The organism is Bacillus sp. SH5-2 (genome assembly GCF_008368905.1).
Lineage (GTDB): Bacteria > Bacillota > Bacilli > Bacillales > Bacillaceae_G > Bacillus_A > Bacillus_A luti.
This window is the reverse complement of the sequence record NZ_QOSD01000022.1, coordinates 58,470-116,140: the sequence shown is the minus strand read 5'-3', so window position 1 is coordinate 116,140 and position 57,671 is coordinate 58,470. Positions and strand designations below refer to the sequence as shown.

The 57,671-nt window shown below is 34.9% G+C and carries 65 protein-coding genes, 4 pseudogenes and 1 riboswitch (2 of these 70 cut by a window edge); of the genes and pseudogenes, 23 read left to right on the top strand and 46 right to left on the bottom strand.

The features are described 5' to 3' along the window. Positions 1-596 carry the 3' portion of an alpha/beta fold hydrolase gene (locus tag DN410_RS20175; protein ID WP_149177796.1) on the top strand. It extends 214 nt beyond the left edge of the window, so 596 of the gene's 810 nt are visible here — the last part of the coding sequence; the start codon falls outside the window, past its left edge; its stop codon occupies positions 594-596. 49 nt (positions 597-645) lie between these two features. Here DN410_RS20175 and DN410_RS20170 read toward each other — a convergent pair whose 3' ends face one another. The 5 genes from DN410_RS20170 to DN410_RS20150 form a co-directional block, all read right to left on the bottom strand. Continuing rightward, a complete protein-coding gene (locus tag DN410_RS20170; protein ID WP_149177795.1) occupies positions 646-1,671 on the bottom strand; it encodes an ABC transporter permease subunit in 1,026 nt (341 codons plus the stop codon). Next, entirely contained in the window at positions 1,661-2,521 is an 861-nt protein-coding gene (locus tag DN410_RS20165) for an ABC transporter permease subunit (protein WP_149177794.1), read from the bottom strand. Before DN410_RS20165 ends, DN410_RS20170 begins: the two co-directional genes overlap by 11 nt. Positions 2,522-2,939: 418 nt before the next feature. After that, a complete protein-coding gene (locus DN410_RS20160; protein ID WP_149177799.1) occupies positions 2,940-5,081 on the bottom strand; it encodes an LTA synthase family protein in 2,142 nt (713 codons plus the stop codon). 227 nt (positions 5,082-5,308) lie between these two features. After that, entirely contained in the window at positions 5,309-5,539 is a 231-nt protein-coding gene (locus tag DN410_RS20155; RefSeq protein WP_149177793.1) for a hypothetical protein, read from the bottom strand. 11 nt (positions 5,540-5,550) lie between these two features. Beyond that, positions 5,551-5,847: a DUF3986 family protein gene (locus DN410_RS20150; protein ID WP_149177792.1), complete on the bottom strand. Its 297-nt coding sequence runs from the start codon at positions 5,845-5,847 to the stop codon at positions 5,551-5,553. A 120-nt stretch (positions 5,848-5,967) separates the two neighbouring features. On the opposite strand from DN410_RS20150, the gene DN410_RS20145 reads away from it, so the two are divergent. Genes DN410_RS20145 through DN410_RS20135 form a run of 3 tightly spaced genes read left to right on the top strand, consistent with a single transcriptional unit; the run spans position 5,968 to position 8,550 of the window. Further along, entirely contained in the window at positions 5,968-6,975 is a 1,008-nt protein-coding gene (locus DN410_RS20145) for an ABC transporter substrate-binding protein (RefSeq protein ID WP_149177791.1), read from the top strand. Between the two features lie 11 nt (positions 6,976-6,986). Further along, positions 6,987-7,751, top strand: coding sequence for an ABC transporter ATP-binding protein (locus DN410_RS20140; RefSeq protein WP_149177790.1), 765 nt, complete (start codon positions 6,987-6,989; stop codon positions 7,749-7,751). Further along, positions 7,744-8,550: an ABC transporter permease gene (locus tag DN410_RS20135; RefSeq protein WP_149177789.1), complete on the top strand. Its 807-nt coding sequence runs from the start codon at positions 7,744-7,746 to the stop codon at positions 8,548-8,550. Before DN410_RS20140 ends, DN410_RS20135 begins: the two co-directional genes overlap by 8 nt. Before the next feature lie 29 nt (positions 8,551-8,579). Here DN410_RS20135 and DN410_RS20130 read toward each other — a convergent pair whose 3' ends face one another. Continuing rightward, complete coding sequence (locus tag DN410_RS20130; RefSeq protein WP_149177788.1) at positions 8,580-8,807, bottom strand: hypothetical protein; 228 nt, start codon at positions 8,805-8,807, stop codon at positions 8,580-8,582. 232 nt (positions 8,808-9,039) lie between these two features. Continuing rightward, positions 9,040-10,161: a recombinase family protein gene (locus DN410_RS20125; RefSeq protein WP_149177787.1), complete on the bottom strand. Its 1,122-nt coding sequence runs from the start codon at positions 10,159-10,161 to the stop codon at positions 9,040-9,042. Positions 10,162-10,255: 94 nt separating this feature from the next. Here DN410_RS20125 and DN410_RS20120 point away from each other — a divergent pair, with 94 nt between their 5' ends. Next, positions 10,256-10,930, top strand: coding sequence for an HAD family hydrolase (locus tag DN410_RS20120; protein ID WP_149177786.1), 675 nt, complete (start codon positions 10,256-10,258; stop codon positions 10,928-10,930). 38 nt (positions 10,931-10,968) lie between these two features. On the opposite strand, the gene DN410_RS20115 is transcribed toward DN410_RS20120, so the two are convergent. The 3 genes from DN410_RS20115 to DN410_RS20105 form a co-directional block, all read right to left on the bottom strand. Then, the gene (locus tag DN410_RS20115) at positions 10,969-11,508 is read right to left on the bottom strand and encodes a DUF3267 domain-containing protein (protein ID WP_149177785.1); all 540 of its coding nucleotides are present in this window, start codon (positions 11,506-11,508) and stop codon (positions 10,969-10,971) included. 113 nt (positions 11,509-11,621) lie between these two features. After that, the gene (gene mutTA / locus DN410_RS20110) at positions 11,622-12,101 is read right to left on the bottom strand and encodes an antimutator 8-oxo-(dGTP/GTP)ase (protein ID WP_149177784.1); all 480 of its coding nucleotides are present in this window, start codon (positions 12,099-12,101) and stop codon (positions 11,622-11,624) included. 84 nt (positions 12,102-12,185) lie between these two features. Further along, positions 12,186-12,503: a hydrolase gene (locus tag DN410_RS20105; RefSeq protein ID WP_071710958.1), complete on the bottom strand. Its 318-nt coding sequence runs from the start codon at positions 12,501-12,503 to the stop codon at positions 12,186-12,188. 83 nt (positions 12,504-12,586) lie between these two features. Here DN410_RS20105 and ytzI point away from each other — a divergent pair, with 83 nt between their 5' ends. The 4 genes and pseudogenes from ytzI (at position 12,587) to DN410_RS28560 (ending at position 13,809) form a co-directional block, all read left to right on the top strand. Further along, positions 12,587-12,736, top strand: a complete 150-nt coding sequence (gene ytzI, locus DN410_RS20100) for a YtzI protein (RefSeq protein ID WP_149177783.1) — start codon at positions 12,587-12,589, stop codon at positions 12,734-12,736. A gap of 1 nt (position 12,737) precedes the next feature. Beyond that, positions 12,738-12,968 (top strand): YczI family protein, encoded by a 231-nt coding sequence (locus DN410_RS20095; protein WP_149177782.1) that lies wholly within the window; start codon positions 12,738-12,740, stop codon positions 12,966-12,968. Positions 12,969-12,982: 14 nt separating this feature from the next. Further along, positions 12,983-13,213 (top strand): YczI family protein, encoded by a 231-nt coding sequence (locus DN410_RS20090; RefSeq protein WP_149177781.1) that lies wholly within the window; start codon positions 12,983-12,985, stop codon positions 13,211-13,213. Positions 13,214-13,612: 399 nt separating this feature from the next. Further along, positions 13,613-13,809 (top strand): annotated as a pseudogene (locus tag DN410_RS28560) (hypothetical protein). 37 nt (positions 13,810-13,846) lie between these two features. Here the strand turns inward: DN410_RS28560 and DN410_RS20075 are convergent. The 4 genes from DN410_RS20075 to luxS form a co-directional block, all read right to left on the bottom strand. Beyond that, complete coding sequence (locus DN410_RS20075; protein WP_149177779.1) at positions 13,847-15,286, bottom strand: glycoside hydrolase family 1 protein; 1,440 nt, start codon at positions 15,284-15,286, stop codon at positions 13,847-13,849. Between the two features lie 63 nt (positions 15,287-15,349). After that, complete coding sequence (locus tag DN410_RS20070; protein ID WP_149177778.1) at positions 15,350-17,275, bottom strand: beta-glucoside-specific PTS transporter subunit IIABC; 1,926 nt, start codon at positions 17,273-17,275, stop codon at positions 15,350-15,352. A 175-nt stretch (positions 17,276-17,450) separates the two neighbouring features. Continuing rightward, entirely contained in the window at positions 17,451-18,320 is an 870-nt protein-coding gene (licT, locus tag DN410_RS20065; RefSeq protein WP_149177777.1) for a BglG family transcription antiterminator LicT, read from the bottom strand. Between the two features lie 543 nt (positions 18,321-18,863). Beyond that, on the bottom strand, positions 18,864-19,337 hold the full coding sequence (gene luxS, locus DN410_RS20060) for an S-ribosylhomocysteine lyase LuxS (RefSeq protein WP_001141369.1): 474 nt from the start codon (positions 19,335-19,337) through the stop codon (positions 18,864-18,866). A gap of 128 nt (positions 19,338-19,465) precedes the next feature. Between luxS and yidD the strand changes: the two genes are divergently transcribed. Then, positions 19,466-19,702 (top strand): membrane protein insertion efficiency factor YidD, encoded by a 237-nt coding sequence (yidD, locus tag DN410_RS20055; protein WP_000809334.1) that lies wholly within the window; start codon positions 19,466-19,468, stop codon positions 19,700-19,702. On the opposite strand, the gene DN410_RS20050 is transcribed toward yidD, so the two are convergent. Next, positions 19,699-20,262 (bottom strand): beta-class carbonic anhydrase, encoded by a 564-nt coding sequence (locus tag DN410_RS20050; protein ID WP_000838168.1) that lies wholly within the window; start codon positions 20,260-20,262, stop codon positions 19,699-19,701. The two genes, yidD and DN410_RS20050, sit on opposite strands and share 4 nt — an antisense overlap. A gap of 224 nt (positions 20,263-20,486) precedes the next feature. Between DN410_RS20050 and cydA the strand changes: the two genes are divergently transcribed. Both cydA and cydB read left to right on the top strand, forming a co-directional pair. Further along, positions 20,487-21,836, top strand: a complete 1,350-nt coding sequence (gene cydA, locus DN410_RS20045; RefSeq protein WP_149177776.1) for a cytochrome ubiquinol oxidase subunit I — start codon at positions 20,487-20,489, stop codon at positions 21,834-21,836. After that, positions 21,826-22,854 carry a cytochrome d ubiquinol oxidase subunit II gene (cydB, locus tag DN410_RS20040; RefSeq protein ID WP_149177775.1) on the top strand — a complete coding sequence of 343 codons (1,029 nt, stop codon included), beginning with the start codon at positions 21,826-21,828 and terminating at the stop codon, positions 22,852-22,854. The genes cydA and cydB overlap by 11 nt, the downstream gene beginning before the upstream one ends. A 166-nt stretch (positions 22,855-23,020) precedes the next feature. On the opposite strand, the gene DN410_RS20035 is transcribed toward cydB, so the two are convergent. The 3 genes from DN410_RS20035 to DN410_RS20020 all read right to left on the bottom strand — a co-directional run bounded on the left by DN410_RS20035 (position 23,021) and on the right by DN410_RS20020 (position 26,115). Then, positions 23,021-23,254 carry a spore germination protein gene (locus tag DN410_RS20035; protein ID WP_149177774.1) on the bottom strand — a complete coding sequence of 78 codons (234 nt, stop codon included), beginning with the start codon at positions 23,252-23,254 and terminating at the stop codon, positions 23,021-23,023. Positions 23,255-23,336: 82 nt separating this feature from the next. After that, positions 23,337-24,110: an S-layer homology domain-containing protein gene (locus tag DN410_RS20030; protein WP_149177773.1), complete on the bottom strand. Its 774-nt coding sequence runs from the start codon at positions 24,108-24,110 to the stop codon at positions 23,337-23,339. Between the two features lie 649 nt (positions 24,111-24,759). After that, positions 24,760-26,115, bottom strand: coding sequence for an RNA-guided endonuclease TnpB family protein (locus DN410_RS20020; RefSeq protein WP_149177772.1), 1,356 nt, complete (start codon positions 26,113-26,115; stop codon positions 24,760-24,762). A 537-nt stretch (positions 26,116-26,652) separates the two neighbouring features. On the opposite strand from DN410_RS20020, the gene DN410_RS20015 reads away from it, so the two are divergent. Continuing rightward, entirely contained in the window at positions 26,653-27,690 is a 1,038-nt protein-coding gene (locus DN410_RS20015; RefSeq protein WP_149177771.1) for a YdcF family protein, read from the top strand. Between the two features lie 185 nt (positions 27,691-27,875). Continuing rightward, on the top strand, positions 27,876-28,748 hold the full coding sequence (locus tag DN410_RS20010; RefSeq protein WP_149177770.1) for a YitT family protein: 873 nt from the start codon (positions 27,876-27,878) through the stop codon (positions 28,746-28,748). 138 nt (positions 28,749-28,886) lie between these two features. On the opposite strand, the gene DN410_RS20005 is transcribed toward DN410_RS20010, so the two are convergent. From DN410_RS20005 to DN410_RS19985, 5 genes are all read right to left on the bottom strand, one after another. Continuing rightward, on the bottom strand, positions 28,887-29,105 hold the full coding sequence (locus DN410_RS20005) for a hypothetical protein (RefSeq protein ID WP_149177769.1): 219 nt from the start codon (positions 29,103-29,105) through the stop codon (positions 28,887-28,889). 100 nt (positions 29,106-29,205) lie between these two features. Continuing rightward, positions 29,206-30,021 (bottom strand): DUF4247 domain-containing protein, encoded by an 816-nt coding sequence (locus DN410_RS20000; RefSeq protein WP_149177768.1) that lies wholly within the window; start codon positions 30,019-30,021, stop codon positions 29,206-29,208. Positions 30,022-30,033: 12 nt separating this feature from the next. Further along, positions 30,034-30,540, bottom strand: coding sequence for a DUF4178 domain-containing protein (locus DN410_RS19995; RefSeq protein ID WP_000051750.1), 507 nt, complete (start codon positions 30,538-30,540; stop codon positions 30,034-30,036). A gap of 21 nt (positions 30,541-30,561) precedes the next feature. Further along, positions 30,562-30,966, bottom strand: a complete 405-nt coding sequence (locus DN410_RS19990) for a DUF350 domain-containing protein (protein ID WP_000220323.1) — start codon at positions 30,964-30,966, stop codon at positions 30,562-30,564. Between the two features lie 194 nt (positions 30,967-31,160). Continuing rightward, complete coding sequence (locus tag DN410_RS19985) at positions 31,161-31,826, bottom strand: PspA/IM30 family protein (RefSeq protein ID WP_071710946.1); 666 nt, start codon at positions 31,824-31,826, stop codon at positions 31,161-31,163. A gap of 403 nt (positions 31,827-32,229) precedes the next feature. Here DN410_RS19985 and DN410_RS19980 point away from each other — a divergent pair, with 403 nt between their 5' ends. Further along, a complete protein-coding gene (locus tag DN410_RS19980; protein ID WP_149177767.1) occupies positions 32,230-32,808 on the top strand; it encodes a lipoprotein BA_5634 family protein in 579 nt (192 codons plus the stop codon). A gap of 32 nt (positions 32,809-32,840) precedes the next feature. On the opposite strand, the gene DN410_RS19975 is transcribed toward DN410_RS19980, so the two are convergent. The 3 genes from DN410_RS19975 to DN410_RS19965 are packed head-to-tail and all read right to left on the bottom strand — an operon-like array spanning position 32,841 to position 35,237. Further along, a complete protein-coding gene (locus tag DN410_RS19975) occupies positions 32,841-33,008 on the bottom strand; it encodes a FeoB-associated Cys-rich membrane protein (RefSeq protein ID WP_098612842.1) in 168 nt (55 codons plus the stop codon). Positions 33,009-33,024: 16 nt separating this feature from the next. Beyond that, a complete protein-coding gene (gene feoB, locus DN410_RS19970; protein ID WP_149177766.1) occupies positions 33,025-35,013 on the bottom strand; it encodes a ferrous iron transport protein B in 1,989 nt (662 codons plus the stop codon). Further along, on the bottom strand, positions 35,010-35,237 hold the full coding sequence (locus DN410_RS19965) for a FeoA family protein (protein WP_149177765.1): 228 nt from the start codon (positions 35,235-35,237) through the stop codon (positions 35,010-35,012). Before DN410_RS19965 ends, feoB begins: the two co-directional genes overlap by 4 nt. A 194-nt stretch (positions 35,238-35,431) precedes the next feature. Next, positions 35,432-35,533: riboswitch (TPP riboswitch) on the top strand. Between the two features lie 64 nt (positions 35,534-35,597). On the opposite strand from DN410_RS19965, the gene thiT reads away from it, so the two are divergent. Then, positions 35,598-36,224, top strand: a complete 627-nt coding sequence (thiT, locus tag DN410_RS19960) for an energy-coupled thiamine transporter ThiT (protein ID WP_179958629.1) — start codon at positions 35,598-35,600, stop codon at positions 36,222-36,224. Between the two features lie 205 nt (positions 36,225-36,429). Here the strand turns inward: thiT and DN410_RS19955 are convergent, their stop codons facing one another. From DN410_RS19955 to DN410_RS19925, 7 genes are all read right to left on the bottom strand, one after another. Then, complete coding sequence (locus DN410_RS19955; RefSeq protein WP_149177763.1) at positions 36,430-38,283, bottom strand: sensor histidine kinase; 1,854 nt, start codon at positions 38,281-38,283, stop codon at positions 36,430-36,432. After that, positions 38,280-38,969: a response regulator transcription factor gene (locus DN410_RS19950; RefSeq protein ID WP_149177762.1), complete on the bottom strand. Its 690-nt coding sequence runs from the start codon at positions 38,967-38,969 to the stop codon at positions 38,280-38,282. The genes DN410_RS19955 and DN410_RS19950 overlap by 4 nt, the downstream gene beginning before the upstream one ends. A 39-nt stretch (positions 38,970-39,008) precedes the next feature. Next, on the bottom strand, positions 39,009-39,629 hold the full coding sequence (locus DN410_RS19945; RefSeq protein WP_149177761.1) for a class D sortase: 621 nt from the start codon (positions 39,627-39,629) through the stop codon (positions 39,009-39,011). Between the two features lie 89 nt (positions 39,630-39,718). Next, positions 39,719-40,123, bottom strand: coding sequence for an LPXTG cell wall anchor domain-containing protein (locus tag DN410_RS19940; RefSeq protein ID WP_149177760.1), 405 nt, complete (start codon positions 40,121-40,123; stop codon positions 39,719-39,721). 162 nt (positions 40,124-40,285) lie between these two features. After that, complete coding sequence (locus tag DN410_RS19935; RefSeq protein WP_149177759.1) at positions 40,286-42,952, bottom strand: S-layer homology domain-containing protein; 2,667 nt, start codon at positions 42,950-42,952, stop codon at positions 40,286-40,288. A 167-nt stretch (positions 42,953-43,119) separates the two neighbouring features. Then, positions 43,120-43,452: a hypothetical protein gene (locus DN410_RS19930; protein ID WP_071710937.1), complete on the bottom strand. Its 333-nt coding sequence runs from the start codon at positions 43,450-43,452 to the stop codon at positions 43,120-43,122. Between the two features lie 183 nt (positions 43,453-43,635). Continuing rightward, a complete protein-coding gene (locus tag DN410_RS19925; protein ID WP_149177758.1) occupies positions 43,636-43,851 on the bottom strand; it encodes a hypothetical protein in 216 nt (71 codons plus the stop codon). Between the two features lie 161 nt (positions 43,852-44,012). Between DN410_RS19925 and hpt the strand changes: the two genes are divergently transcribed. Beyond that, on the top strand, positions 44,013-44,540 hold the full coding sequence (hpt, locus tag DN410_RS19920; RefSeq protein WP_149177757.1) for a hypoxanthine phosphoribosyltransferase: 528 nt from the start codon (positions 44,013-44,015) through the stop codon (positions 44,538-44,540). An 83-nt stretch (positions 44,541-44,623) separates the two neighbouring features. Further along, positions 44,624-45,526, top strand: coding sequence for a diacylglycerol/lipid kinase family protein (locus tag DN410_RS19915; protein WP_149177756.1), 903 nt, complete (start codon positions 44,624-44,626; stop codon positions 45,524-45,526). A 40-nt stretch (positions 45,527-45,566) separates the two neighbouring features. Here DN410_RS19915 and DN410_RS19910 read toward each other — a convergent pair. Next, positions 45,567-46,077 (bottom strand): annotated as a pseudogene (locus DN410_RS19910) (DUF2199 domain-containing protein). 24 nt (positions 46,078-46,101) lie between these two features. Beyond that, on the bottom strand, positions 46,102-46,773 hold the full coding sequence (locus tag DN410_RS19905; RefSeq protein WP_149177755.1) for a DUF7003 family protein: 672 nt from the start codon (positions 46,771-46,773) through the stop codon (positions 46,102-46,104). 181 nt (positions 46,774-46,954) lie between these two features. On the opposite strand from DN410_RS19905, the gene DN410_RS19900 reads away from it, so the two are divergent. Next, complete coding sequence (locus DN410_RS19900; RefSeq protein WP_149177754.1) at positions 46,955-47,893, top strand: Rpn family recombination-promoting nuclease/putative transposase; 939 nt, start codon at positions 46,955-46,957, stop codon at positions 47,891-47,893. Between the two features lie 39 nt (positions 47,894-47,932). Here the strand turns inward: DN410_RS19900 and DN410_RS19895 are convergent, their stop codons facing one another. From DN410_RS19895 to DN410_RS19855, 9 genes and pseudogenes are all read right to left on the bottom strand, one after another. Further along, positions 47,933-48,691 (bottom strand): DUF4262 domain-containing protein, encoded by a 759-nt coding sequence (locus tag DN410_RS19895; protein WP_149177753.1) that lies wholly within the window; start codon positions 48,689-48,691, stop codon positions 47,933-47,935. Further along, positions 48,676-49,456 (bottom strand): annotated as a pseudogene (locus DN410_RS19890) (DUF4261 domain-containing protein). Before DN410_RS19890 ends, DN410_RS19895 begins: the two are co-directional and overlap by 16 nt. A gap of 18 nt (positions 49,457-49,474) precedes the next feature. Beyond that, entirely contained in the window at positions 49,475-50,239 is a 765-nt protein-coding gene (locus tag DN410_RS19885) for a hypothetical protein (RefSeq protein WP_149177752.1), read from the bottom strand. 56 nt (positions 50,240-50,295) lie between these two features. Beyond that, entirely contained in the window at positions 50,296-50,544 is a 249-nt protein-coding gene (locus DN410_RS28555; RefSeq protein WP_149177751.1) for a hypothetical protein, read from the bottom strand. A 117-nt stretch (positions 50,545-50,661) separates the two neighbouring features. Beyond that, positions 50,662-50,955, bottom strand: a pseudogene (locus tag DN410_RS19875) (FtsX-like permease family protein); the annotation flags it as partial. Positions 50,956-51,056: 101 nt separating this feature from the next. After that, positions 51,057-51,473, bottom strand: coding sequence for an SRPBCC family protein (locus DN410_RS19870; RefSeq protein ID WP_149177749.1), 417 nt, complete (start codon positions 51,471-51,473; stop codon positions 51,057-51,059). Positions 51,474-51,490: 17 nt separating this feature from the next. After that, the gene (locus tag DN410_RS19865) at positions 51,491-52,501 is read right to left on the bottom strand and encodes an aldo/keto reductase (protein WP_149177748.1); all 1,011 of its coding nucleotides are present in this window, start codon (positions 52,499-52,501) and stop codon (positions 51,491-51,493) included. 436 nt (positions 52,502-52,937) lie between these two features. Next, positions 52,938-53,117, bottom strand: coding sequence for a hypothetical protein (locus DN410_RS19860; RefSeq protein WP_149177747.1), 180 nt, complete (start codon positions 53,115-53,117; stop codon positions 52,938-52,940). 75 nt (positions 53,118-53,192) lie between these two features. Next, positions 53,193-53,540 (bottom strand): YxeA family protein, encoded by a 348-nt coding sequence (locus tag DN410_RS19855; RefSeq protein WP_149177746.1) that lies wholly within the window; start codon positions 53,538-53,540, stop codon positions 53,193-53,195. A gap of 216 nt (positions 53,541-53,756) precedes the next feature. Here DN410_RS19855 and DN410_RS19850 point away from each other — a divergent pair, with 216 nt between their 5' ends. Genes DN410_RS19850 through DN410_RS19840 form a run of 3 tightly spaced genes read left to right on the top strand, consistent with a single transcriptional unit; the run spans position 53,757 to position 55,124 of the window. After that, complete coding sequence (locus DN410_RS19850) at positions 53,757-54,215, top strand: helix-turn-helix transcriptional regulator (protein ID WP_149177745.1); 459 nt, start codon at positions 53,757-53,759, stop codon at positions 54,213-54,215. A 54-nt stretch (positions 54,216-54,269) separates the two neighbouring features. Beyond that, positions 54,270-54,716, top strand: coding sequence for a hypothetical protein (locus tag DN410_RS19845; RefSeq protein WP_255446768.1), 447 nt, complete (start codon positions 54,270-54,272; stop codon positions 54,714-54,716). A gap of 24 nt (positions 54,717-54,740) precedes the next feature. Next, positions 54,741-55,124: a hypothetical protein gene (locus tag DN410_RS19840; RefSeq protein ID WP_149177743.1), complete on the top strand. Its 384-nt coding sequence runs from the start codon at positions 54,741-54,743 to the stop codon at positions 55,122-55,124. Between the two features lie 70 nt (positions 55,125-55,194). Here the strand turns inward: DN410_RS19840 and DN410_RS19835 are convergent, their stop codons facing one another. Continuing rightward, entirely contained in the window at positions 55,195-55,794 is a 600-nt protein-coding gene (locus DN410_RS19835; protein ID WP_149177742.1) for a DedA family protein, read from the bottom strand. Next, entirely contained in the window at positions 55,794-56,372 is a 579-nt protein-coding gene (locus DN410_RS19830; protein WP_149177741.1) for a class I SAM-dependent methyltransferase, read from the bottom strand. The genes DN410_RS19835 and DN410_RS19830 overlap by 1 nt, the downstream gene beginning before the upstream one ends. A 401-nt stretch (positions 56,373-56,773) precedes the next feature. Between DN410_RS19830 and DN410_RS19825 the strand changes: the two genes are divergently transcribed. Then, a protein-coding gene (locus DN410_RS19825; protein WP_149177740.1) for a helix-turn-helix domain-containing protein crosses the window boundary here: on the top strand, positions 56,774-57,671 show its 5' portion. Its footprint extends 332 nt past the window's final position; only the first 898 of its 1,230 coding nucleotides appear in the window; the start codon lies at positions 56,774-56,776; its stop codon lies off the right edge, out of view.

Genomic DNA, 57,671 nt, shown 5'->3' with positions numbered 1-57,671 from the left:
ATGATCGATTAGCAGATGATATCGCGATTGTTCTAGAAGCGCTTCAAGTAGAAAACGCTACGTTAGTCGGTTTTTCAGTCGGTGGTGCTCTTTCTATTCGCTATATGTCCCGCTATAACGGTCGCCGCATTTCTAAGCTCGCATTAATTGATGCGGTCTCTCCTTCATTCGTTAAAAATCAAGAATCTCCTTACGGTGTACCAAAAGAACAAGCAGATGCGCTCATTAATCAAATGTATGTAAATTTACCAAAGTTTTTAAGTGACGTATCTTTATCATTTTTTAATAGAAACTTAGGGGCTGCTACGTTAGAATGGTTTTCTTATCTCGGTATGCAGTCCGCTTCCTATGCTCTCATCAAAATTTTGCAAGCAGCTGCAAACGAAGACGTAACGAAAGATTTAAGTAAGATTAACGTTCCGACAAAAATATTCCACGGCGTTCACGACCAACTTATCCCGTACAAAAGCGCTGAGCTTACGCAAAAGCGGATTAAAAATGCGCAACTACATGCTCTGACAAATAGTGGCCACGGCTCCCCCATCGATCAAGCAGATGAATTAAATACGGAACTTATAAAATTTTTAAATTCATAGTCCCGCTGCAGTAAAAAAAGAATTTGCCCTTACAGCAAATTCTTTTTTCTTAACTACCTTTTTCTATCGATTTAGACGATACCGGAGTGAACAAAGCTTTATCTATTTCTTTCTTTTCCTTTCCTTGTTCATATGGCTCATTCTTTGTCTTTTTATCCATAGAATATAAGCCTCTACCTTGCTCTTTCTTTATTCCTTTAATCATTAAATGTAAAACGAATATCGAAACCGTAAAGAATAGTAGTGGTGCAATGACAATCCATGGTGCCGCTAAAAATTCACTTTTGTATAGACCAATTAATCCCGCCCATTCATTCGTAATTGAGTATGGTTTCCTCGTATCATAATCTATACCTCGTCCCCCTACTAAAATCCCAAAAAACGCTAAATGAATTAATAACGTAAATAATTGAACGAACTGTTGTAAAAAAAGAACGGCAAGAATTTCTTTTAAATACAACCATATATGCTTTCTAATAATCCGAAACCTTGAAGCACCTAATATTTTCGAAGTAGTAACAAACTCATTTTTCATAAATAAATTGATTTCTTGATTCACATAAAGAATAACAGCTGGTAGTAGCGCAAAACAAAGAACAGCAAACTGCTTTATAATAATCTCCATATTAAATCCAGTTAATTCACTGTGCAACATGATTGGAAACATCCACAAAATCGCCCATAGCACTGTCGGAATGAAGAAATACACTTTACATATTTTTTGAAATAAATTTTGTACTATAGATGGTGTATGAGCTAATATTACACCTAATACCGTACCGAGAAACACTTGTACAACACATATGCCAAATACGAATAAAATGGTAAACTTCGCCCCTACCAATAATTGGAAAAACAAATTCAAACCGTTACGATCTGTACCGAGCGGTGGTATTGTAAGTGGATTGAACGGAGCTGCCCCAACAACATTCCCACTCTCATCTTTTATCCAGATCGTCTTACTCGTATATAAATCCTTACCAAACCACGTAATAAGATAACTAATTACAACAATCCCTACAAAATACAGGACACCAAACAAAAAACGTTTGGAGCGAAAGTTTCTATATATCATGAGAAGCCCCTCCTGTAATACGATTTACTCGGTAATGTATAATGGCAAATAGAATATAGAATGGAACAAATAATAAAAGAATCCACCATGCCATCGTTAAAGGATTTAAAGTACCTGCCCTTACTAAGAAAGACATATACCCTGTAATATTAAAAGCACCTTCTACCATTAAGAGGCTTGAAATCATGAACAAGAACAGTGGCTGTAAGTGATTTAACAGATGATACATTATATTACGTAATAAATGCACATACAGTATATATTTATTACTAAACCCTTTTGCACGAGCAAATTCCACATAAGGCTTATTCTTCTCTTCCATTAAAAATAAAACGATAATACGGAAAAAATGCAGAGTTGGAACGATAGTCATACAAAAAATAGGTAAGAAATAGGCACGTTCATCATTAAACGCATAAATAGTAACGAAGCGATACCCTGTCTGTTTATACAGCCATACAGCAAATAATTGTAAACTAAAAATTAATAATAAATCTGGAACTGATTCTATTAAAATTAAACAACTCTCAATCCCCTTTTTAATTTTAGAAGAAACTAATAAGTAGACGAATGAAAGACCAATTGAAAGTATAATTGTTAAACAAGTAGCAATTAATAGAATGGTCATAGAATACGTATACGGTTCCATAATTCGTTCAAAAAAAGGAATTGACTGCATAGTGTTTGTATCAATATGTGCAATATCCTTTGGCGAAGCTAACCTCTCTAAATATGTAGTAAAACTAAGGCTATTCCCTAAAAACAAAGAGAATGGCAAATAACTTATAGTAAGAATAACTGCGATACTAATAAGAAACTCTACTATTTTCCCACCCCAAAAACTTTTCAATATTCCACCTCTTTTTACAATTTTTTCAGTTCCCTCTTATTTTAATTGATTTTTCTGATAATTAAAACTATATATAGAAAGTACTTTCCTAAAATCAAACTTTTAACTAGAAATTATTTTCTTTATGGTTAAGATTATAAATTGAACTCGTACATAAACCGCATTATATCGACCTAGTAACCAATTCTCCCTCCAATTACGACTTTACAAATTTAGAGGGATTTATTATAACTATTTAGTCGGTAATTTTAAAAGAGATAATAATTCACACATTTCTCACAAATCAATTAATAAAACGATTTCATTTTCATATATACTAAAGGCACAGGTAATATTCCCTAAACCCAGCTTGTCTGGTTACCCCGTTAAATAACATAAAAAAGAACTTGTACCATGATACAAGTTCTTTTTGTTTCCTCTATTTAAAGAGTGTTTCTTTACTATACTGCTTTCCAGCGAGTAAATCATATTGGATCATTTTATACTGCTCCAACATTTCTTTTTGTTTCTTTGTTAAATCTATCTCTTCCCCATCTTTATTAACCTTTAATTCATCTCTAAGCACTGGTATTTCTTTATGCATTTCTGATAAAAATTGGTAGTACGGTGATTTATTTAATCCTGCATAATCAAAAACAAGATTAGAGAAATAAATTGGACTTACTAAACCTAAATTATCATTTGGCAAATCAAAATTTGCATACATTAACAATGGTGTTTCTGCCATAGCTAATCTTTCACTTATAGTTTCTTCATTCTCTATATATCCTGCTTCTTTATAAATAGACTTATTAGTCCCTAACAAAGGCAAATGGTCTCCGAAGAAAACTACTAGCGTAGGTCTTTCTAAATCGTCAAGCTGCTCTATTAAATATTGCAGCGCTTCATCCGAGAGTCTTACGCCTTCCGTATATGCTTCTAATTCCGCCTTCGATTCCTCTTCTGTTAATCCACTAATCTCTATTTTATTTTCACCAAACATATTTGGCTTATATGGAAAATGATTTTGCATCGTCACCGCATGAATAAACGTCGGTTGTTTTCTCTTATTCAATTCATCTATTATTTCTTTACTCATAGATAAATCACCGATATTTTCTCCCACTATTTCTGTGTTTTTCATCGTGTCTTCTGCATTAAAATGGTCGAATCCCAATGTTTTATATACATCGTCTCTTTTATAAAACGATCGATTAAAAGCATGAATTGCACTTGCATAGTACCCTTGTTTTTTCAATTCGCTTGCAATAGATGGAATTTCTTTCTGACTTGGAATGGCTTGTTGATACGGTATAGAACCAGGCATTAAGTGACTCATCGAGTAACCTGTTAATGCTTCAAATTCTGTATTCGCTGTATTTCCGCCAAATGTAGGGGCTATCGTTTGTCCCCCAGGAAAATTCTCTATATAATGATGTAAATTTGGCACTGGATCTTCGCTAAACGAAAGATTCGTTAATTTTGTCGGATCCCAAAAAGCTTCACTCATAATAAATATAATATTCGGCTTCTCTACCTTTTTTTGCCCACCTATATTGCCACCATATGTTTTCTCTATATCCTTGGCAATACGCTGCATATTTTCCTTTGAATATCCCTCTGGTTCTTCGATAACTGTCGTATCTAAGTTACTTAAAAATCCTATAACAAAACCATTTGCCTGATAATTTATAGTTTGATTCCACGCACGAATGTCTACTCCACCTTTTTGGAATAAATTATTCATAAAGGTATTAGAAAAATTACTATATGCATACAGCATAAACGCAGATCCACATACTAAAATAATCCTTATAATAATATGAGATTTTATAACTGGAATGTGCTTTCGTATATACATAACTACACATATAAGCAACCCAATACAAACTATTACGCGAAATATATTCCAAAAACTAAAGGATTCCATAACCATCGGTATCACGGAATCCATATGAGCAATCTGCGTGAAATCAGACGGATAGAATGGATCTCCTCTAAACATGATTTTAAAATAGTTCACCAGTACAAAAACAAGTAAGACTACACTAGTTATCGTTGTACTTAAGAAAATTCTTCCAAGCAAACTATACACAAAAATATATACCATATAAATAAACAATAGACTTAACATATACTGTCCATGTTGTAAATAAACCCACGTATTTACTAAAAGAAGGTTCATATCTTCCTGTATCATGATATACATCCAGTTCATTGTATGTGCAATTAAGAATAATACGATGTAAACTCGAATAGCTGGCCTAAGCCTATGGCTAATGCCTTTATTCAAATGAATGACGTATAAGAGTACGCCCCACAAAATAATAATGAGTATACTGAGTTGCATTTTCCCGTCAAAAAATTCTTTAGTTTTCTCGAATTCGAAAGAACTTAGTATTACAAAAAACAATGTCTCTAAACAAATTGCCCACATTCCACTAAGAATGATTGAAATTAATAGGTTCTTTTTCGGCTGCTGAGCCGAAAAGCTAAAATGAAATTCATCTCTTCTTCGTCGCTGTGTTAAAACATTAAAACGCAATTTATTCCCTCTTTCCTTTACCCCTTCGCCTCGCATCAGCAAACATATTGTCATATACAAAATACCATATTTGTATGCAGTTAGTCTCCCGTTGTGTTTGTATTATACACATGTATCCTTAATTTCCCCTTAAAAATAACACTTTTTCTTCTCTATATTCTACCAACATAAATAAACTATACTCCATAAAAATATTACTATAAAAAAAGAACCCATCAACACTGACAGGTTCTTTTTCATTCTAACAGACATTCGTCCATTCATTATATAAAAGAATATATCCATACCTTCCATATAATACATACGAGTATTATAAATACAAAATCAAAAAAATCTAGTCTTGGCCCCTTTTTCATCGTCATATCTAACCACATATGAACCCATTTTACTTCCCTGTATTTATGAATATTTTTCTTTGCAAATTGGTAACTAAGAAATTGCATAATGAAAAATCCAACTACTAAGATGAACAATAGTATGAGAAAATCGATCACGAAGTTCCTCCCTATTTTTGTAGCGCTTTTTCGACGATATGATTCTTCAAAACCCACTCCTCAAATTGAGCACTTCCAAATTCCCAACTTAAATCACGAGCATGTACAGAAAAAACATAATAACCGGCATATTCGTCCATAAACCTACCTGTCTCTACCTCATTGTTCTGAATACCATATACCCCAAAATTAAAATACACATCCCATACGTCTTCATACTTCCTCTTATAAGCAATCGATTCCATATCACATTCTGTTCCGAAATAGTCAAGATGTAAATGTACGCTATCATCGTATTCGTACTCCATTTTATCACCCCTTATATTTGTACTTCTTTATTACCCAAAAAATTCCTGCTATCTATACTCACATATGGGCACTTACCTACATATCCTGCTTGTAGATTGACTTCTAGGAGGTGTCATTTAATGAAAAAATTAATAGCTGTGTTTTGCATCCTGTTACTGGCTGTTTTCACATTCGCTGCTTGTAGTAGTAAAAAGGAAGGTACGAAAGAGCAAACTCAAAACATCCGCATCGGTGAAGTTACCCATTCTCTCTTCTATGCCCCGTTATACGTTGGAATTGAAAAGGGATTTTTTAAAGATGAAGGATTAAATATTGATTTACAAACAACAGCTGGCGGAGATAAAACGATGACCGCGCTTTTATCTGGCGGAATTGATATTGCTCTCGTCGGTTCCGAAACATCTATTTACGTTCATCAACAAGGAGCAAAAGATCCTGTCATTAACTTTGCACAACTCACACAAACAGATGGAACATTTTTAGTATCGCGTAAAAAATTAGATTCTTTTAATTGGAATGACGTGAAAGGTGTTACGTTTTTAGGACAGCGTAAAGGCGGCATGCCGCAAATGGTTGGAGAATATGTTTTAAAGAAAAATGGCATTGATCCTCACAAAGATACAAACTTAATTCAAAATATCGAGTTTGCTAACATTGCAAATGCCTATGCATCTGGTACCGGGGAATTTGTACAGCTCTTTGAACCGACTGCAAGTATATTCGAAAAAGAAGGAAAAGGATATATCGTCGCTTCGTTCGGAAATGAATCTGGTACCGTTCCGTATACATCGTTCATGGCGAAAGAAAGTTTCTTAAAGAAAGATAAAGCTGCTGCAGAAAAGTTCACACGTGCACTATATAAAGCACAGCAATGGGTTGATACTCATAGCCCAGAAGAGATTGCTGATGCCGTTTCTCCGTTATTTAAGGACACTTCAAAAGACATTACAGTAAAAGTAATTGAACGGTATAAAAAGCAACATTCTTATGCGACAAATCCGCTATTAGATGCTGAAGAATGGAAACAGCTCCAAACGATTATGAAAGACGCTGGCGAATTACAAAAAGAAGTTCCACATGAAGCGCTCGTCAATACGAAAATTGCCGAAAGCGTTATTAAGAAATAGAGGCGAAGTGTATGAGTTTTTTACAAATACGTAACGTTTCTCACTGCTTTTTTGCAAAAGAGAACGCCAAATTAATTCTCGAAGATATGAGCTTACAAGTGGAAGAAGGCGAATTCATTTCGATACTCGGCCCAAGTGGTTGCGGCAAAACGACACTCCTCTCCATCATTGCCGGGCTACTTGATCCAATTGAAGGTATCGTCTTTTTAGATGGTGAACCGATTACAACGAAAACTTCATCTATGGGATATATGTTACAGCAAGACTACTTGTTTCCTTGGAAGACAATTGAAGAAAATATTATGCTTGGACTTCATATCCGAAAAATTTATGATGAACAGACGAAAGAACATACTTTACAGCTTTTAAAACAAGTCGGTCTACATGATGTAGAGCAGCAATACCCCCGCGAATTATCCGGTGGTATGCGTCAACGTGCCGCCCTCGTTCGAACGTTAGCGACCGACCCCCAAATTTTATTGCTAGATGAACCTTTTTCGGCTCTCGATTATCAAACGAAATTGAAACTAGAAGATCTCGTTTTCAGCTTACTACACAAATATAAGAAAACTTCACTACTCGTGACACATGATATTGAAGAAGCAATTGCGATGAGTGATCGTATTTATTTACTACAAGCGAATCCCGGAAAAATTGCAAAAACATTTATCGTCCCAGAAAGCATCCGTTCCTTATCACCGTTAGAATCACGCCACCACCATGACTTCCCATCCCTCTTCCAAAATATATGGAAGGAGCTGGAGCGCCTTGGATAATATAAAGCAACTACATGAACAGTTTCGGAAGAAAGAACGCAGGCGCACATGGTTAGCACGCTCTTTGCAGCTTTTACTGCTCATTCTTTTCTTTGCACTATGGGAAATAGCTAGTAAAAAAGAGTGGATTGACCCTTTACTCTTTAGCTCTCCTTCAAGCATTTGGGATCTCTTCCTTAGTAAATGGATTGACGGTTCTCTTTGGATTCACATATGGACGACATTGCTTGAAACGGGAATAGGTTTCATTCTCGGAACAGTACTCGGGGCAATCATTGCTACTTTCCTTTGGTGGATGCCACTTTTAGCTCGCGTACTTGATCCATACCTGGTCGTCCTAAACGCCATGCCAAAAGTGGCACTTGGTCCTATCATCATTGTAATCTTCGGTCCAAATATTTCATCGTCTATTGCAATGGGGGTAATCATTTCCATCATTATTACCATCCTCGTTATTTACAGTGCATTTCAAGAAGTCGATTCTAACTATATAAAAGTGATGGACACATTTGGCGCAAATAAATGGCAGTGTTATAAGCAAGTTATACTCCCCTCATCGTTCCCAGCCATTATTTCAACGCTAAAAGTAAATGTGGGATTGTCATGGGTCGGTGTTATTTTCGGTGAGCTTCTCGTGTCTAAACAAGGACTTGGCTATTTAATTAGCTACGGATTCCAAGTCTTTAACTTCACGCTCGTCTTACTTAGCGTACTCCTCACCTGTGTCCTTGCAACTCTTATGTATGTGTTTGTTGAAGCATTCGAGAAACTTCTAATTGGAAAACAAAAAAGAAGCTGACCCTACACATTATAGTCAGCTTCTTTCTTTTACTTTTTATCACACATCTTTGTTTCATTTGTAACGTTTCCATCCGCAACCGTAACTGTATGGAAACAATCTTTCACACGTACTGTAACGACATTATCTTTTCGATCTATCACATGATAATCATTGAACTTTTTATTTAATGCACTACGAATTTGCTCCCCTTCAAAGATCGGAAAACTATGAGACATTACCCAAATGAGACCAGCAACAGCAAGAATCGTTTTCATACGTTTCATTACCTCCTCGAGAGTAAACTTATATCCCCTACAACACGCGCATTATAATTGTGTCTAAATTGTGACGTTTTTATACTAATTCTATTTTAAAGCGTCAGTTCCTTCTTCTTTTTGATAAAAAAGACAGAATTTTCAATTTTATTAACAAAGAAAAAACGCAAAGATTTGAACGTCTTTGCGTTTTCATTTCATCAACCAAAAATATATAAACATATACCCCGGATTAATCCCCACTTTGTTGTTCTATCGTTTTCGAAACATCATATAATCCTGACAGCACTTCCGCTCTCATTTTTACAAGCTCAGGGAATTGATAGAAGAAGGCAATTTTTTTATATTTTAACGCTGCTCCTTCTTTCACCTTTTTTGAATCCTGTAAAATAAACGCTGTAAATGTATCTGCGATATCTTCCGCTACATTCGTTGTTCCGTATTCAGATACAAACTCGTCCTGTTTCTCCTTGAAAAATTGCATTTGAGCTTCTTCACTTTCTTCCACTTTCTTCTCTGTCCATTCTTGCTCAATTTGTTTCCAAAAAGAATTATGGAATTGATTAATATAAGAACTCTCTTTCGCACATCCTTCTTGTAAGAAAAGTGATTTACATTTATTTTGGTATGATGAAATATCTTTATCTTCTTCAAAAGCCTTTAAGTATTGTTCATTTACTGGTATTTGTTTATGACCTAACGTTAACACGTGAGCCGTCTCATGAATTAATGTTTTCATCACTTCATCGATATTTACTGCAGAATCAAGCGTATCTAAACTAAGAACCCATTCTTTCGGATATGCCATACTTGGCATAACATGGGCCACAATTCCATCGTAACCGTCTGTTATCATATCGAACTCTTTTATGTCGCTGCGATATTTAGCTGGAATAAGAGTGCTGTACATGTCCCATAATGATTCATGGTAACCTCTATCTTGGCGTTGTTGTAGTACTTCTTCTTTCGCTTCTTTATCTTCAGCGAATACTTTATTTAAACGTTTCCGTTCTATTTTTTCAAAATAAGGATCTACAATTTCATCACCATCAATATAATAAGAGGCTAAAAAGAAATAATTTTCATCATCATCTTTTTTCTGTTCTGCTTTTTTCATATCATTACTTATAGTTTGTTGCTTCGCTACATCCTCTTCTGGCACTTCAAGTTCTGAAAGGCCATCTATCTTTCCATATACTTTTTGGAGCGTTTTATCGCCTATTTCTGTACATTCTTCTGTCGTTTCGCACACATCTTTCTTCTCTTTTTTCAAAGTTCGCTCCGCCATATCACATCCGGCGACTAAACCAATTGAAATTATAAAACATGTTAATTTTCCATACAATTTTTTCATTTAAACCTCCATCGTTACAGCCTACAAAAATATGATAATCATTTTCTGACGGATATGCGATACTTAATTTATAAAAGCTTTGAGGAGGTTACATATGATTCATGCTGTGCTATTTGATTTAGATGGGACACTATTAGATCGACGAAAGTCTTTGGAACGATTTATTCATGACCAATACAATCGCTTTTCCTTTCATTTTATGAACATTGAACAATCTGAGTATTGTTCTCGTTTTCTCGAACTCGACAACAATGGCTACACCTGGAAGGATAAAGTATATGCTACTCTCATTGGCGAATATAACATTACCACTTTAACATCAGAGCAACTGCTGCACGACTACATTACAAATTTTCGATATCATTGTATCCCTTTCCCAAACATGCATGAATTACTTCAACAATTAACACAACAAAGCATTAAAATCGGCATTATTACAAACGGCTTTACTAACTTTCAAATGAGCAATCTCCGTGCTCTGAACTTACATACGTATACAAACACCATTCTCATTTCAGAAGCGGAAGGAATTAAAAAACCGCATCCTGAAATTTTCGAACGAGCTTTAAAAAAGCTAGATGTGAAGGCAGAAGAATGTCTTTACGTTGGGGATCATCCTGAAAACGATGTACTTGGTTCTGAACAAGTAGGGATTCTTGGCGTTTGGAAGAAAGATTCATTTTGGAGTGACTTTGAGCATTCACGTATGGCGGATGATTTACTGGAGGTTCTCTCGTTTTTAAAGGCAGAGACAAAAACAAGAAAATAGTAAAAGGAGGCTTCGTTTCCCGAACGCCTCCGCTTCCTTTATGATTCATATACTGTAAACTGCGGTTTACTCGGATGATCCTTAACTTGCGCATCATCTGGAAACTTTGAAACTTTTTGATATAAGGCAATGTCACCGATACAACTCGCTGTTAGTAAGATTCCTAAAAATGAGAGTGGCTCCAGATTCATAACTAATCCCAATACAATTGGCAAAATTCCAGTCGGTAAAAACGGTAACATTAACACTTTCTTCATTTGCTTTACTGTAATTTCTTTTTTAGAATGAGCGTATGCTACACCTAATTTCCAATTGACGCCCCATGTTAGTTCACTCCACGGAACACCTCCGATATAGCGAAACCCTATTAAATGTATCGCTTCATGAATACAAATGAGGACAATCATTCCAATAATCAAAAGAAACATAACGGGCAATGTAAATTCAAATTGAACCTCGCCTGAAAGAAATATATGCAAATAACCAATTCCAAACGCCAAAGCGAATATTATAAGAAATGCATAGATATTTAATTTAACCATCGAAACAGTAACAGTCGTTTCTTTTCTGTTATCCATCTTCCCCCTCCTAAAATGCAAATATATCTTTACAAAAATTGTATATTATATCCATATATATATAAAGATATATTTACATTTATTCTTACAAACAAAAAAAGAAACCGGCCACTTTACTTCGTAAAACAGCCGATTTCTTCTATATGTTTCATCGTACGCGCCAATACATCGTCGCGCATTATAAAGCTAAATTTTCTATCCGTTTTAATGTTTTCAGGAATGTCTGTTAATAAAACAGATCCCTTCGTTTCTTCGTAATGCGTATGTGCTTCTACCGCACTAATTGTTGCAAAATAAATGTTTTTAATGATTATTTTGTCTTTTCCAGATACTTTATATTGTCCTAAGTAAGTTAAATCAGAAACAATGCCGCCGGTTTCTTCATGAACTTCTCGAACCGCCGCTTCTTCCGGTGTTTCCCCGAGTTCCACCTTACCACCTGGAAATTCAAGACCGCGACGTAAATGATGCGTTAATAACCATTGATCCCCGTACCGGCATACAACCCAAACATGCTTTGGCTCAGGAGAAAATGGATAACGTTCAAACGATAATTGTACAGTGTTGTGGTAATAATCTTTAAATTTGTACATGCCATTACTCCCCTATTGATGGTTACAAGTTTTTCCTACCACAAATTGTAGCATATTCTCGCTTTTCTGCATAATATTATCCAATTATAATCCATTGATTATTCCCATTTGCGCGACTAATTCTTTCGTCTCATGATTTCCTAAATCGTAAATCATTTTATATGCTTTTTGTAGTTGTTCATCATATCGGTCATTATTTGAATCGTGATGATACTCAACAAATGGAACGTGGGAGCGTACAAATGAACCTAAATCCTCTACATATGCTTGATCGAAGTACTCTCTTAACTCCGTAATCTCCTCATCACTCGCGGAAATCTCAAAATTATACGTATCCGCCGTCTTCACTTGTGAAATTTGACCATTTGCTATTGATATATAATATGTTTTTTTCTGCTCCATGTAACGCCCTTCTTTCATCCTTTTTATTTCTATTGTTTTCATCAATTACAAAATTATGTAAAATAAAGAAAAGGAGGGGTCTCATGCTCAAAATATTAATTATCGGTATTATCATCGTGCTAGTCGTACTAGTGCTCTCTGTTATGACGATTAATAAAGGGTATTCATATAAACATTCCGTTGATAAACCAGAAGATAATCCTTATACAAAAAATAATAAGGAGGATTCATAATATGCTTCGTATACTTCGCATTATAATCGCACTCACTATAATCATTATGTCGGCAATTGGGCTCTATACCGATCAAAATAACTTTCTACCACTTTCACAATTTCTATTAGGAGCTTTAATGTTCATCATTGCAGTTGAACAAATAAAAAAGAAAGATTCAGGAACAGGAGTTATTTGCATTGTTGCGGGTGCTTTCAGTTGGATTGTTCTCCTCATTAGCTATATAAAATAGAAGGAGGTTCCTTTATGTTAAAAGGAGTTCGAATCACTTTTTCACTGATTGCTTTATGTATAGCCATTTATAGCTTTATCAGCGACAACAGAGACATTATGCCTTACCTGTTCATTTTCTTAGGGTTGATGGCCTTCACCATAGGTATAGAAGAAATAAAAAAAGACCGAAAATCTAGCGGCACATTTGCTTTTATGGCTGGAGCTGGTGCTTTATTTCTTAGTTTGTCAGAACTATTCCGGTAAATAATCTATTTAAAGAAGGTTATACAATGTTAATTGGATTACGGATTGTTTTAGGACTTCTCACGCTTCTCACACTCACTCTGTGCACGTATTCTCTTATTACCGATAATTTCACACTTCTCCCATACATGCAATTTACTTTCAGTTATTTCTTTATTCTTATGGGAATTAATGAACTGAAATCCGGACGAAAATCAATGAGTATCCCGTATTTTTTCGTTTCTAGTCTTATGTTCTTCGTTTTAATATCGACCTACTTTCGCTAAAGGCAACATGTACTTTTCCTACTGACTATTACCTTTCACCAATTTTTCTTTTTCGAACAAGTAATACATTTAAGGATCATTCAAAAAACGAAAAAGGTGGAGAATAGCATGCTAAAAACATTCGAATTATCCCATTACTCTTATTCTCGCTCTATTTAGCCTCTTTGCAAAATTCACCGTACCTTTATCCTACGTATCTACCCTTTTAAGTACTATATTATCTTTTTTTGAATTAACGAATTAAAGCAGCAGCAAAAAGCAAAAGCATTTGTGTATTTTCTCTATTCTGTCGTTATTTTATATGACGGAGTGTCTAGTATACTTTCATAAAAAAAAGAGCATTCCTGCTCTTCTTTTTAAATTCGTATTACAGTATTTCTCCATTAGAACTAATAACATCTTTATACCAGAAGAATGAGTTTTTCCTTTTACGCTCTAACGTTCCAGTTCCATCATCATGCTTATCCACATAAATATAACCGTAGCGTTTAGACATCTCTCCTGTAGAAGCACTCACTAAATCAATGCATCCCCAGCTCGTATATCCAATCATTTCAACTCCATCTACTTGTATCGCATCACGCATTGCTATCATATGCTCTCGTAAATAGTTAATTCGGTAATCATCATTAATAGTACCGTCTTCTTCTATCTCATCATAAGCACCTAAACCATTTTCAACAACAAATAGTGGTACTTCATATCTATCATACAATTTATTTAATGAAATTCTTAAGCCTGTTGGATCAATTTCCCATCCCCAATCACTCGCTTTAAGGAATGGATTTTTTATACCTGCCATAATATTTCCTTGTGCTTTTTCTTCAACAGTCTTTACTTTTTTCTCTGTACGGGACATGTAATAACTGAAGCCAATGTAATCTACTGTATGTTCTTTAATTAATTCTAAATCACCTTCTTGAATCTCTAATTCCACATCGTGCTTTTCGAAGTATGCTTTAATAAATGTTGGATATTTACCGCGTACTTGAACATCAGCACAGAAGTAATTAAACATACGCTCTTCTTGAAGTGCATATAACTCATTTTCCGGATCACAGTCATATGAGTAGACTGGAGCGTATATAATCATACAACCTATTTTTGATTCTGGAATAATCTCATGACATGCTTTTACTGCAAGCGCACTCGCAACAAATTGATGATGGAACGCTTGGAATGTCGGCTGATATTTATCTTCTTCTTTATTGATAGAAAATCCAAGTCCCATAATTGGCATGATTAAACCGCTATTAATCTCATTGAATGTCATCCAATATTTCACTTTATTTTTGTAACGATTCAATATAGCATTTACATATCGTTCGAAGAAACCAATCACTTCACGACTTCTCCAGCCACCATATGTTTTAACAAGATTTACTGGCATTTCGTAATGAGAAATTGTCACAACAGGTTCAATACCGTATTTTTCTAGCTCTGTAAAAACACGATCATAGAAAGCTAGACCTTCTTCATTCGGCTCTAGTTCATCACCATTTGGGAAAATTCTTGTCCAAGCAATAGACATACGGAAAGATTTAAATCCCATCTCTGCAAACAATGCAATATCTTCTTTATAACGATGATAGAAATCAATACCGTCATGGTTTGGATAAAGGTATTTTGTTTTATCAATTTCGAAATTGAAACCAGGATCTTGCAATATTTTAAGACGTCCTTTTCCACCAGGTAAAACATCTGCGATATTTAATCCTTTTCCACCTTCATAAAATCCGCCTTCCATTTGGTTAGCAGCAGTAGCTCCCCCCCATAAAAACCCCTCTGGAAATTTAGCATTCAACATACTAGCACTCCTTTACAATATAATTTTTTTAATAACCTTTTAACTCATTTATTTCTTTCTATTTTACTTACTAATTACTTCGATTAAATTCTCGCCAACTTTGATTGAATTTGCTTCCGTTACTACTACATCATATTTATCAGTATTCGTTATCACTATCGGTGTAGTTACGACATATCCTGCCGCTTGAATTTCTTTTATATCGAATTCAATAAGCAATTGGTCTTTCTCTACACGATCTCCTTGTGCAACGTGTGAAGAAAAGTGCTTTCCACCTAATTGAACTGTATCCATACCAATATGAATCAACAATTCTGCTCCATAATCAGTTACAATCCCAATCGCATGATTCGTTGGAAATAGTGCTGAAACAGTTCCTGAAACTGGGGCAAATAATTTACCAATAGAAGGTTCAATTGCAACTCCTTGTCCTATCGCACCTGATGCAAAGGCTGCATCTTTAATGCTAGACAACTCGATTACCTTACCTTCAAACGGGCTAGTGATCACATTCTTTGCATCCTTGCTTACAACTTTTGTGCGATTTAACTCTGTTGTCGTAGCTGCTGCTTCGTCAACAGTTGTAGCTGTTTCTTCTTTACCAAATCCAAATAAATAAGTAAGAATAAATCCAAATACAAACGAAACAACAATCGCAATAATAAGACCCCAGAATCCCATCGTAATGCCTGCTTTTGGATCAATATAATTCGGTATACCAAATATTCCAAGGCCACCTACCATATATATTTTCGAACCTGCAAGTCCTAAAATCCCTCCACCAATCGCTCCGCCAATACAACTCATAATAAACGGTTTTTTTAATGGAAGTGTAATTCCATAAATCGCTGGTTCAGTGACACCAAAGATACCCGAAATGAAAGCTGGAATACTAAGTGATTTTAATTTTTGTTGCTTCGTTTTCAACCAAATTGCTAAAACCGCACCGATTTGTGCGAATGAAGCTCCAAACATAAGAGCTACAACTGGGTCTGCACCTAGAAGAGTAAGATTATTAATTGATACTGGAATTAAGCCCCAGTGAAGACCAAATATAACAATCACTTGCCAGAAGCCACCAATGAATAGTCCCGCTACTACTGGACTTAATTCATACAACCAAATCGTTCCTTGTCCTAAAAGCTGACCAGCCCATGTTGCAATCGGTCCAATAACGATGAACGTCAGCGGGATAACAACCAGTAATGTACAGAACGGTACTAAAAATGTTTTCACAACGTCTGGAATTAATTTTTTAAACGTCTTCTCTGTTTTTGCCCCTAGATACGCTGCGATAATAATTGGAATAACTGATGATGCATAACTCATTAAAATAACTGGAATTCCTAAAAACGTAATATGAATAGGTGATTCAAACATTGTCCCTGCGAATAATGTATACATTGGCTTGCTTGTTGTTAATCCAGAAAGTGCTGGATAAACTAACGAGGCACCTATTGCCATACCAATAAATATGTTTCCTCCAAATTTCTTACTCGCTGTATAACCAAGGAATATTGGGAAGAAATAAAATAGCGAATCTCCGATTGCATTTAATATTTGATACGTTCCAGATGTGTTACTTAACCAGCCCATTGCTACAAGCAGAGCATTCAAACCTTTTATCATCCCTGTTGCAGCTAAAACACCAAGAATAGGGCTAAATATGCTAGAAATTATATCAATAAATTGATTAAATGCCCCTTTCTTCTTACTATCAGCCTCTTCAGGTGCTGACGTATGAAGATCACCAATTGTTACTACTGCTTGGTAGACGTCAGGCACCTGATTTCCAATAACAACTTGATACTGGCCACCACTTTTCATAACAGTGACGATCTCCTCCATATTTTTCAAAACCTCTGTCTTTGCTTTTCCTTCATCTCTTAATTGAAAACGCAGACGGGTAATACAGTGAACCACACTAATAATATTTTCTTTACCGCCGACATTTTCAATAATGTCTTTTGCTAATTGTTCATATTTCATATTTATCCCCACTTTCTATCGCATTTTTGTAAATAAAAAACCTGAGCCCAACTGAACATACACGCAAATAAGCTGCATGCTCAGGTCGACTCAGGTTATGCCCAGGTATTGGTAACATTCCTCTAAATCATATGTAGTTTATAAATATCAACTATCGTATTTTCCCCTTCCTAACTTATTTTTTCCCATCTAACGTACAGTTTGATGCATGTCGACAGGTCACTCGATGAATATGTAAAGTTAAATAGACAATTTCATCATTCGAAACATTCCAATTATATACATTTTGTAAGTAGACCTTCACTTTTTGACTACATTGAAACGCCGGTGGATACTTCAGCTGTATTTGCTCATAAAGGAATTGATCATCGCCTTCAACAGCATGTTCCTTACGAATAAATCGTATCGAGAAGAAACGGAGATGTGTTAAAAAGCGCTCATAATTAACCGAGTTTTCATCCATTTCTATTTGAAAATGATATTTTACGATATTCAAAATGTTATTAACGACTTCAGTTGCTTGCACGACAGAGGCCATATTATCACTAGCTAATTGACCATTTACTAAATGCAAAGCAATGGAAGCAGCTTCATCCTCTCCAAGGCGAATTCCTGTATCACTTTCAATCATATCTAACGCCTGTAGCGCAATTTGAAACTCTTGTTTATAATATTTTTTAATTTCCCATAATAACGCATTTTTTAACTGTATACCTTGTTTATATCTACTAATTGCAAAACTTAAATGATCCGTTAGCGCAACATATAAATATTCATCCAATTTGTATGCGAGCTTGGATTGCGCATAGTTTATAATTTTTGAAGAAATATTTAAATATAGTTCAGACGTATCTTCTAATAATTTTGCAAGCTTTTCAGAAACTCCATGCTTCTCTAGCACAAATGTTTTCTCTATTTTCGAAACATCAATTATTTCTCCAACTTTCTTCTGAAAAGCTAACCCCTTTCCCATAACGACAATTTCTTGTTTAAACTCATTATGCGTAACAGCAACATTATTGTTTAAAATTTTTTTTATTTCCATTCGCACTCGTCCTTGACCATATTATTTAACAGGCAAAATTTTATAAAAAAAAACCTAAATTTGCACATAAGAATAACGCTTAAGTTACTCTTATACAAATTTAGGTTTTGCCTGCCGAACAGTAACAATCCTTTTAGTTGTAAACGCTTTCCTTATTTTTAACATACTATTTCATCTCTGTCAACGACTTGATGTACTTATCACATAACAAACACAAATTAATATATTTTCTTTCTTATATGTTCATTAACTCACCATTTTCAATCCAATTATCGTCCCCATCATTCTGATAAAAAAAAACTGCCCTCTCACAGGCAGTTTTTTTATCGATTGGTGAAAACTAATAGTCAGCGTAAAGTGCCCCTACTAATTAAAGTTTCACTTTATCCCGCCTTAACAGGCAGTAAGACCCCTACCTCCCAATTATGTAAAAGCGAAGAAGTTAGGTAGGAGTTTAACTGCCTGTAAAGGTCCGATTGGTTCAACTAATAATCAGTGGGTGATAGGGCACCTCCCCCATCACCCACTGATTAAAGTTTCACTTTATCCAAATACTTTCTCAAGTTCATCTTTGTCTTGGCTTAACCAGAAGTTCATTAAGCGTTTTGCTCCTTCTAAGTCATGAAGCTTCGCTTGACCACATTGTGTTTCATTTGCAGCTGGAATTTCTGTAATTTGAACCGCATCTTTTAATGTTAGTTCTAATAAATCAATGATTTCTCGAACTGTCGGTGTGCCGCTTACTACAAGATAGTATCCTGTTTGGCAGCCCATCGGTGAAATATCGATAATATCGAAATGTGGGTAACGATCAATATATTTACGTAAATTAAATGCTAATAAATGTTCTAACGTATGAATAACATCTGGCTTCATTGCTTGTTTATTCGGTTGGCAAAAACGAATATCAAATTTATTTACAATACCGTCACTACCTACATTGTGAACTCCGCAATGTCTTACATAAGGCGCCTTTACAATCGTATGATCTAATTCAAAGCTTTCTACTGATGGCATACAACATCTCTCCCGCTTTTAATTTAATTCCGTTATATCCAATATGATATAACGGAAATGCACATTAGTAAAGTATTATGTACAGTCGTGCTATAATACTTTAAGACTATGCTGAAAAGGAGACTGTTATGAAACAGATTTTCATTGGGATTATACGATTTTATCAAAAGTTCATTTCTCCGATGACACCACCAACGTGCCGCTTTTATCCAACTTGTTCTCATTACGGATTAGAGGCGTTTCAAAAACACGGTGCCCTCAAAGGATTTTGGCTTACTTGTAAGCGTATATTAAAATGTCACCCTTTCCACCCGGGAGGATTTGATCCTGTCCCAGATAAAAAGGATGACAAAGTAAATTCTTAATTGTCGTAACCATTCACAACTAAATCTAATTTTCCTGTGTCTGGATCGATAACAAGACCGTGAACAGGTACTTCTTCTGGAAGTAATGGATGGTTGCGAAGTATTGATACACTATGTTCTACACTTTCTTCTACACTAGAGAACCCTTGTAGGAATCTTTCTAAATCGATTCCAGAATAACGAAGTGTATCTAGTTTCTCATTTGTTATACCGCGCTCTTTCATCTTCTCAATCGTACTGCTTGCTTGAATTTTTGCCATACCACAATCGTGGTGACCAACTACACATACTTCATCAGCACCAAGCTCATATACAGCAACTAAAATACTACGCATAATACTTCCAAACGGATGTGAAATAACAGCGCCTGCTACTTTAATAATTTTCACATCACCGTTACGCATATTCATCGCTTTCGGTAATAATTCAACAAGGCGAGTATCCATACAAGAGATTATTACCATTTTTTTATTTGGGAATTTTCCCGTTTCATACTCTTCGTATTTTTTTTCTTCAACGAATTTTTCATTGTATTGTAAAATCTCTTCTAATGACTTCATAGTAAAGGACCCTCTTTTCTCTCATTTACATTACTTATATAGTGTACCAAAATTTAAAAAACTCAAAAAGGATATTGCTTTATAGTAAAAAATAGATATTTTCAGATAACCGACATAATTCTTTCAAAATATACACACAGCTTTGTAACATGTATCACATACTCGAATCCTATTTTCACTATAAACTAATTGTAGATAATGTAAAAAAGGAGTGAATATTTATTATGTCCGACGTTCTGTTACTGAGTCGTTTTCAATTTGCAATTACTATTTTTTATCACTTTTTATTTGTACCTTTGACAATCGGACTTGTTATTTTAGTAGCATGTATGGAAACTCAATACGCCCGCACATTGAATCCAACATACCGCAAAATGGCAAATTTCTGGGGTAAATTATTTACAATTAACTTTGTAATGGGGATTATAACCGGGATTACGATGGAATTCCAATTTGGAACAAACTGGTCTGAGTACTCCAAATATATGGGAGATATTTTCGGATCACCTCTCGCAATCGAAGCACTCGTTGCCTTCTTCTTAGAATCTACTTTCATGGGAATATGGTTATTCGGTAAAGACAAAATTTCACCAAAGTTCCGTGCCTTCTGTATGTGGATGGTTGCACTTGGAACAAATATTTCTGCCCTTTGGATTATTACAGCAAACGGCTTTATGCAAAATCCTGTTGGCTACGTAGTACGTAACGGCCGTGCTGAATTAAACGACTTCTGGGCACTTGTTACAAATCCATATGCTTGGAATATGTTCTTCCATACTGTAATCGGTTGTTATATCGTTGGTGCTTTCTTCGTTATGGCAATTAGTGCCTATCACTTACTACGTAAAAATGAAGTGGAATTCTTTAAAAAATCATTTAAGTTTGGTTTAATGTTAGGATTATTCGCTGCAACTGTTACACCATTTATGGGACATCAATCTGGTGTATCCGCAGCTAAATATCAACCAGCTAAAGGAGCTGCAATGGAAGCAGTTTGGGAAACTGGTAAAGGACAAGGCTTCTCAATTGTGCAAATTCCTGATGTGAAAAACGAAAAGAACTTTGAATTCCTTACTATTCCGAAACTAGGAAGCTTCTTCTATACAAACTCATTTGATGGCGAAATTGTTGGTTTAAAAGATATTCCGAAAGATGAACGCCCAAATGTTAACCTTGTGTATTATAGCTTCCGTTTAATGGTTGCACTTGGTATGTTCTTTATGGCATTAACTTGGTACGGCTTCTATTTAAACCGAAAAGGAAAACTAGAAAACTCAAACCGTTATTTAAAAATTACAATGTGGTCTGTCTTACTTCCATACATTGCGATTAATGCTGGCTGGGTTGTCGCTGAAGTAGGTCGCCAGCCGTGGACAGTATATAAACTCATGCGTACAGCAGAATCTGTGTCACCTATATCTGTTCCACAAATTTGGTTCTCATTAATTAGTTTAATATTGTTCTATACTCTACTCTTAATTGCAGACGTATACTTAATGCTAAAGTTCGCGAAAAAAGGACCTGCTGCATTAGAAGAACCTGCTACTGAAGGAGGTACAGCTCATGTCTCATGATATGCTTGCAGTCATCTGGTTCGGTTTATGGGGCGTAATTTGGACAGTTTACTTCATTCTTGACGGGTACGCACTTGGTAACGGGATGATTTTTCCATTCGTTGCGAAAGATCGACAAGAACGAAATCAATTACAAGAAGCAATTGGCCCATTCTGGGGCGGTAATGAAGTATGGTTAATTACAGCTGGTGGCGCAACATTTGCTGCCTTCCCAGTCACATATGCAAATATGTTTAGTTATCTATATACACCGTTATTCTTAGTATTACTTGCACTGTTTGCTCGTGCAGCTGGACTTGAATTCATGCATAAAGACGATTCACCAATTTGGCAAAAAACTTGTAAATGGGCATTTACAATTGGTAGTTTCCTAATCGCATTCTTATTCGGTGTTACATTCGCTAATCTATATTACGGACTACAAATCGGGAAAAACGGTTATGAAGGAAATTTACTTAGTTTATTAAACCATTATGGTATTTTAGGTGGCCTTTTCTTCACTGCTATATTCGTCGTATCTGGCGCCCTTTGGGTTATGATTAAGACGACTGGTGAAGTATCTGATCGCGCTTATAAAATCGCACGACCGTTTTCAATGGCAGCTGCTATCATTTTAGCTATTTTCTACGTAGCAACTGCCAATCGTACAAACCTATTCCAAAACTTTACGGAATATCCTGTGCTATTCATTCTTCCAGTACTTGCAATGTTAATGAGTGTACTCGCACTTATTATGGTGTACAAACATAAAATCGGTCTTGCATTCACATTCGTTTGCTTAACGATTGCAATGTTTATGACAACTGGCTTTGCAGGTATGTTCCCAAGAATGTTACCATCTCGTATTAACGATGCGTATAGTACAACGTTATACAACGCTGCTGGTAGTGAATTAAACTTAAAAATTATGTTCTTCGTTGCAATGGTCATGGTACCAATCGTTATTGGATATCAACTTTGGAGCTACAGTATCTTTAAAAATAAAATTCATAAAGACTCTGCTAAAGGATATCACTAAGATAAAAAAGACACTTCGTTTGAAGTGTCTTTTTTCATACGTATGATTTTCGATAAGATGTTATATTTCTAATCTAACAACTATGATATAGAAGAATCACTAACAGCTCACAGCTAAATTGTAGCACAGGGCAAATTCATCGTTTTATGCAATTTTGCATATTACACTATAAAGTAAATTGCATCCCTTGGTCATTCACATCATTATCCCCTACATCCGCTGTACTAACACCACTAAATGTTTGAACTTTTATTCCTGTATTCGATGATCCCGATCCATTATAAGCTTTCGTCTTTTCAATAGGCTGCACGTTATATTTATCCCCTAAATTAATCGTCCCATTGCAGTTTTCAATAATAACACCTTCCACAACTGCCGGCATTTTATCACCTACTTTCATTTCGTTACTTTTATTTTATGAAAACCGCCTACAAAAATAGCATGTTTCAATAAGAAAAAGCACTCAGGTTGAGTGCTTTTTCTTATTTACCGCTCTTCTCTCTCTCACAAGCAATTCCATCGCCATCACGATCTAAATGCTTTCCGTAGTACGGACTATCTCTTGTAATATCATAAAATCCAGCATCGTTTGCTTCTTTACAATTAGCAAAGCGCTTTGGTTCTTGATTTGCTCCTGGTCTTTCCTCATATGGTAATGTCGCATTATATAAGAACTGTACATATTGTTCACGAGTTACATTCATCTTAGGTGAAAACATATTATCGCCTGTTCCAGCAGCAATTTTATTAGATTGTACAGCACTAATCGCTTTATTCGACCATGATTTTCTATCTACATCTACAAATGTATGCTCTGATTTTTCCACTAATTTATATGCATTGGTTAACACTTGAGCCATTTCTTCACGAGTCAAAGAAGCTTTTGGTCTAAAGTTCCCTTTTTCATCTCCTGCAAAAATCCCCATTTCTGTTAATGCTAAAATTTCCTTTTTAAAACTTGTTGAATGCTCATTAATATCATTATACGGATTATTGTAATTCTCTTTCGATCCCGGCTTTAGTTGAAGATACATAAGTCTAGCAACTTGCTCACGAGTCACGTCATCGCCGAATCCAAAAATTCCATTTCCGTACCCACTAACAATATTTTTACTTGCTAAATCTAAAATTGCTTTATAGGACCAATGACCTGTTGGAACATCTTTAAAACTAATACTTGCCTGTGCCGTTCCAATAGACGTAAATGCAGTTGTTACGACAAGCGCACCTGTTAAAAATATTTTCTTTAACTTCATTTTAAAGTCTCCTTCTACTTTTCTTAATAACCATCTAACATAATAACAAATTATAAAAATACAATTTGTCATATCATGTCGAACACAAAAAGAATCCAGAAGGGTTCTTTTTTGCTAAGCATGAATGGCAATTTTGGAGACAGTTGACTTCTTCAAAAATTTATTAGGGGTAATATTTTGAAAAAGAAAGCCTTTCATATGTAGGTTACCACCACTGGAATATATAGTAAATTGATAATATTTATACGGAAGATTGCTAATGTTTAGTATAGATACTTTCTACTATATCAACAGTGAAAAGTATCTACATTAAGCAACAAAAAGGTGCCTGCACAGAAGACGCCTTTCATAAACAGACACTGTCAACTACCCCCACTGAGATGAAGCATTTCAGTGGGGGCTTGAGTTAGAATGCTAGGTCTTTTCGTCTATCGCTAGACAGTTTGACGCTCTAGCATTCATGCCATCTTACGGTAACACCCCAAGTAAGTTTTTGGTTGGTACTGACAACGAACGATTGTTTTCCCACTTGCACCACCCTTTCGAAAAAGAGCAGTTCTTCCTTGTAGAAGAAGCCACCACTCAGATGAATCCGGCGTGTGCTACAAGCCCCGACAAGTCGAGTACACATGGATGGTTGACACACCCACTAAGCTATGCGCGAAGCAACAGCCTTACGTTTTTGTACTTCTAATAGAATCGGTGTTTTCACTTTGAGATTGTCATCCAACTCTACAACTTTTGATTTTTCCAATGTATTCAGCGCACCATTAATATCAGCATGGATACATGCTCCTGCCTTACTTTGGTACAGACCACGAGTGAGTCGTTTACCACTAAAGCGATACTGCGTCCTATCATCCTTAGACCAAATAGGAATCGTATCTTTGTCTAGGAAACTGGCCTTTGAGGTATAGCTCTCTTCTTGTTTTAAAAATCGGATACCTTCTTTTATACATTTATTCTCAATCGCCGCAATCAGTTTATGAAATGGGATTTGAACAAACGTTTGATTATTCTTTTTCCCCATATCTGATTTTTGTTTCCAGCCAGCGTTATAGCCTACGACAACTGTATCTACGCTAAATGCTTTCATTTTTTTGAACAACAAGCCTATTGTTTGTGAAAGGTAACCATTTATTTGTCGTTCTCGTTTATGCCAAAGTGCGGCCATTTTATTCGTTACAATTCGTTTAGAAAGTCCGTTTCCCACATTTTTCAGTTGGAGATTACGTATCATTTTGTTGAAGTACTGGTTAATGGATTTTAGTTTTTTTCCATCAATTAAAAATGCATCACCTGTATTTGTCACGCAACTTACTAATCTATCTACACCTAAATCGCAACTCAAAGCGTTACTAGTGGTCGTGGATTGCTTCTTCATTTGAGAAACGTGCATTTCATATGTGTAATGCACCTCAAAGAACCGACCTTTTTGCTTCGGTACAATCTCAATGTAGGAGATTTTTTTATTTCTTAAGTTTTTAGGCATACGTATTTTAATAGAACCGAATTTTTTCCTGAATGCCACACTCATCGGAATGATCCAATATCCGTTATCATTCACTTTTGGAACTTGATAGATTTCAATGATTCGTTTGTCCGTTGAACGAGAATAGTTCGGAAACTTAGGACGCCCTGTGAAGGTTTCGGGATTTTTCTTCCACTGTTCCAATGCTTTAAAAAAGCTCTTCACTTCTGTAAATAAGGCTCTACGAATCGCTTGAACCGAGTTTGATTGAATGCCCCAGTAGTTCATATCAGCTTGCATGGCAGTGTCCACTTCTTTGACAGTAGCCATCTTTTTATTGTTCAAGTAACTTTGTTTAATCGTGTACAACCCAACATTTCGCAACGCTTTTGAACTATGTGACATGCGTTGTAGTAAGCGGAATTCTTTAGCTGTGAGACAAGCTCGTCCGATATGCTGTTTCTGAGTGAATCGTTGCATGTTTTCCCTTTTCTTTTGTTTACGTAATACTTTCACCGCTTTCTTTCTAGCCATTGTTTTCACCACCTTTCTTAGAGGGATTATTAAAATTATTTTTGACAAATTAATATTTAGAAAGAAATGGAACAAGAACATGTTCTTCATCATAATTCCTTTTGGAACAAGTAGCTGAATGATAATCATTATCCAATTTCGTTGTCTTACAATCTATTCCCTCCTTATCTACGCAGATTATATCGTAAGAAAAAAAGAAACAAATATTCGCCCCCCAAAAATTATTATGAACGAAACAAAAGAGTTCAGCCTACCTTCTGACCGCAATTCATCTCCACCTGAATTGTTGGGGTTCACCCGTAACACAAATCAGATGGAGTCTTCTTGCTGAAAGAGATAAATATAATATGCATAATTACATACAAAAAGAAAAGACACTCTACCGAGTGCCTTTTCAACCATTTTACTTTTAATATATCACCCTGAATGTGCTTGATTCAGAAAACTCAAAATCCTTTTTCTTTCATTTTCACTTATAAAATCATGTAATATAAAAGGTATGTCAAATTCTTATACAAGTTGAGGTGTACTATATTTATGATGTATTTCGGAATTATTCCTCTTATATTGTTTATTATTTTTCTTATCTCGTATTTAAAAGATCCGCGAAAAATAATAAACGGCTTTTTATTTAATACTTTTATCTGTTTTTTCCTTCTTTTTTGCGTGATCGCATCTTTGAACTCAGATAGTGTTGTCCTGCGCTACATTATATTTTTACCTTTTTTAGCACTCCTCTTTATGCTTACTTTCGGTACTATCGCTTTAATGTTTGGACTATTTCTGAATGCTAGAATTTTAATGAAGCGAGAAGGAAGACGTTTCACAAACTCTTTAACTTTAATTGCTGCTTTAGGGATGTTATTCTTTATGTTACTCCCTATTATAAATCCAGCAAGTTTGGTTTCATCGCATTTAGAGCCTATTTTTGCAGCTATTTCTCTTATAAGCGTATATTTCTTTATACACTTATCTAACTTCTTAAGCGCATATTTTTTATACCAATTCAATAGACCAAGACGTAATCAAGATTTCATCATCGTTCTAGGCAGTGGCTTAATTAATGATAAAGTACCACCTTTACTTGCAAGTCGTATTAATAAAGCGATCGACTTTTACTGGAAACAAGCAGCTGTGAATACACCACCAACAATTATATTCTCTGGTGGACAAGGTCCAGATGAAGGTCTTCCAGAAGCGGAAGCAATGCAAAATTACGCTATTGAAAAGGGAATTCCAATTGAACATACAGTGCAGGAAAATCGCTCTGTCAACACATATCAAAACATGGCGTTCTCTAAAGAAATTATGGATTCGTTAAAACCAGAAGGTAAGTATAGAAGTATTTTTACAACGAATAATTTCCATCTTTTCCGCGCTGGCATATATGCAAAACAAGCTGGCCTTAATAGCCAAGGAATCGGGTCAAAAACAGCCTTTTACTATTGGCCTAATGCAATGATTCGCGAATATGTCGCAATCGTCGTTATGGGACGTAAGCGCCATATGAAAGTATGTGGAACGATTTTAGGCTTCGCTTTATTCCTAACAGGCATGAGTTTTATATTTTCTTAACAACATCCCATCCTTTTTAAGGATGGGATTTCTTATACTCATTTCAAATTTTTTTAAGACAATACGGTGATACTATTCCCTGCATACATCCATTAAAGGAGAATTTTTTCAGATAAAATGTTAAAATGGAATTTAGGTGTGAATTACGTAACAAATAAGAAACTAGTTTGAAACGAGGAAATTACATGGAGAAAATTATCAAAAACAAGCCCAATAAGCTAAAAATTGCTTCAAAAGCTTTGATGATTATTATTGGGGCATTCATCACAGCGTACGGATTAGAAGCAGTATTAATTCCAAATAACGTATCAGACGGTGGTGTAACTGGTTTAAGTATCGTTAGTTCAAGATTATTTGGATTGCCATTAGGAGCTCTAATCGCAGTTATTAACATTCCTTTCGTTTGGTTAGGATATAAGCAAATCGGTAAAAGCTTTGCAATCTATTCCATTATCGGGATTGCTTCATTAGCAATCGGTACCGTTGTCATGCATGGTATACCAACTATTATTGAAGGCGATACATTATTAGTTACAGTTGTTGGTGGTATTATTATCGGTTTTGGTATGGGACTAGCATTACGTAACGGCGGCGCATTAGATGGAATCGATATGCTAGCTGTATTACTTTCTCGTAAATTACCATTTGGAACGAGTGACCTTATTTTATTCTTAAACATGTTCGTATTTATTTTCGTATCAACAGTATTCGGTCTTCAAGGCGCTATCCTTTCGGCAATTGCTTACTTTATTGCTTCGAAAGTGATTCATATCGTTGAAGTTGGTTTAAGTGGTTCGAAAACATTCAAGATCATCACAAAAGAGCCTGAATTAATGGTAGAAACCATCCGCGATCGTTTAGGGCGAAGCGCAACATACAATGAAGTTTATGGTGGTTATTCAAAAGAGAAATTCAAAGAAATTTCTTGTGTAATTAACCGTTTAGAAGAAAGTAAAATGAAAGACCTGATTAATGAAATCGATCCTAATGCCTTTATTACAGTTTATGACGTAGCAGAAGTAAAAGGCGGTAATTTCAAGAAACGCGATATTCATTAATCGTTATGCAAAAAAAGAGGCAGTCCCAAAATGTTGGGACTGCCTCTTTTTTTTATTAAGTTGCGGTCGATATATTTCAATAATCGCTAATATATTTTAAGTTGTGATCGATATATTCCGATAATCGCTGATATACTTTTACTCTCCCCACCGACTCCCCCGTTTAATCCACGCTACGTATTTTTGAAAGGCGGGCACTTCATGTTGAAAGCGAAGCGGAACATATAGAAAGAGAGTACATGTACATAATATCCATAGAATACCTACTACAAAGTGAAATCTCATCGTTGTACTTATAAACAAACTCACGAATAATACGAGGAACATAATTACACTAAATCTTTTATACATAGTCATAACAATCTCCTCCTTATAACTTAATTGTACCAGTTACAAGGAATTATTTTCCATAACAAAAAAAAGACCGAAAAGTAAATCCCACTTCTCGGTCTCTATACTATCTTCTCTTCGTAATTTTCCCTGAACCACCAACCCTCGTTTTCGGAGGAGATGTATTCCTTGGCGGGGTTTTAATAGATGATTTCGGCTTCACATCTGATCCGCTCGAACCACCTGGTGTTTTCGTTATTTTCCCTTTGCTTCCAGTAGAAGGCGGAGGCGTATTATTTCCTTTTTTCGTAATACTTCCTGTATCTCCTACAGAAGATTTCGAATCTACATTATCGCCTCGCTTAATGATAGACCCTTTCCCTTCCTTCGTAATTGGAGGTGGGTTTTTCTTTTCTTCTTTCGTAGGCGGTCTTTCTGGCGTAACTGGTTTATGATTTTGTCTGTCATTATATCCGCGATAATCACCATATGATGATTTTTTCGAACCGAATATATCGTTTAATATACTCCCCATAATATATCCTTGCAGGAAGGATGGTTGGTAATTTTGACGGACAAACTCTTCATTACTTACTTCAATTAACGTATCAGATGGTTTCTCTTTATCCTTTTGAAGGTTATACATTTTATCAGAATAAACGAGAAACATTTGATTTTCGTCTTCTTTAGACGCTTGCTTCGGTTTCCTTTCGGCTATAAGTTCCTTCGCGACTTCAGGAACTGACCGATTGGCGGCCCTATACACGTAAGATTCTTGTTTACCTTCTTTTGCGACAGACTCAAGTGGATAGCGGTCTTGAATCGATTTTGTCTGCCCGCCTTGACAACCTGATAAGGCATAGCCAGCAACAACAAGTAATGTAACGATAGCAAGTATAGGGATCACAAATGATTTAATCATGGTAAACAATCGGTTTGACATGATTACGCCCCCTTACGTTGCTCTTATAATTTGTACATCAGCAGGAATGATTGCTTCTCCCTCATACATCATTGTGCGACCATTTTGCCATTCAATACGTAATAACTTTCGATTATCAGATTGGAATTCCCATACGTACTGTTCCTCTGAAGCTGAAAATGGTGTTTTCCCCATCACAACAACACGTCCGTTATATTGCTCTTCCATATGGTACTCTGTATCATCCATTTCAATTGTCGTCGGAATCTCATCAATTGAATCTAAACGACCATCAATTGGTGTATATAATTTGTAATATGTATTTTCACGATCTTCAATTTTTAAATAACGAATATCTTTCCCGTCTTGCAACGTTAAAACAATTTCCTTGCGAGAATGCATACTCGTTTTCCCAGTTAATTCGTACATGACTAATGAAACTTCAATCATATCACCAGGAGCTAACGTTAAAAGACTCTTTTCTGGCTTCGGTGGCTCTGGACTTTTCATTATATTTTTAATACGTTTAAATAAACTCATGATCTACCCCTCCCTTTCTCTTTATAAACAAGCACCTAAAATAAGTGCACCAACAATATGTAATGATCCAGCTAACATTGCATGCGCAACACTGCCTTCTTTCGTACCTTCTTCTAAATCAAGACCAGACATTTTCTTTAATACGAATTCGATGAACATTTCTACCACTAATAAAATAACGAAAGAAACTGCTGAAGCAAGAAGTGCTTGCCATAAATCATTTGCTTTCGTAATCGATTGGGATAAAATGTATCCTTGTGCGAATAATTTCATAACGAAACGAGTTGTTACAGCCGTATTCCCATTTTTAATCTCTTTTAAGTCATTGTATTTAGTAAAAATTGAATCAACCCACATAATTGCAAATAAAAGTACTGCACTCGCTCCAGTCCATACAAGCATAGCTAATACATTTGTCCATGTCATTGCAAAACCTCCTCTAAATATAAAGTGAAACTTTAATCAGTGGGGAGTTGTTCATTCCCCGCTAATTATTAGTCCCCACCTCTTTGCTTTCAAAAAATATAAAGGTGGGAGTCTTACTGCCCGCAAATAGCTGGGTAATAGAAAACCGACATGAATGTATTTAGACATGTCGGTTCATTTGTCTCTATTCTATATTATTTCTCATACTGCTTCATAATACGAGCTAATTCATCGTCAACAGCAGAATTTTTGTTTAAGCTTGCGAATTCATCATCTAATGATTTTTCTTTTTTGTACACTTCACCACTTGCTTCTGCTTCAGCCTCTAATTGAAGAGCTTTCTCTTCCATACGGCTTAAACCAGCTTTTGCTGAATTTGAATCAAATCCAGACATCGCCTGATTAATATTCTTTTGTGCTTTCGCTGCATTTACACGCGCTACAAGTGTTTCACGTTTATTTTTCAGCTCAGTTAATTGCTTACGCATTTCTTCTAACTTCGCACGAAGATTATCCGCAGCTGCTTTGTTTTGCTCATAGCTTGCTTTATACTCATTCATCTTTTGCTCTGCATTTTGTTTTTCTTCTAAAGCACGGCGCGCAAGATCTAGGTTGCTAGCTTGAACAGCCATATGAGCTTGCTCTTCACGTTTTTTCACAAGTGCCTCTTGCTCTTCAAATAACAATTTAAATTTCTTTTCAAGCGCGATTTGAGCTGCTACACTTTTCTCAGCTTCTTGTACATCCGCTTGCATATCACGTAAATATTGATCCGTCATCTTAACTGGATCTTCCGCTTTTTCAATTAATGAATACACATTTGACATTGTTAAATCTCGTAATCGTTTAAATACAGACATCCAAATTCCTCCTATGATATACCTCATATTTCAAATTCACTACTTGGAAAACTTAAAAATCTCCCTTTACAGTAAAGAATATTCATTTTTACAGCCTATGTGTTTATTATAACAAAACAAAGATGCCCTTACATGTTATTTCCAAAATACATCCAATATAATATGACATTCCAAATACAATATTGTTTTCCTAATATATTCTCATTATTTCTCCTTAGAATTAACTTATTTTTACGTACTTTCACTAAATTACATTATTGTAATGTTACTGTAAGCTAACTCGATAGTTACGTCTCCATATTTCTTATACACTAATACCAGAAGCAACAAACAAGCTTCTTCACATGTAAGCACTAATACAAAAATTGTATTTACTATAAAACAGATAAAAGGAGAAATCATCATGAAAAAATTAGTAGGAATCGGATTAGCAGCAGCAATTTCACTTGGAGCATTATCAGGTTGTTCATTATTAGGCGAGAAAGCAAATGGCTTTGTATTATACGGAACGGAAGAACAGGTTCAACAAATTACAGATAAAAATAAAAAAGAAGTAAAAGAAAAAGACTTCTATAAAATGAAACTTACAACGTTAGAAGATAAAAAAGTTCTTGTAATGGATAAGAAAACTGGTGAGGAATTGGTGAAAAAAGAATTACTTAGCACAGTTGATGCAAAAGACGACACAAAACCACTTGATAAGTTACCAGCTGTAACAACAGAACAAGGTGTATTATTCGCAAAAGAAAAAGTAGAAAATGCTACACTTGATGGTGCTAAATTAAAATATGAAGGCAATACAATTATCGGTAGTGGCCGTGCATATGCAGATATGTTCGCAATTGTTGATGATGCAACTTACGGAAATATAAAAGGTGATGAAAAATCTGTAGGTGTATTAAAATTCGATAAGGATCCAAGTAAAGAATTCCCTGGAAAAAATGGTGTAGAATCATCACAACTTGTAAAAATTAAGAAGTAATAAAAAAAGCTTTGCGAAATTCGCAAAGCTTTTTATTTATGAGCGATTTGCTCCATATCTGGACTACAAGTTTGCGACTGACATGACTTATTTAAAGAACATGCCGCGCATTTTCCTTTTTTACTTCTCTTTACAAAATTAAATAACGTGTATGCTGCATAACCAAAAATGATAGCTCCAATTATAATATTGACCATCATCAGAATACATCTCCTTCTAGAATCCGAGTAAAGATCCAACTTGGTATATAATAAGCGTTAATACATAAGCAACAACAAGCGGATAAACGACTGAGAAAATCGTCCATTTCGCTGATCCTGTTTCACGTTTAATAACAGCTACCGTCGCTAAACATGGAACGTATAATAAAATAAAGAACATAAATGCATAAGCTGATAATGCTGTATAATGTGCTCCCATTACGTTTCCAAGCACATCTTCTTTAACTGCATAAATAATTGCCATTGTAGAAACGACAACTTCTTTCGCTAAAAATCCTGTTAAAAGGGATGCCGCAGCTTGCCACGTTCCAAAGCCGAGCGGTGCAAATAATGGTGCGATAAATCCACCAATCATCGCTAAGTAGCTATCTCCCATATCAACGCCAAATCCTGATGGACCTGCATAGTTTAATAACCAAATAACAACCGAACCACCAAAGATGAATGTACCAGCTTTACGAACAAATCCTTTCCCTTTCTCCCACGTGCTTAGCCATAATGTTTTTGCTTGTGGCACACGGTAAGGCGGTAATTCAATTACGAAAATAGACTTTTCTGCTTTCAAAATCGTAAGAGACATAATTTTTGTAACGAGTAATGCCAGAACAATACCTGCGACATATAAAGAAAATACAACAGTCGCCTGACTATTAGGGAAGAATACGCCCGCAAATAATGCATATACAGGTAAACGTGCTGAACAAGACATAAATGGTGTTACTAAAATGGTAAGTAAACGTTCTTTCTCCTGTTCAATCGTTCTCGCCGCCATAATTCCTGGAACGTTACATCCAAAACCGATAATCATCGGAATAAAAGCTTTACCGTTTAAGCCAAAGAACTCCATAATTCTATCCATAACAACTGCAATTCGCGCCATATATCCTGAGTCTTCTAATAATGAAATGAAAAAGAATAGTGCAAAGATTTGTGGTACGAATACTAATACAGCACCAACACCGGCAATAATACCTTCTGTAACGAGTGCTTGAATAAAATCAGAAGCTCCAATACTTGTAAGTCCAGCTGTTACCCAATCCGTAAGCTGTCCACCAAAAAATCCATCTAACATATCAGATAACGGTGTCCCAATCCACGTAAACGTAACCTGAAAAATAAAAAACATAACTGCTAAAAAGATTGGAAGTCCTAAAATTTTATGCGTAATTAATCTATCAATTTTTTCCGAAAAAGGAATTTTCCCTTCTTTCTCATGCTTCATAACATTTGTTTTTAACTTTTCAATATACGCTTCACGAGTTTTGTAAATGTGCTCTTCTAACGTACAATCAAGTTTTCCTTCTAAGCGAGATCGAATGGCTATGAGTTCCTTATAAATTGGTAGTGCTTTCATTTCTTTTTCTACTACTTCGTTATTGCTTAGAAATTGAAGGGCTAACCATCTTGGATGCTTGTAATTCACTGTCTCTAAAAGAGCAATTACTTCTCCAATCCCTTCATCCATTTGTACACCATATGAAATAAGGAATGGCTTTTTCTCTTTTTTGTCATTTTCTTTAAGCGTCGTAAGTAATTCTTCACAGCCTTTGCCACTTCTTGCAACGACAGGAACGACTGTTACACCTAATAGTTCTGATAACCGCTTTACATTAATGGCAATTCCTCTTTGCTTCGCCACATCAACCATATTTAGACCAATTGAAACTGGCTTGCCAAATTCAAGTAATTGCAACGTTAAATGCATATTTCGTTCAAACTGCGAAGAATCCACGATATTTAACATATGATTAAATTCTTCTGTTAGTAGAAAGTTTGTTACAACACCTTCATCACGTGAAACTGGATTTAAATCATAGACGCCTGGTAAATCAATTAATGTTCCTTGCTTATCTTTTAATTTACCAACCTTCTTTTCTACTGTTACACCGCTCCAGTTTCCTACATACTCATAAGAACCAGTAAGTGCATTAAATAATGATGTTTTCCCTGTATTCGGATTCCCTAGCAAAGCTACCTTATTCACGCTAATTCCACCTTTATCATTTTCGCGTCACAATGACGAATGCTAATTAACTGTCCACGACACTCCAATGTACAAGGACCTTTGAACATCGCTTTCTGCTTCATGCGAAGTTCGCTTCCTTCAGAAAGACCGAAAGCAGCCAGTCTTCTCTTTAGTAACTGATCTAACGACTGAATACTTTTTACTAACACTCTCTCACCAATTTTAATATCTACTAAGCTCATAAACTTCCCCCTCAGAAGAGAATGATAATTATTTTCAAGAAAATTATAGCATACTCTATTTCATTTGGACTATATCTTTTCGCTTCATATTTATTAACATTTCAATACAATTCTATTTCAATCATTGTCATACTTGATTCATTTGCCATTCTCATCCATTTCGCTTACAATAAACAATAGCAAATAAAGAATCTCGTTATCACAGGGGGAGCCATGCCGCTGAGAGGGAACACTTCGTTCCGACCCTTCGAACCTGTTAGTTAATGCTAACGCAGGGATTGTGCAAACGTCCGAAATACATACCTCTTTTTTATTTACGTATTTCGTATCCTCCTATGATAATGTTCTTTTTTGTACAACTTGGATTTAGGGGGAGACAACATGCGTAACACCAATTTACAAGCGATGATCGAATCTGCTATTCTTGCAGCCTTCGCCATGATTATCGACATTTTACCATTATCACTTAAACTTCCAACAGGCGGTTCCATTTCATTTGCTATGATTCCTATTTTTATTATTGCATATCGCTGGGGCTTTAAATCTGCTTTCTTAGGTGGATTAATTTGGGGATTATTACAAATTGTTGTAGGTGATGCTTACATTTTAACACCTGTTCAAGCATTCATTGAGTACTTCGTTGCCTTTGCTTTTATTGGATTTGCTGGACTCTTTTATAAGCAAATTCAGCAGACCTTAATTAACGGCGAAAGAAAGAAAACAATTTCCTATATTATCCTCGCTACATTTATCGGTAGTCTAGCTCGCTATTTCTGTCACTTTATCGCTGGTATTATTTTCTGGGGACAATATGCACCGAAAGGTCAATCAGCTGTGCTATATTCATTAATTGTAAACGGTAGTACAATGCTTTGTTCTTTCGCATTATGCACAATATTACTATTCCTTTTATTTAAAACTTCACCACGCTTATTCAAGAGCATCAATGCTTATCAAATAAATTCAAACAAAAAGAGCGCTTCATGAGCGCTCTTTTTTTCATATCGTAATATCAATTAAAAAAACAATAAATGCACAAAAGAAAATAAATACTATTATACTTAGCCAATTGCTATGCACGGTTCATCGACTCCTTACATAACCTCATTTTCTAATCAGATTATATCGTTTGAAAATAAAGATTAGGTAAAGATAATATGAAAATAAATTAAAAAAGCGTAGATTATATTATCTACGTTTTTTTCTGTAAATAAAAGTAAAATGACACACCATCTTCTGTATTCTTTACTCCATATTCAGCATCGTGCAGTTCTAAAATATTCTTTGAAATAGCAAGACCAAGCCCCGTTCCACCTTGTGAACGCTGGCGAGCTGCATCCACGCGATAAAAACGATCCCAAATTTTATCTAATTGCTCTTCTTCAATGTGAGTACCTTTATTTTCAATACATACTTTTATACGATCTTTTTCATCTATTGTAGAAATAATAATCTCTTCTTTATTTGGTGTATAACGTATAGCATTCGTAATGAAGTTCACGATGACTTGTTCAATCCGTCCTTGATTTGCGACTACTTCAAATGGACCTATATTTTTATGAACACGAAGTTCTTTTTTCTCTATTTCCACAGAAAGGTGTTCACATATATCTTCAATTATCGAATCAATATAAAATAAATTCTTTTTCATTTTATATGTGCCTGACTCAAATTTAGCTAACTCAAGCATATCTAAAATTAACGTATCCATTTTGTCTACTTCTCGTTCCATCGCTTGAAAATAGTATTCTTTTTTATGTTCGGCTACCCCGTCTTTCAAAATAGAAATACAGCTTTTCATAATACTCAGTGGTGTTTTTAATTCATGTGAAACACCTGAAATGAATTCTTTTCGCGTCTTTTCTAGCTTTCTTTCCTTTTCAATATCTTGTTCTAGCTGCCCAATATGCGAATGGAGTTTATTTGATAGTACATTAATATTTTTCGATAAATCCCCAATTTCATCTTTTGAAGTAATCGGTATTTGTTCTGTGAAATCTAAATGCGCTATTTTCTTCGTTGTATCATTTATTTTTAATAACGGTTTTGCAATTTGTTTTGAATAATAAAATGCAGCTAGAAAAATGAGAACGACTACAAATGCAATGATGTAGATGTAATAATCTTGTACCATTTGTACCGCTTCATCTACAGGCTGTAAGGAAGCCATCGCATATATATATGTTACGGATCCGTCTTTTTCTTTTATTGGTTTGATTAATAATTTATATTTTATATCATTTTTTTCATAGTCCATTGTCTTTGTTGAATACTCTATTTGCTTACTCTCTTTTAGTACTACATCCGTTTGAAATTCTTTTATACTATCCAAAAATAAAGTGTTTTTATAAATTGGATTTACGGGACCTTTTACATCAGGGAATTGTACTTTCGTAACACGCCCTCTTATGTAAACATCTGGTTCTTGGGCAGGTTGCTCCTGAACAGCCGGCTTCTTTTCCTTAACAAATTGTTCCCCAGCTGCTTTCTTTTTCTCCTCATTTAATTTACTCATTTTCTCCTTAAATGCTTTTTCTAACGGTTTATTAGATCCACTTAAATTTTGTTTGCCTAACGCGAAAGAGAACGGAATAAAACTATCATCTTCTTCCACGCCAGAAAAATAAATTTCTTGGCCTAAAAACGGATCTGATGATTTATTATCAATCTCTTCTATATTGACAAGATTGTATAAAGGAATTTTGAATATTTGTTGTCCAAAGCTCTTCTGTTGCTTACGGTCGATTGTTACCTCAAAATAAAAATCATCCGCATGCTTTAAATTCCCATTCTGATCTAATGTCGTAATCCACGTATTATTTTCTCTTAAAAAGTCTTGCTCTAGCTTTTGAATTCCTTCTGCATTTCCGGCTTCCTTTAAATAATTCTGTTCAAAGGAATTTAAATTCACTTTAATATCTTCCACTTTTCGATTCGCATAATATTGCTTAAAAAATATCGTTTGTCCAATAAATATCGTCGCTAAAATTAACATGCATAATGCTGTTGTGAGAGTAAATAATTTCAGTACAATCCCTTTTCTCATACATTTCCCTCAAATTTATAACCAGTTCGCACTACAGTTGTAATGTACTTTGCTTTTTCTCCTAATTTATTTCGCAAATTACGAATATGGCTATTAACCGTTCGATCGTCACCAGCAAATTCATATCCCCAAATTCTTGAAATGAGTTGCTCTCGTGTTAAAACAATCCCTTGGTTTTTCATGAAATACGCTAATATTTCAAATTCAGTATGTGTTAAATTAATATCTGCCTTATCTACCGTAACAGTACGTGATGGTAGATGAACGTGAATACCATTGATTGATAACGTATCATATTCATTCTCTAAAAGTTGTTTTGTCACTTTTCTACTTTCTAACAATCGTTTCGCTCTTGCTAATAAAATTGGTGGACTATATGGTTTCGTCACATAATCATCTGCTCCAAGTTCAAATCCAAGTAACGTATCATCTTCATCAACACGTGCCGTCAGCATAATAATCGGAACCTCGGATGTCTTACGGATTCTTCGGCAAACGGACCATCCATCGAGCTCCGGTAACATAATATCTAGAATAACTAAATCGACCTCTTCTTCTTCAAATACAACTAAAACTTCTTTCCCATCCCTTGCTTCAAACACTACATATTGTTCACTCAAAAAATAATCTTTTAATATTTCACGCAAAATATCTTCATCTTCCACAATTAAAATATTCTTTGACATAACTTATGTATCCCCCTCCCGCTTTCAGAAACTACAATTTCATTTTGAATAACTAGCAGTTAATTTCGCCTCGATAATATATCTATCTGGTGCATTCCCTATATAATCAAATGGATAGCAGGTTGTCAGTGTTAATATTGGTTCTTCTTTTTTTATAATAACAGTGCGATCATCCGCATGGGTAATCCATATTTTTTGAATTTCATATGTGTAAATTTTATTATCATACTCTAAAACAAGAGTGTCTTTTTCTTTTAACTCTCCCAAATCTGTAAATACAGTATCCCGGTGCCCACTTAGTACAGTATGTCCCCCTCCAGATGGCGTTGTCGTTAAATCACTAACAAACATACCAACTCCTTTTTTCAGCGTTGCATCATCCGCTCCCCAATATATAGAAAACTTCTTTTTTATTTTCGGTATATTTAACATTGCTACCTTTTCTCCTTCTTTATGCTCTGTTTGAGAAGAAGGCACTTGAGAAGTTACGGGGGTTTCACGTGAAAGTTGATCATGTTGTATATTGTTAAAGCTCTTTATTTCTTCTTTCGTTAGTTGTTGAGCAGCGCTTTTTCCTTTATACCATTCCATAGCATAATATGATCCCATAAATAGTCCTATAGCCATCAATATGATACCGATATAATTGAGTAACTTCATATTTCATCCCTCCATGCCAAAAATGGTAGGAATAACCTACCATTTTTAATATATGAAATTATCCCATTCTTTATAGAACAATATTTTATTTACGCCTTAACTTTATTGCGACGATTCCAACTAAATAATGTACCTATTGCCACAAGAGAGGCACTTAAACCCATCATTGCGACATTATTTGATGCTGTGTTTGGTAATTTTTCACCTTGTACAGCTGGCTTCGCTACCTCTTTTTTCGCTGTAGCATTTTTTTGCTGTTCCTTAATTGCGGCTTCTTTTTTTGCCATATCACTTTTTTCTTGTACTTGCGCCGCTTGCTTTTTCGCTACATCATTTTTTTGCTGTTCCTTAATCGCAGCTTCTTTTTTCGCTTTATCTTGTTGCATTTGCGTTGCTTCTTCCTTTGTTACTGTTCCAGTATCCGCGCTTGCTACTGAAGAATATCCTACTGTTAAAAGTGCCATTGCACAGATTGGTAATAGTTTCTTTTTCATTTTATTTCTCTCCTTTTATACGTTTTACATCACTTCGCATCGGATGTATCACTAGAATAAACAAGAGATATAAATATAAGATGCAGATGAAATATATTTCATCTAAAGATTTCATTGTAGAAAAAAGGTTATCCGAAATAATTTTCGGATAACCTTTTAAAGTTAATCTACACTTAAAGCTTTCTTGCCCATTTGATTATAGATACTTGCAAACCGGCTCTTACTCACTTTTACATTTTTCGTCCCATAAAACGGATCATTATAATATACGTAATTATCATCCACACCTGTTAAAACAACCGCATGCGTATTCATTCTTGCATAAATTGTTTTTCCACCTGGTGTTTTCCACGTTGTAATTGGTCTTGGGTTATTTAAAGCGACAGTTACCCATGTCACTACTGGTTTCCCATTTCTTACATAGTCTTCTAAAACAGAAAGATCATTTCCTGTTAAGTTCGTTCCTCTTGTATATTTATCTAACAATCGTTTTAGTGGTTCTGGATTAATAGAATACCCCGGTGTATTACCTGTTACATCACCTACAAATCCTACATCTGGATCTCCCCAAATTTGTGATGGCGTTTTATAATTTTTTAACTTCGTTTGATCAAACGGCATTTCAAACGCAAACATCACTTTATTTAACGAGCGACCAATTTGATGTTCTACAAGCATTTGTAAAGAAACGACTTCACATCCATTATTCAATTCTGGGAATTGATATAGTGACGGTACGTTTAATATTACTTGACTACGATTAACATTTCCTTCATTAACCCACTTTAATCCATTACTAGTTTGAATTTGAATCCAGCCACCATCTCTTTCACCATAAACCTCTACTGTCTGCGGTGCATACTTTCCTGATACACGAGATATAAAGCTTGGGCTATCATACGCAAAGAATACTTTAGATAAATATTTCGCTTCTTTTTTTGTATCTAACCACTGATAACCTGCATATGTACGTATACGAAGCCACGTTCCTCTTTCCTCTACAACAGTTACTGCTTGAGGCCCATAATAGCCTAATATATTTGCAGATCGGGCAGGGGCATCATAAGTAGTAAAGTCTCTATCAATCTGTACTTTCTTGTCTATTAAACATACCCATTTATAACCTAAACCAGTATAAATTTTAATCCAATTGCCTTCTCGCTCTTCAACAACTGTTACTATTTGCGGAGCATACTCACTTGAAATACCAGAAGATAAGGATGCCTCATTGTATGTCAAAAAGTTATTATTCATATTTATTTTCTTTTCAACTAAACAAACCCACTTAAAACCTGCTTCCGTATGAATTCTAATCCATCCGTCTTCTCGTTCCTCATACACTGTTACTTCCCTAGGTCCATATTCCTTTGAAATTCCAGATGATAAAGATGGTCCATTATACGTAAAGAATTTTTTCGAAATGTTTATCTTTTTTACCTTCACTTCATTGTCTTTAGACTTATCTGTAACCGCGACGAGCTGTGCTGCCTCTGCACGCGTAATGGATCTATCCGGTTGCCAATGTTCTCCATCAACACCACTGGATATGCCCATGCCTACTAAAATATTAATAAATTTCTCACCCCAATGATCTTTCACATCAGCAAATAATGTTGGTAATTCTTCATTAACCTTTTTGTCTAATTGATAAGCTTGGACCAACATCGCTGCCATAGCAGCTCTTGTCATTTGACCATTCGGATTAAATTTCCCATTTCCTTCACCTTTAATGACACCTGCTTTTTCCACCGCAGCAATATAAGAAGTTGCCCAATGGTCTTGAGAGTCTGTAAAAGTTGGCTTTTCACCTTCTTTAACTTCTAATCCTAAAATTTTCGCCATAATTGTAGCTGCTTCAGCTCTACTTAATACTTTGTTTGATGCAAACGTTCCATCCGGCATCCCAGAAATCACCTGTTTATGAACTAAATAATAAACAGACTCTTCCGCCCAATTTGGAACATCAGGAAACGATTGCGGCGCTGTTTGCATTGTAATAGTAGCTTGTTTTACTTCTGCTTCTCTCTTTTCCTGTTCTTCTTTTTGCTTCAATTCAAATTCTTGTTTTGCCTGTTCTTCTTTTTGTTTTAATTCAAGTTCTTGTTTTGCCTGTTCCTCTTTTTGTTTTAATTCAAGTTCTTGTTTTGCTTGTTCCTCTTTTTGTTTTAATTCAAGCTCTTGTTTTGCCTGCTCTTCTTTCTGCGTTAGCTCAAGCTCTTGTTTCGTTTTCTGCTCCAATTCTAGCTGTTGCTTCTTCAATTCTTCCTGCTGTTTTCGTAATTCCTCTTGTTGCTTCTTTAGCTCTTCTTTCTTTTTTTGTTCTTCTAATTCTTCAAGAGTTTTTTCTTCTTGGCTATTGTTTTCTTTTATTTCTAATGCATTCTTCTCTTCAAGTTCTTCTTGTTTTTTTAATTCAGCAGCTTTTTTCTCTTCATTGTTATCCTTCACTTGTAACGGGTTCTTCCCTTCAAGTTCTGCTTGCTGCTTTTTCAATTCCTCTAATTCCTGCTGTACTTCTTCCAGTTGTACTTTATGTTCACCATCTTGTTTCAGTAACTCGTCTTTTTTCTGTTTTAATTCATCTACCTTAACAAATAATTCTTCCTGCTGTTTTAAAATTTCTTCTCTTTTTTCTAATTCTATTTGTCGTTCTTTTACAGCTTCTAATTGTTTTTGCAGTTCGCTTTTCTCATTGCTCTGTATGTGTGGTAAAGCTTCTATACTATTTCTCGTTTTATTTTCAATTTCCGCTAGTGAACTAGAAGGAAATGTTAATAGATTTGTCGCTAACAGACTCGCTACTGCAATTACACTATACTTTTTCATCATACACGCACCTCTTTGAATTTTATTACGATCATACTTCCTAACAATATGTAAAATGTAAGATTCCTCCATAATCATAACAAATTTTTCCTCAGACAAAAGGATTTTTACAAAAAAAGAAAAAGAGCACTGTATGATACAATGCTCTTTTCGGGTGTGTGTCTCAATATTTACATGTTACTTTCGCGTGATTTAGAAGTAGAACGGGCCGGAGCGATAACTAATTGTCTCGGCTCAGTTTTCTTGAAGTGATTTTTGACGTTACACTTGCGACGTTGAACAACCCACGCTTTAATAGGATTTGTTAAAATAATTTTTTGCTCTTCTTTAGGGGCCTCTTCTTCCAATCTACAATTTTCGCTCCATTTACACCATTTCATTGTAAATTTAGAAGAAGAATGATCGTCTTCTCGATCAAATAAGTGCAAAAAATCCATTTCACCAGCTAGCATTACGGTGTTACTAGTTGCTAAAAAAGAAAAGGTTGTCCAACGTTTCTCCATGCCCTCCTACTCCTTCTTCACATATAGAGTGCCTAAAACTTAATTTACCTAAATATGCTTGCCTTTTACCTTACACCCATAGTGTATCCAAAATGTGATTATGCAACTATCGATTTGTCTTACAACTACCTTACATTTTTGTAAGAAAAGAAAAAACCTTCACTATATATACAGGAAGGTTTCTCATTTTTTATCTATATGATCATTCATATTATCAAGTCCAGCTTCTTGCAGCTGCGACATCATACCGTGGGAAATAGCACCTAACACTAACGTCATTCCAATTAATGAAATGCGAATTACAGGTACATCAATTACATACGCCAATAGGCCAAGAACAATTGTTAAAAGTAATGCCTTTATAAATGTTACACTTGTGTACTGTTTCTTTTTCATCATAATCACCTTTCATGGAAGCGTTTTCTTAATGTGATTAGTATATCATATCATCAGATGATTTTGTTGTTGTCTTTGTAAAAAATTACTATCTTCTTTGACTTTTTCCTTTCTATCCTTTACAGTCGAAATGTTCACAAGTTTTACACTGTAGGAGGACTCCAATGAATATTGAAATAAAAGACACTTTAATTTCTGAAGAACAATTACAAGCAAAAGTAAAAGAACTAGCACTTCAAATCGAACGTGACTTTGAAGGAGAAGAAATCGTAGTCATCGCAGTATTAAAAGGTTCATTCGTATTTGCTGCTGATTTAATTCGTCAAATTAAAAACAATGTAACAATTGATTTCATCTCTGCATCTAGTTACGGAAATCAAACGGAAACAACAGGAAAAGTGAAACTACTAAAAGATATCGACGTAAACATTACTGGGAAAAACGTAATTGTCGTAGAAGATATTATCGATTCAGGTTTAACGCTGCACTTCTTAAAAGATCACTTCTTTATGCATAAACCAAAGGCACTTAAATTCTGTACGTTACTTGATAAGCCAGAACGCCGTAAAGTGGACTTAAAAGCTGAATATGTTGGCTTCCAAATTCCAGACGAATTTATCGTTGGCTACGGTATCGACTGTGCGGAAAAATATCGTAACTTACCATTTATCGCTTCAGTTGTAACGGACTAATATAACAAAATAAACTTTCATCAATTACTGATGGAAGTTTATTTTCTATCACGATTCGTACAAGACAAAGGGAGAGAATAACAATGACAAAGACAAAATTTGAAAAAGTACTCCTCATCGTAAATCCGAAAGCCGGTCAAGGCGACTTACATACAAATTTAGCGAAAATCGTACCACCTCTTGCCACAGCTTTTCCTGATTTACATATCCTTCATACGAAAAAGCAAGGTGATGCAACAAAATATTGCCAAGAGTTTGCTAGTAAAGTAGATTTAATTATCGTCTTTGGTGGTGACGGAACTGTATTTGAATGCACAAATGGCTTAGCCCCTCTTGAAACTAGACCTACACTTGCAATCATTCCAGGCGGAACTTGCAACGACTTCTCTCGCACACTCGGTGTTCCGCAAAGCATTGCAGAAGCAGCAAAGCTTATCACAAAGGAACACGTAAAACCAGTTGACGTTGCAAAAGCAAACGGACAACACTTCTTAAACTTCTGGGGCATTGGACTCGTATCTGAAGTATCAAACAATATTGATGCAGAAGAGAAAGCAAAGCTTGGTAAAATTGGTTACTACTTAAGCACCATTCGAACTGTCAAAAACGCTGAAACATTCCCAGTCAAAATCACTTACGACGGACAAGTATACGAAGACGAAGCTGTCCTTGTGATGGTAGGAAACGGTGAATATCTTGGTGGTATTCCCTCCTTTATTCCGAATGTAAAATGCGATGACGGAACACTTGATATTTTCGTAGTCAAATCAACAGGTATTCAAGCATTTAAAGATTACATCGGAAAGAAACTATTTGAAGACTCAAATGAAAATGACATCTTCCACGTAAAAGCGAAATCCATCCATATTGAAACAGAAGAAGAAAAAGAAGTAGATACAGATGGAGAAAGTTCGCTTCATACACCATGTCATATTGAATTGTTACCAGAACACTTTACGATGATTTATAATCCTGCGGTTGTGTAATAAAAAAACGAGTGCTAGCACTCGTTTTTTCTCTTCTAATCTAGTTATGTCGTTGAATCATTTCTTGTATTTCTTTCACTCTCTCTAAAGTAATTCCATTTCTTTGTTCGATCGCTAAAGGATGCTCGGTTGGCTCTAATTCAACATACGGTGCCTTTCCAACTTCTCTTATATGTACATTTGTTTTTAAATTTAATGTTTCTGGATAAACTGGTATTTCTACAGATAACCAACCAAAATAAGGATCACTATTTTCTCGGCCTCTCTCATCCCACTTTTCTAATACTTCATCATAACTTTCTTTACTAAGTGATACCCACACAGTCCATATGAAATTTTCGTGGTAATCAATGATAGGAATCTCTAAACACCCTCTAATAAAGTAATGTTCATCGTCCATTACGCAAAAGTTCTGATGTTAAATGGAAGCATTCCTCTCTTTCATGGGGCGCTACCTCGTAATAATAATATGGTGCTTCACTTCCGTAGCATAGAGGTAGTGCCAAACGATTCATTTGTACTTTTTCTCCGGATTTTCTTCTTCTTTTCATTTATTATTCTTTCTCCTATCCTTTTCAGTCACAATCAAACTCTACCCAATTTCTCCAATGCGTATTACAATCCTTCTTCACAATAATACTTGGATCTTTCTTCTCTATTGCAGCGGCTACTGATTGGAAAAATTCATTTTCACTTACTTTTTCGTCTTCAACATGTTTCCATTCTTCCGTTTCATACGCTACTTCCCAATTACCTTCTAAACCGCACTCTTCTAAAATTTCTTCTTTATCCCACCATACTAATTTTCTAGCTTCGTCATGAGTAGCAAGCATACGCATAAAATCTCTTGGATAAGACTCTGTCGTTTGTACTTCTATTCCGTTATGTACATATTCTTCTTCTGTAAATTGATATTCAAAATGATGATCGCGAATTTTTACACTACCTTTATGAATATCCGGTATAAATTCACCTTCATTATCAAATAATTCATAATCTCCATCATTTAATTGCAAAATGCCATCATCACCAATTGTATGATTTATTCTATCACCATAGACGTGAATATCATTACATACACCTAATGATCCTACACCGACAACTTGAAATACTATTAACCAATCCTTATTATCTTTAAAGAAAAGAGAGAATTTCACTTGCGAAATATCTATATATTCATTATCAAAGGCAGGAAATTCATACTTACTTTGCTTTTTATCTAATAGTTTCAAAATATCTTTTTGCATATGTATCATCTTCACCTCTATATAAACTTTTCAATTTTACTAGAGTATAACATAGCTATACTTGCCTCTGACATTCTAATAATGCTACTTAAAAATAGCAAAATGGTCTATTTGCATGCCCTAGTTCCTTTTAGATACAATGAAGGAAAGAAGTACCTTAATATAAGGGAGAGAACAAACTTTGTTCAACCAACAGTTAGTTAATTTACGCATTGATTTTGCATTTAAACAATTGTTTGGTACGAATGGTAGTGAAGATATTCTCGTTGCCTTTTTAAACGCAATGTTACAAGATTCTTTAGAGTCACCCATCGCTTCTCTACAATTAGAAGATCCACATTTACACCGGGAATATGAAGATGATAAGTTATCAATTCTAGACATTTCAGCTACGTTAAATACGGGAACAAAAGTAAATGTAGAAATACAGCTTAATAATAATCACGATATGATGAAACGCAGTTTATATTATTGGGGAAAATTATACACATCTCAATTACAAAAAGGCATGCCATATAGTGCTCTTCGTAAAACCATCACCATTAATTTATTAAACTTCATAATGTTTTTAGATCACAAAGAATTTCATACAACGGGCACGTTATGGAATACACAACAACAAAAACTATTGAGTAATGACATAGAGATTCACATTGTAGAAATGCCAAAGTTAATAGAACAATGGCATGAAGAAAAAGTAAATCCGTGGAAAGATCCATTTGCTAGGTGGCTCTTATTACTTACCGCAAATGAGGATGAACACTTAACTAAAACATTGGAGGACATTGCTATGAACCGAGATCCTATTTTACAAAAAGCATTAAATAAATGGGAACGTATGAGTCAAAACTCCTCTTTTCGTCAAGCTTATGAAGCAAGAGAAAAGGTTTTAATGGATGAAGCAGCAAAATTTGCCCACGCAGAAAAAGAAGGCTTGAACAGGGGCATGGAAAAAGGCTTGAAAAAAGGCTTAGAAAAAGGGAGAAAAGAAGGGATTCAACAGGGAAAAATTCAAATGATTAAAAGTATGTATGATCTTGGTATGCCACTTGAAACCATTGCTAAGGCAAGTAAATTAAGTTTGCAGGAGATTGAGCATATTTTAGGACATAATAAATAGTAATAAAAAAGAGCTTGAATGGTTTCAAGCTCTTTTTTATCAACTTTCCTCAATATCATCCAATTGAGTCTTATAACATTCATCACACTCTGTCCTCGTAGGAAGAATCCCACTTTCATCAGGTAATAAAATTCTTAAAACCTCTCGATCCCTCTCTACGAAAGACTTCATAATAATGGGATATCCTTCAATAATATTCGTATACTCAATCCCTTGTTCAAACTTTTTCCCACTACGCATTTCTTCTATTATAGAATTAAAAACACCATGTGCTACTTCAGGATCCATATTTAATGTGATTTGTAAATCTTGATGATTAAAGGTATCTCTCAAACCATGTGTATGATAATTAGCATGAATGCCATCAATATCCTCTGCTAATACACTATGCATGTACCAGCCGTATTCTTGTAGCATACTTTCTTCCCATGCATCTGAATTCTCTTCTAAATCTTCATTCAGTAAATTCGAATCATACCACACATCCTCATAATCTCCATCAATCAAAAATCTCCATCCAGGTGGTAATCCTAAATACTTTTTGATTTCAGGTGCCCATTCATCGATATGTTGCACATGTAAGGGAAGGAAGAAATCTTCTTCTGTCCCCATCTCTTCACCAGCCCAAATGTACCAGCCTGTCGTTCCGTTTTCTACAGGCATTCGTAACCCATTAATCGGAACGATACCACTTTTTACATTTTGCGCTATTCCTAATTTCAAGTCATTCGGGGACTCTACATACTCTGCTTTATATTTGTCACATATACTCATTTGCTCTTTTATGTATTTTTCCATCCTTTTAGCACACTCCCCAACTTCTGAAATATAGACTTCTTTGCCGAAGCACTCTCTAACTTCCATATCCCGCATGGATTATAAAATGGATCCTCTTGTTCATAACGATCATCTATATAATGAAATAGACGGTACACTGGAGAATCTTCTGTGAAACTAATTGTATCTCCATCTTTCAAATTAGGTTTTTCCAATATATTATGTAGGCTAAAATCATTTAATAAATCTACAGCTACTTCTGGGTCTATTCCTCCGTCTAAAACAACGTCTGGTAGATTAAATGCTTGCATTCCACATGAATAGTAACCGTCCTCTTCATCTCCAACTAAAGTTACAAGGTGCGAATACATCGGGAATATTTCCTTATTCTCTGCAAGCTCTTGCCATTCTTCTTTCGAATAAGCTACACCTGCTGTTTCAACTTTTAAAGCTAGTCCACCTGCATGTAAGAGTTCCATTCCTACATCAATTACTTCTTGTAACCTATCTATATCGTCAACTTTCGCAATAACATACACTGTGTAAGTATGCTTCTCCAATTTATGGAGCAATTCTTCATCAAAACGCTCACCACTTGCATAGAAGAAAGCTTCTCCTAAAGATGGATCTTGTTCATATACATCAATCTCAAAACCAATCTCCTTCTCCTTATGGTGCATAATATTCCCCACTAACATATAGCTGCTTACTCGCAACTTCTTATATTAATTCCGTTCTATCTTTCCATAAACCAGGTACTCCAATAACGATTTGTGTCTCCATCATATGCAATCCACTTCTTATCTATTTCCAATCTACTCTTTCAATCTTCCAAACTAAATTATCTGGGCTATCTTTCTCTAAAAAAGTTAACATCCACATCGTTTTTCCTTTATCATTCATCAACATCACTTTATGGTCTAACTTCCAAGCCACATCACTAATATGATTAAACATTTTATACATAGCTTCTTCCCTAATAAGCTTTTCCTTTTTGATTAACCGTCTCGTTCTATACTCTCTTATTTCTAAGTACATATCAGCATACGCTACTTCATGCTGACAAGTTATACTACATACGTATTTTTTATTCGGACTACTCTTCTTTATATATACAAGTTCATTTTTATAATCCAAATCCATTATCTTATTGTTTACTTTTTCTAACTCTTCTATATCCCAATCATATTTCACAGCTAAACGCTTCATTTCCGCATGAACGATTTGAAGAGCTAATTCTTTTTTCTCTCTATTTGATAGAGAGGGAAAATTCTTCACACTCTCATACTCCACAAAAACATTCATATATTCAGGGAAAACCCGATATTTCTTCTCCCACTCATTGAGTAATGAAATATCATCCACACAATGAATCCAAATCCCTTTCTCATACTCCATTCTTAACTTTGGTATATATCGACAATATAAAGAAGTAATACAGCTCGTCTCTTTACCAAAAGAGATGTCTTCATCGTAGTTGCTTGTAGATGTTAACTGTAATTTCTCTATGCTACTTATATGCTCTTTCGCTTTTAGAAAACTCAACTGTATATCTCTTATAATCGGCATTTCTTCTCCCCTTCTTCGCCATACAACTATGTTCATATGCCTTAATCGATTTTAACCTAGCCCACTCCCATAGAAAAAAATAACAGTCCGACTACAAAAAAGAGGCCCCCAGTTAAAAAGTAGAACGGTGCTCCGTGCAACGGATCACTAAATAACTCTATCAAATTTCCAGCTACTACTTTCCATTTCTCTTTCTTTGAATTTTTTTCTTTTATTTCTTTAACAAATCGGCAAATACTTATACTAATCAAAATAATGCCTATTAATAGGCACCCTACTATGATCAAAATCCCTAAATATAACACTCCATGTGTACATCTATATTTATTTTCGTTTACATACTATTGTTAAGCACATCTCATTTTAGCTAATAAACAAATAAAAGAGAACATAATTTTCACTATGTTCTCTTGCTCTCTTTTTTATTTACTAACAATCCTGAAATAAGAACGAACCGTCAACAAATAATAACCAATATAAATAACACTATACACATCGATGCTAATTATTAACGGAACTGTAATTTCATACGGAATAACTGTCGCTAATCCTTTTAGCGCAAATAAAGTGTGTAATATACCAAGTACTAAAGGAGTGAAGAAAATAAATCTCATTTGTTTTGCAATTGCTTTTTTCATTTCTTTTTTCGTGACACCTAGTTTTTGAAGGACGATGTAACGCTCACGATTTGCATGCGCTTCTGTCCTCTTTAAGTAACAGCATTGAGTATAGAGATATTTTCTTAAAAAAAAATGCAATAATCATAAAAAAGCCTGCAGTTGTTACACTGCAGACTTTTTTATGTGTAATAAATTGATTAAGCTAAATATGCTTGTTGTAACGCCTCTAAACCATCTTTATAAATTCCATGGAATAGATTAATTGCCTCTTCATCAGTAACCTCTACAGGAGTGAAACTACCAGACCATTCAACTAATGATGTGTTAGCATCTTTACCTTCTTTAACGCGGATTGTAGATAAATAATTCGTCACAGGGAATGGTGCTTGCATAATTGAATATGTGTAGTAACGTTCTTTCTCATTAAATGCTTCTAAACGCTCTACGATCGCATCGCCATCAGGATTAGCTAAATGACGTACACGTCCGCCTTCAGTTACTTTACTGCTAGGGATATACGGTAACCAATCTGGAAGTGCATCAAAACCTCCAATTAATTGCCATACTTGTTCAGGTGACGCTGGAATTTCAATAGATGTAATCGTATTTGCCATTTTAATTACTCTCCTTTTTATTTAACGTTAATTGGTAGTGGTGCATTAACTGCAACTAATTTTTGTTCACGCATTTCTTCCCAGAACGCTGCTGGAATCACTGTTTTCAATGCAGCTTGGTCTTCTGCAATTCGTTCCGGTTTACTTGCACCAGGAATAACAGCTGCAACCGCTGGGTTAGCCAGTGAAAACTGTAAAGCAGCAGCTTTAATACTGATTCCATGACGATCTGCAAGGTTTTTCATTTTATTAACTTTTGCAATGATTTCTGGTGACGCTTTTTGGTATTCGAAGTGAGCACCTCCAGCAAGTACACCTGAGCTATATGGTCCACCAACAACAATGTCCATATTGTTTTTTACAGCCGCAGGCATTACACGTTCTAACGCACGCTCGTGGTCTAATAATGAATAGCGACCAGCTAGTAAAGAAACATTTGGTTTTGCTTCTTCTAAATCCAACATAAGTTCAATTGATTCTACTTTGTTTACTCCAAGGCCCCAGCCTTTAATTACACCTTCATCACGTAATTGAGTAAGTGCACGGAATGCTCCTGTTCGAGCAATTTCAAATTGTGAAATCCACTCATCTCCATAAAAATCTTGTGCTACATCATGAATATAAACAAAATCTAGACGGTCTGTTTTTAAACGTTTTAAGCTATCCTCAATAGAACGAAGAGTTGCATCCGCACTGTAGTCGTTGATGATTTTATTTTTACGACCAAATTCGAAAAGTCCGCCTTTTTCACCTAAATCACGTGTAGATGGATCTTCCAATTCATCTGAAATAATTCGACCTACTTTTGTACTTAAGAAGTACTCATCACGATTTCTTTTCGATAGTGCTTCACCAAGACGAATCTCTGCTAAACCAGATCCATAAAGTGGAGCTGTATCAAAGTAACGAACACCATTATCCCAAGCAGCATCCACTGTTGCGATTGCTTCTTCCTCTGGAATATTACGGTACATATTACCTAGTGGTGCCGTACCAAAACCAAGTGTACCTTTTAATAAATCTTTCATTTAAAATCTCCTCCTAAAATCTATTTAAAAATGATGAATGGATGTAAATAATGTGAAAAGGAATGACCGATCAAATGCATTATAAAGAATCCGAACAGCCCCCAAATATACACTTCAAAGCACGACAATTATTAAAAATAACATAGATGCTTTTACTACTCATTTCCCTCTCACGTATGTAATTATGTCTTATCAGCAACACAATAAAAAGTACGCACTTTAAAGTGTTATAGATACTAATAAGTAACAATTTTATGTTTCAACATCTGTAGCTCCAAAATAAAATTATTAAAAATGATTTCATTTAACAAAACCCACTATTCTTGCGAAGGTACCTGTAGAAATTATGAGCGGAACATAGAAAGTTGTTATTATTCTTCATTCAAAAAAGGCCACAACGAACTGAAATATGTTCGTTGTGGCCTTTTTATTTTCTTTAAAATATTACATTACACTTCGAACAAAAAGGAGCAGAGTTTCCTCTTCTAATTTTCGTATCACATTTTGGGCAATATACATATCGCTCCTCTATCGTTTGTCGTTCTATCATATGTAAGGATACTATTCTCATACTACACATAATCCCAATTAATATAAGACTAACAATGAGTAGCACACCTCTCACTCCTCCCCTCTAAATTTTACCATAAAATAACAAACCCGATTCTCTCATCAAGAATCGGGTTTATACTTACAATCCTAATTTTGCCTTCGCACCGTCAGGAATTTTCTCTATCGTTACTTGCACCTTATCATGTAAAACCTTTCCCCTTGTAAGCACATGCCAGTACGAACCTTTTTGTAATTCATCTACTTCATCAATAGTTACTTCCTTTTCTTTGCCATCCTTATCGTAAGCTTTCACTGTATATTCACGGCCTTTATTTCCGTCTAATTCTTTTCCATCATTATCAATAATCGCGTAATGATCCTCTATATCAAGAAATGGGTTCATCTGATCTAATAGCTTACTCCTACTTAATAAATATGCCGCCCCTGCGACGATAACAATCATTGCTCCAAAAATAAATCTTTTCATCTATATTCCGCCTTTCAGTATGTTTTCTTTAAGATGTTTCTAAGTATAGAGCTTATTTCTTAATAAAAACTCGTACGGTTTCTTAACATTTTCTTAAACTAGAAGTGAAATATTAATTAGAAAGATCAAAACAATAAAAAGTAACTTTTTACACTATCATTGACAAAATTACACTTATAGTGTAATTTTACACTATATTAAAAAAGGAGCTGCATTATGAATAAACAAGAATTTATTGAACTCGTTAATTCAAAATTAAAACTCATCCGTGTTGAAAATGATTTATCACAAGATAAAATGTCAGAAATTATTGGTTTATCGAAGAAAACATTAGTAGAAATTGAAAAAGGAAGACGCACACTAACATGGTCAGGTGCAGTTTGTGTCGTAACACTCTTTGAACAGAGCGATACAGTCCAGATGACATTTGGTGATGATGTGAATGAAATTATAAAAACAATCGCTTTTACACATTACAATACGAACTTCCCGAAGACGTTAGGGGGAAAAGTGTGGTGGCGACAAATAAAAGAATTAAACGGTTATCAAATACAACAAAATATTTTATCTCAACATTATCGAATTTTAGATAAAGAAGACCATAGAATATGCCATTCATTCGAATTGGATGAAATTGAAAAACGATTTATGGAAATGGCAAAAGCATCTCAATAAAAATATTTTATTTATACGAAATAATGAAAGGAATAAAAGGATATGAAAAAAATAATGATTACAACTTTATCCCTTGGCCTACTACTTGGATTATCAACTGTTGTTCTTGCAAATACAGGCTCAAAAACTGAGAGTTACGCGGCGGAGCTTGCTCATTTCAAATTAACTAACCCTAATATCACTCGCTCAGAAGTACATTCAATCATGAAGCAAAGAGAAGAGTTGGATGAACTATATAAACAGGTAGATGCTTTAGAACTAAACTATGGCATTCGTGTTGATAATACAAAAGATCCTCATAAAGAACCGAAACACCGTGATGATTTACCAAAGTATCAGCGTGAGAAATGCATTCAGCTAAGTATCAAAATTTGGGAAAAAGAGCTTCAATTTTTAGATACTCAATATAAAGCTGGCCTTATAAAAGGAGATGTTTATACAGTAGACAAAAACAATTTTAATCACTTTAAAGACAAAGAGTTGCAAGAACTAAGTCAATAAAATACATTCCGGAGTATAATTCAAATGAAAAAACAGATACATATCACAATTTTAAATACGCTAATCATTAGCACGTTAGTATTCAATTTATTTATTTTCACATCAAGAATGAGCTTTTTACCTTGGTATATTGAAGATGGCTGGGGATACTTAGGTTTAATATTTACATCCTTTATTTTCTTAATTGCCTTCTTTATATCATGGCAACTTCACAAAAGTGGAGAAATCACGGCCTTACAAAAGTTCATTCCTCTTGCTTCTGCCGCACTTTCAATCTTTGTTCTTATCACTCCATCAAGTGATTTTATGACTATAGTAGCTAATCTGATCAATACAATCCTATTAACAATTTATATAGTTGTATTTCAGACAAAGCCTAATGTAAGTAATAAGGAGCTATTACATTAAAAAGGAGAGTTATTCTACAAAATAACTCTCCCTTTTATATGCTCTCAATAAACATAAACCTTTCTTCTATCTACTTACTCACCACCGCACTTCTTCTTTGCCTGTACAAATAAACACCACTCGCAACAACAAAAACAATCCCACCAAAATACACACCATACTCTATCGCAACTGCTACAATCCTTTCAATATGTTGTCCAAATAAAGAACCGAGCACAAAATAAATGAGTGTCCAAACAAATCCTGTCGTATAGGAATACAAAGCATATATCCGAAATGACATGTTATTCATCCCAACTAAATACGGTACAATATGTCTTACAACTGGTATGAAGTAACTTGTGACTAATGCATAGTGACCGTACTTCTCTACCATTTGTTGAGATTTCAAAAGGTATTTCGCCTTTTTCTTTTTCATTAGCTTATGAAGTACTTTTGTACCAAATATTTTCCCTAATATATAACCTAAAGATAGCCCTGATACAACACCTAAATATGTTAACAAAAATGCAGGAATGACACTTAATATCCCTAGTGAAGATACAAAGCCACCACTCATTACGATCATTTCGTCTGGAATTGGCATACCGATAATACCTAACCATAAACAGAAGAATAACGCCCAATAACCGTATTGTTCAATATAAGATAATAATTCATGTAATTCCATTATGCATATGCTCTCCTTAGCTCTTTTTTACAGCTAAAGACGTACGCTGGTGGGAAATTGAGCCACACTTTCTCTAGCGTAATTTCAGGAAAGAAGTGCTGTATAAATCCTTTTTTCACAAGTGAATATTGAAATGTAATAAACTCACCATTCTCGTGTATCGCTTCCATTACATTGTTTAAAATGCGCTTTGAAACTTCTTCTGGTAAAGAAGTAAAAGGTAATCCCGATAAAACGTAATCCACGCATTCTATATTGAACTCTTCCATATACTTCTTTATATTTTCAGCTGAACCGTGTACAACAATGACGTTCTGTTCATCTTTAAACTTTCTTGTTAACTCTTTGCAAAACACTTCATTAATTTCAATAAGAAGAAATATTGTCTCTTTCTTCTTTCTCTTCATAATTTCTTTCGTAAAGACTCCTGTACCAGGCCCTAACTCTACAATGCATTTCGCTTTATTAAAATCAATTACATCGACCATTTTCTTTGCTAATATTTTTGAACTTGGCGCGATTGCACCAGTATGTTTTGGATGTTTAATAAATTCATTTAAGAATGTTATGAGCTGCATATAAACCTCTCCCCATTCGTTCCATAGTTTTTAACTTGTTTCTAAGTTTAACTATCGTTTCTTAACAAAAATTGAGGAGATTTCTTAAGATTTTATGAAGAATGTATCATTCGTTCTTATGTATAAAACATTCCGTATTCCAAATATAAATATCTCTTTTATATTTATTAATTTGGTATAATGGATATAAAAGATATTTTATGGAAGGTACCATCAATACATCTATTTTCATACAACATCTGAGGAATTTTATCTGTAAATCACCTTTCATTATTATCCAATATATGTAATCCTTTTCGTATAACAATAAAATTCAAATAATAAGAAATTTATACTTTATAGAAACAAATGTAGATCTAATTAATATGTAGTATTTCAAAACTATTTAAAAGGAGACAATAATGAATAATTCCATCGACATACAGCACTTATGCGATCTTGTACATAGCACCTTTCATGTACCCGTTCAATTTTTATCTACTAATAAAAAAATTGTATATGAATCTACTTCACATACGATTGGTAGTCCGTTTTATTCTTCTAAAGACGAACATCTGAATGAAATTTATCAAGAAAATACTCCTTGTAATTTTCCAATTTTCAAAGGGAATAAATATCTTGAGAATTTCATTAGCATCCATATAACAAATCATGAACACATAAAAGGAACGATTATAATCGGCCCTACTACCTACCCAAAAGTATCAGATGAGATGGCTATTAAACTTATAAAGTATTTCAACTGTAATAATAAAATGCAACAAGGAGTAGACTACTATCAATTTCTACCTGAGATAAAAAAAAGTACACTAATTGATATAAGTATTTGGTTACATTACGTAATTTTCAATGAAAAATTAGATCGCGATATTGTTTGGGAAAAAAATAAATTGCTCGAAGATATTTCTTATAAAATCGTAAATCCTGATCTCTATATTTCAAAACGTCGCCGGCATGATCCGCAAAATTATGACATATCATTGGAACGTAAATTTTTTTCAGCAATTAAAGAAGGCAATAAAGAAAAGGTCATACAATATGCATATTCATTCCCTCAAGAAGATGCGGCAATTTCATCCAAAGGTGATCAACTGAGAAACCAAAAGAATAACGGTATTATCGCGATTACTCTAGCCATTCGATATGCGATAGACGGTAATCTTCCGTCAGATATTGCTTTTTCACTCGGTACTTTATATATACAAACCATTGAAAAACTAGATAACATGTATTCTGTAAATAGATTAATTGAAGATGCGTTATGTACTTTTGCAGAACGTGTTAAAGAATATAATAACC

What these genes read in the sequence shown, in the direction of transcription:
- DN410_RS19885 (WP_149177752.1), bottom strand. Translation starts at nt 50,239, where the DNA reads ATGCCGATTATAAGAGATATACAGTTGAGTTTTCTAAAAGCGAAAGAG.
- DN410_RS20030 (WP_149177773.1), bottom strand. Translation starts at nt 24,110, where the DNA reads ATGAAGTTAAAGAAAATATTTTTAACAGGTGCGCTTGTCGTAACAACT.
- DN410_RS19850 (WP_149177745.1), top strand. Translation starts at nt 53,757, where the DNA reads ATGAATAAACAAGAATTTATTGAACTCGTTAATTCAAAATTAAAACTC.
- DN410_RS20010 (WP_149177770.1), top strand. Translation starts at nt 27,876, where the DNA reads ATGGAGAAAATTATCAAAAACAAGCCCAATAAGCTAAAAATTGCTTCA.
- DN410_RS20015 (WP_149177771.1), top strand. Translation starts at nt 26,653, where the DNA reads ATGATGTATTTCGGAATTATTCCTCTTATATTGTTTATTATTTTTCTT.
- DN410_RS20035 (WP_149177774.1), bottom strand. Translation starts at nt 23,254, where the DNA reads ATGAAAGTAGGTGATAAAATGCCGGCAGTTGTGGAAGGTGTTATTATT.
- DN410_RS20005 (WP_149177769.1), bottom strand. Translation starts at nt 29,105, where the DNA reads ATGACTATGTATAAAAGATTTAGTGTAATTATGTTCCTCGTATTATTC.
- luxS (WP_001141369.1), bottom strand. Translation starts at nt 19,337, where the DNA reads ATGCCATCAGTAGAAAGCTTTGAATTAGATCATACGATTGTAAAGGCG.
- DN410_RS19950 (WP_149177762.1), bottom strand. Translation starts at nt 38,969, where the DNA reads ATGTCAAAGAATATTTTAATTGTGGAAGATGAAGATATTTTGCGTGAA.
- DN410_RS19955 (WP_149177763.1), bottom strand. Translation starts at nt 38,283, where the DNA reads ATGAGAAAAGGGATTGTACTGAAATTATTTACTCTCACAACAGCATTA.
- DN410_RS20150 (WP_149177792.1), bottom strand. Translation starts at nt 5,847, where the DNA reads ATGGAGTACGAATACGATGATAGCGTACATTTACATCTTGACTATTTC.
- licT (WP_149177777.1), bottom strand. Translation starts at nt 18,320, where the DNA reads ATGGAAATAAAAAAAATTTTAAACAATAATGTTGCTGTTACGCATAAT.
- DN410_RS19995 (WP_000051750.1), bottom strand. Translation starts at nt 30,540, where the DNA reads ATGAGTTTATTTAAACGTATTAAAAATATAATGAAAAGTCCAGAGCCA.
- DN410_RS20105 (WP_071710958.1), bottom strand. Translation starts at nt 12,503, where the DNA reads ATGGAGCAGAAAAAAACATATTATATATCAATAGCAAATGGTCAAATT.
- DN410_RS20140 (WP_149177790.1), top strand. Translation starts at nt 6,987, where the DNA reads ATGAGTTTTTTACAAATACGTAACGTTTCTCACTGCTTTTTTGCAAAA.
- cydB (WP_149177775.1), top strand. Translation starts at nt 21,826, where the DNA reads ATGTCTCATGATATGCTTGCAGTCATCTGGTTCGGTTTATGGGGCGTA.
- DN410_RS20050 (WP_000838168.1), bottom strand. Translation starts at nt 20,262, where the DNA reads ATGAAGTCATTAGAAGAGATTTTACAATACAATGAAAAATTCGTTGAA.
- DN410_RS20170 (WP_149177795.1), bottom strand. Translation starts at nt 1,671, where the DNA reads ATGATATATAGAAACTTTCGCTCCAAACGTTTTTTGTTTGGTGTCCTG.
- ytzI (WP_149177783.1), top strand. Translation starts at nt 12,587, where the DNA reads ATGCTCAAAATATTAATTATCGGTATTATCATCGTGCTAGTCGTACTA.
- DN410_RS19925 (WP_149177758.1), bottom strand. Translation starts at nt 43,851, where the DNA reads ATGATGAAAAAGAAACAGTACACAAGTGTAACATTTATAAAGGCATTA.
- DN410_RS19975 (WP_098612842.1), bottom strand. Translation starts at nt 33,008, where the DNA reads ATGATGGTCAATATTATAATTGGAGCTATCATTTTTGGTTATGCAGCA.
- DN410_RS20020 (WP_149177772.1), bottom strand. Translation starts at nt 26,115, where the DNA reads ATGGCTAGAAAGAAAGCGGTGAAAGTATTACGTAAACAAAAGAAAAGG.
- DN410_RS19980 (WP_149177767.1), top strand. Translation starts at nt 32,230, where the DNA reads ATGAAAAAATTAGTAGGAATCGGATTAGCAGCAGCAATTTCACTTGGA.
- DN410_RS20075 (WP_149177779.1), bottom strand. Translation starts at nt 15,286, where the DNA reads ATGTTGAATGCTAAATTTCCAGAGGGGTTTTTATGGGGGGGAGCTACT.
- DN410_RS19895 (WP_149177753.1), bottom strand. Translation starts at nt 48,691, where the DNA reads ATGGAAAAATACATAAAAGAGCAAATGAGTATATGTGACAAATATAAA.
- DN410_RS20095 (WP_149177782.1), top strand. Translation starts at nt 12,738, where the DNA reads ATGCTTCGTATACTTCGCATTATAATCGCACTCACTATAATCATTATG.
- DN410_RS19915 (WP_149177756.1), top strand. Translation starts at nt 44,624, where the DNA reads ATGACAAAGACAAAATTTGAAAAAGTACTCCTCATCGTAAATCCGAAA.
- DN410_RS19935 (WP_149177759.1), bottom strand. Translation starts at nt 42,952, where the DNA reads ATGATGAAAAAGTATAGTGTAATTGCAGTAGCGAGTCTGTTAGCGACA.
- DN410_RS19940 (WP_149177760.1), bottom strand. Translation starts at nt 40,123, where the DNA reads ATGAAAAAGAAACTATTACCAATCTGTGCAATGGCACTTTTAACAGTA.
- DN410_RS20160 (WP_149177799.1), bottom strand. Translation starts at nt 5,081, where the DNA reads ATGCGAGGCGAAGGGGTAAAGGAAAGAGGGAATAAATTGCGTTTTAAT.
- DN410_RS19830 (WP_149177741.1), bottom strand. Translation starts at nt 56,372, where the DNA reads ATGCAGCTCATAACATTCTTAAATGAATTTATTAAACATCCAAAACAT.
- DN410_RS19855 (WP_149177746.1), bottom strand. Translation starts at nt 53,540, where the DNA reads ATGAAAAGATTTATTTTTGGAGCAATGATTGTTATCGTCGCAGGGGCG.
- DN410_RS20130 (WP_149177788.1), bottom strand. Translation starts at nt 8,807, where the DNA reads ATGAAAACGATTCTTGCTGTTGCTGGTCTCATTTGGGTAATGTCTCAT.
- DN410_RS20145 (WP_149177791.1), top strand. Translation starts at nt 5,968, where the DNA reads ATGAAAAAATTAATAGCTGTGTTTTGCATCCTGTTACTGGCTGTTTTC.
- DN410_RS19945 (WP_149177761.1), bottom strand. Translation starts at nt 39,629, where the DNA reads ATGAAGTTACTCAATTATATCGGTATCATATTGATGGCTATAGGACTA.
- mutTA (WP_149177784.1), bottom strand. Translation starts at nt 12,101, where the DNA reads ATGTACAAATTTAAAGATTATTACCACAACACTGTACAATTATCGTTT.
- DN410_RS19990 (WP_000220323.1), bottom strand. Translation starts at nt 30,966, where the DNA reads ATGACATGGACAAATGTATTAGCTATGCTTGTATGGACTGGAGCGAGT.
- DN410_RS19905 (WP_149177755.1), bottom strand. Translation starts at nt 46,773, where the DNA reads ATGCAAAAAGATATTTTGAAACTATTAGATAAAAAGCAAAGTAAGTAT.
- yidD (WP_000809334.1), top strand. Translation starts at nt 19,466, where the DNA reads ATGAAACAGATTTTCATTGGGATTATACGATTTTATCAAAAGTTCATT.
- DN410_RS19930 (WP_071710937.1), bottom strand. Translation starts at nt 43,452, where the DNA reads ATGGAGAAACGTTGGACAACCTTTTCTTTTTTAGCAACTAGTAACACC.
- DN410_RS19965 (WP_149177765.1), bottom strand. Translation starts at nt 35,237, where the DNA reads ATGAGCTTAGTAGATATTAAAATTGGTGAGAGAGTGTTAGTAAAAAGT.
- DN410_RS20115 (WP_149177785.1), bottom strand. Translation starts at nt 11,508, where the DNA reads ATGGATAACAGAAAAGAAACGACTGTTACTGTTTCGATGGTTAAATTA.
- cydA (WP_149177776.1), top strand. Translation starts at nt 20,487, where the DNA reads ATGTCCGACGTTCTGTTACTGAGTCGTTTTCAATTTGCAATTACTATT.
- DN410_RS19835 (WP_149177742.1), bottom strand. Translation starts at nt 55,794, where the DNA reads ATGGAATTACATGAATTATTATCTTATATTGAACAATACGGTTATTGG.
- DN410_RS20090 (WP_149177781.1), top strand. Translation starts at nt 12,983, where the DNA reads ATGTTAAAAGGAGTTCGAATCACTTTTTCACTGATTGCTTTATGTATA.
- DN410_RS20070 (WP_149177778.1), bottom strand. Translation starts at nt 17,275, where the DNA reads ATGAAATATGAACAATTAGCAAAAGACATTATTGAAAATGTCGGCGGT.
- DN410_RS19840 (WP_149177743.1), top strand. Translation starts at nt 54,741, where the DNA reads ATGAAAAAACAGATACATATCACAATTTTAAATACGCTAATCATTAGC.
- DN410_RS19845 (WP_255446768.1), top strand. Translation starts at nt 54,270, where the DNA reads ATGATTACAACTTTATCCCTTGGCCTACTACTTGGATTATCAACTGTT.
- hpt (WP_149177757.1), top strand. Translation starts at nt 44,013, where the DNA reads ATGAATATTGAAATAAAAGACACTTTAATTTCTGAAGAACAATTACAA.
- DN410_RS20000 (WP_149177768.1), bottom strand. Translation starts at nt 30,021, where the DNA reads ATGTCAAACCGATTGTTTACCATGATTAAATCATTTGTGATCCCTATA.
- DN410_RS19985 (WP_071710946.1), bottom strand. Translation starts at nt 31,826, where the DNA reads ATGTCTGTATTTAAACGATTACGAGATTTAACAATGTCAAATGTGTAT.
- DN410_RS20125 (WP_149177787.1), bottom strand. Translation starts at nt 10,161, where the DNA reads ATGAAAAAATTGTATGGAAAATTAACATGTTTTATAATTTCAATTGGT.
- DN410_RS19870 (WP_149177749.1), bottom strand. Translation starts at nt 51,473, where the DNA reads ATGGCAAATACGATTACATCTATTGAAATTCCAGCGTCACCTGAACAA.
- DN410_RS19865 (WP_149177748.1), bottom strand. Translation starts at nt 52,501, where the DNA reads ATGAAAGATTTATTAAAAGGTACACTTGGTTTTGGTACGGCACCACTA.
- DN410_RS20120 (WP_149177786.1), top strand. Translation starts at nt 10,256, where the DNA reads ATGATTCATGCTGTGCTATTTGATTTAGATGGGACACTATTAGATCGA.